Source organism: Arthrobacter ginsengisoli, assembly GCF_031456935.1.
GTDB lineage: Bacteria > Actinomycetota > Actinomycetes > Actinomycetales > Micrococcaceae > Arthrobacter > Arthrobacter ginsengisoli.
In genome coordinates this window covers 343,049-398,092 of sequence record NZ_JAVDVQ010000002.1, presented here as the reverse complement: position 1 = coordinate 398,092, position 55,044 = coordinate 343,049, and the positions used below count along the sequence as shown (strand labels likewise).

59 protein-coding genes (2 of these 59 only partly in view) are annotated in these 55,044 nt (G+C 68.2%); 14 read left to right on the top strand and 45 right to left on the bottom strand.

Annotated features, from left to right (window positions below; genetic code table 11):
• The 6 genes from dapF to J2X01_RS03935 all read right to left on the bottom strand — a co-directional run.
• Positions 1-46: the 5' end (the start) of a diaminopimelate epimerase gene (gene dapF / locus J2X01_RS03960; RefSeq protein ID WP_310050771.1), read on the bottom strand. Its footprint begins 911 nt before the window's first position; the window shows 46 of its 957 coding nt (coding positions 1-46); its start codon is at positions 44-46; its stop codon lies off the left edge, out of view.
• Between the two features lie 9 nt (positions 47-55).
• Complete coding sequence (miaA, locus tag J2X01_RS03955; protein ID WP_310050949.1) at positions 56-1,024, bottom strand: tRNA (adenosine(37)-N6)-dimethylallyltransferase MiaA; 969 nt, start codon at positions 1,022-1,024, stop codon at positions 56-58.
• A gap of 46 nt (positions 1,025-1,070) precedes the next feature.
• A complete protein-coding gene (gene miaB / locus J2X01_RS03950; protein ID WP_374724924.1) occupies positions 1,071-2,642 on the bottom strand; it encodes a tRNA (N6-isopentenyl adenosine(37)-C2)-methylthiotransferase MiaB in 1,572 nt (523 codons plus the stop codon).
• Between the two features lie 38 nt (positions 2,643-2,680).
• On the bottom strand, positions 2,681-3,160 hold the full coding sequence (locus J2X01_RS03945; RefSeq protein ID WP_310050945.1) for a regulatory protein RecX: 480 nt from the start codon (positions 3,158-3,160) through the stop codon (positions 2,681-2,683).
• 172 nt (positions 3,161-3,332) lie between these two features.
• Entirely contained in the window at positions 3,333-4,385 is a 1,053-nt protein-coding gene (gene recA / locus J2X01_RS03940; protein ID WP_310050769.1) for a recombinase RecA, read from the bottom strand.
• Positions 4,386-4,609: 224 nt separating this feature from the next.
• On the bottom strand, positions 4,610-4,828 hold the full coding sequence (locus J2X01_RS03935; protein ID WP_069951199.1) for a DUF3046 domain-containing protein: 219 nt from the start codon (positions 4,826-4,828) through the stop codon (positions 4,610-4,612).
• 44 nt (positions 4,829-4,872) lie between these two features.
• Here J2X01_RS03935 and J2X01_RS03930 point away from each other — a divergent pair, with 44 nt between their 5' ends.
• Positions 4,873-5,382 (top strand): MarR family winged helix-turn-helix transcriptional regulator, encoded by a 510-nt coding sequence (locus J2X01_RS03930; protein WP_310050764.1) that lies wholly within the window; start codon positions 4,873-4,875, stop codon positions 5,380-5,382.
• Between the two features lie 89 nt (positions 5,383-5,471).
• On the opposite strand, the gene J2X01_RS03925 is transcribed toward J2X01_RS03930, so the two are convergent.
• From J2X01_RS03925 to J2X01_RS03890, 8 genes are all read right to left on the bottom strand, one after another.
• Complete coding sequence (locus J2X01_RS03925) at positions 5,472-5,924, bottom strand: helix-turn-helix domain-containing protein (protein ID WP_066434909.1); 453 nt, start codon at positions 5,922-5,924, stop codon at positions 5,472-5,474.
• Between the two features lie 140 nt (positions 5,925-6,064).
• Positions 6,065-6,580 (bottom strand): CinA family protein, encoded by a 516-nt coding sequence (locus J2X01_RS03920; protein ID WP_310050761.1) that lies wholly within the window; start codon positions 6,578-6,580, stop codon positions 6,065-6,067.
• A complete protein-coding gene (gene pgsA / locus J2X01_RS03915; RefSeq protein ID WP_310050759.1) occupies positions 6,577-7,218 on the bottom strand; it encodes a CDP-diacylglycerol--glycerol-3-phosphate 3-phosphatidyltransferase in 642 nt (213 codons plus the stop codon). Before pgsA ends, J2X01_RS03920 begins: the two co-directional genes overlap by 4 nt.
• A 9-nt stretch (positions 7,219-7,227) precedes the next feature.
• Positions 7,228-10,173 carry an FtsK/SpoIIIE family DNA translocase gene (locus J2X01_RS03910; RefSeq protein ID WP_310050757.1) on the bottom strand — a complete coding sequence of 982 codons (2,946 nt, stop codon included), beginning with the start codon at positions 10,171-10,173 and terminating at the stop codon, positions 7,228-7,230.
• Between the two features lie 158 nt (positions 10,174-10,331).
• On the bottom strand, positions 10,332-12,023 hold the full coding sequence (locus tag J2X01_RS03905; protein ID WP_310050755.1) for a ribonuclease J: 1,692 nt from the start codon (positions 12,021-12,023) through the stop codon (positions 10,332-10,334).
• A 59-nt stretch (positions 12,024-12,082) separates the two neighbouring features.
• Positions 12,083-12,991 carry a 4-hydroxy-tetrahydrodipicolinate synthase gene (dapA, locus tag J2X01_RS03900; RefSeq protein WP_310050751.1) on the bottom strand — a complete coding sequence of 303 codons (909 nt, stop codon included), beginning with the start codon at positions 12,989-12,991 and terminating at the stop codon, positions 12,083-12,085.
• Positions 12,992-13,069: 78 nt separating this feature from the next.
• Complete coding sequence (locus tag J2X01_RS03895) at positions 13,070-13,924, bottom strand: carbon-nitrogen hydrolase family protein (RefSeq protein WP_310050750.1); 855 nt, start codon at positions 13,922-13,924, stop codon at positions 13,070-13,072.
• Between the two features lie 20 nt (positions 13,925-13,944).
• On the bottom strand, positions 13,945-14,349 hold the full coding sequence (locus tag J2X01_RS03890) for a hypothetical protein (RefSeq protein WP_310050748.1): 405 nt from the start codon (positions 14,347-14,349) through the stop codon (positions 13,945-13,947).
• A gap of 115 nt (positions 14,350-14,464) precedes the next feature.
• On the opposite strand from J2X01_RS03890, the gene J2X01_RS03885 reads away from it, so the two are divergent.
• On the top strand, positions 14,465-15,700 hold the full coding sequence (locus tag J2X01_RS03885) for a heparan-alpha-glucosaminide N-acetyltransferase domain-containing protein (protein WP_310050746.1): 1,236 nt from the start codon (positions 14,465-14,467) through the stop codon (positions 15,698-15,700).
• Between the two features lie 51 nt (positions 15,701-15,751).
• On the opposite strand, the gene J2X01_RS03880 is transcribed toward J2X01_RS03885, so the two are convergent.
• The 7 genes from J2X01_RS03880 to J2X01_RS03850 form a co-directional block, all read right to left on the bottom strand.
• Positions 15,752-16,234, bottom strand: coding sequence for a hypothetical protein (locus J2X01_RS03880; protein WP_310050743.1), 483 nt, complete (start codon positions 16,232-16,234; stop codon positions 15,752-15,754).
• Positions 16,235-16,239: 5 nt separating this feature from the next.
• Complete coding sequence (gene dapB / locus J2X01_RS03875; protein WP_310050740.1) at positions 16,240-16,998, bottom strand: 4-hydroxy-tetrahydrodipicolinate reductase; 759 nt, start codon at positions 16,996-16,998, stop codon at positions 16,240-16,242.
• 96 nt (positions 16,999-17,094) lie between these two features.
• Positions 17,095-17,589 (bottom strand): molybdenum cofactor biosynthesis protein MoaE, encoded by a 495-nt coding sequence (locus J2X01_RS03870; protein WP_310050738.1) that lies wholly within the window; start codon positions 17,587-17,589, stop codon positions 17,095-17,097.
• Positions 17,579-18,091 (bottom strand): MogA/MoaB family molybdenum cofactor biosynthesis protein, encoded by a 513-nt coding sequence (locus J2X01_RS03865; RefSeq protein ID WP_310050735.1) that lies wholly within the window; start codon positions 18,089-18,091, stop codon positions 17,579-17,581. The genes J2X01_RS03870 and J2X01_RS03865 overlap by 11 nt, the downstream gene beginning before the upstream one ends.
• Positions 18,088-18,591: a cyclic pyranopterin monophosphate synthase MoaC gene (gene moaC / locus J2X01_RS03860; RefSeq protein ID WP_310050732.1), complete on the bottom strand. Its 504-nt coding sequence runs from the start codon at positions 18,589-18,591 to the stop codon at positions 18,088-18,090. Before moaC ends, J2X01_RS03865 begins: the two co-directional genes overlap by 4 nt.
• Positions 18,579-19,802, bottom strand: coding sequence for a molybdopterin molybdotransferase MoeA (locus J2X01_RS03855; RefSeq protein WP_310050729.1), 1,224 nt, complete (start codon positions 19,800-19,802; stop codon positions 18,579-18,581). The genes moaC and J2X01_RS03855 overlap by 13 nt, the downstream gene beginning before the upstream one ends.
• Before the next feature lie 87 nt (positions 19,803-19,889).
• Positions 19,890-21,383: a molybdopterin-dependent oxidoreductase gene (locus J2X01_RS03850; protein WP_310050943.1), complete on the bottom strand. Its 1,494-nt coding sequence runs from the start codon at positions 21,381-21,383 to the stop codon at positions 19,890-19,892.
• Positions 21,384-21,675: 292 nt separating this feature from the next.
• On the opposite strand from J2X01_RS03850, the gene moaA reads away from it, so the two are divergent.
• Positions 21,676-22,812, top strand: coding sequence for a GTP 3',8-cyclase MoaA (moaA, locus tag J2X01_RS03845; protein WP_310050728.1), 1,137 nt, complete (start codon positions 21,676-21,678; stop codon positions 22,810-22,812).
• A 7-nt stretch (positions 22,813-22,819) separates the two neighbouring features.
• Positions 22,820-23,086 carry a MoaD/ThiS family protein gene (locus J2X01_RS03840; protein ID WP_310050725.1) on the top strand — a complete coding sequence of 89 codons (267 nt, stop codon included), beginning with the start codon at positions 22,820-22,822 and terminating at the stop codon, positions 23,084-23,086.
• 29 nt (positions 23,087-23,115) lie between these two features.
• Here J2X01_RS03840 and J2X01_RS03835 read toward each other — a convergent pair whose 3' ends face one another.
• Positions 23,116-24,252, bottom strand: coding sequence for a helix-turn-helix transcriptional regulator (locus J2X01_RS03835; RefSeq protein WP_310050723.1), 1,137 nt, complete (start codon positions 24,250-24,252; stop codon positions 23,116-23,118).
• A gap of 108 nt (positions 24,253-24,360) precedes the next feature.
• On the opposite strand from J2X01_RS03835, the gene J2X01_RS03830 reads away from it, so the two are divergent.
• A complete protein-coding gene (locus tag J2X01_RS03830; protein WP_310050721.1) occupies positions 24,361-24,642 on the top strand; it encodes a hypothetical protein in 282 nt (93 codons plus the stop codon).
• A 20-nt stretch (positions 24,643-24,662) separates the two neighbouring features.
• On the opposite strand, the gene J2X01_RS03825 is transcribed toward J2X01_RS03830, so the two are convergent.
• The 15 genes from J2X01_RS03825 to J2X01_RS03755 all read right to left on the bottom strand — a co-directional run bounded on the left by J2X01_RS03825 (position 24,663) and on the right by J2X01_RS03755 (position 41,897).
• Positions 24,663-25,568, bottom strand: coding sequence for an alpha/beta hydrolase (locus tag J2X01_RS03825; RefSeq protein WP_310050719.1), 906 nt, complete (start codon positions 25,566-25,568; stop codon positions 24,663-24,665).
• On the bottom strand, positions 25,565-26,254 hold the full coding sequence (locus J2X01_RS03820; protein WP_310050717.1) for a TetR/AcrR family transcriptional regulator: 690 nt from the start codon (positions 26,252-26,254) through the stop codon (positions 25,565-25,567). Before J2X01_RS03820 ends, J2X01_RS03825 begins: the two co-directional genes overlap by 4 nt.
• Positions 26,251-27,888 (bottom strand): class I adenylate-forming enzyme family protein, encoded by a 1,638-nt coding sequence (locus tag J2X01_RS03815; protein WP_310050715.1) that lies wholly within the window; start codon positions 27,886-27,888, stop codon positions 26,251-26,253. The genes J2X01_RS03820 and J2X01_RS03815 overlap by 4 nt, the downstream gene beginning before the upstream one ends.
• On the bottom strand, positions 27,885-29,114 hold the full coding sequence (locus tag J2X01_RS03810) for a branched-chain amino acid ABC transporter permease (protein ID WP_310050713.1): 1,230 nt from the start codon (positions 29,112-29,114) through the stop codon (positions 27,885-27,887). Before J2X01_RS03810 ends, J2X01_RS03815 begins: the two co-directional genes overlap by 4 nt.
• Positions 29,111-29,986 carry a branched-chain amino acid ABC transporter permease gene (locus J2X01_RS03805; RefSeq protein WP_310050711.1) on the bottom strand — a complete coding sequence of 292 codons (876 nt, stop codon included), beginning with the start codon at positions 29,984-29,986 and terminating at the stop codon, positions 29,111-29,113. The genes J2X01_RS03810 and J2X01_RS03805 overlap by 4 nt, the downstream gene beginning before the upstream one ends.
• Positions 29,983-30,762 carry an ABC transporter ATP-binding protein gene (locus J2X01_RS03800; protein ID WP_310050709.1) on the bottom strand — a complete coding sequence of 260 codons (780 nt, stop codon included), beginning with the start codon at positions 30,760-30,762 and terminating at the stop codon, positions 29,983-29,985. The genes J2X01_RS03805 and J2X01_RS03800 overlap by 4 nt, the downstream gene beginning before the upstream one ends.
• The gene (locus tag J2X01_RS03795) at positions 30,759-31,523 is read right to left on the bottom strand and encodes an ABC transporter ATP-binding protein (protein ID WP_310050706.1); all 765 of its coding nucleotides are present in this window, start codon (positions 31,521-31,523) and stop codon (positions 30,759-30,761) included. The genes J2X01_RS03800 and J2X01_RS03795 overlap by 4 nt, the downstream gene beginning before the upstream one ends.
• Positions 31,524-31,650: 127 nt before the next feature.
• On the bottom strand, positions 31,651-32,841 hold the full coding sequence (locus J2X01_RS03790) for a substrate-binding domain-containing protein (RefSeq protein WP_310050703.1): 1,191 nt from the start codon (positions 32,839-32,841) through the stop codon (positions 31,651-31,653).
• Positions 32,842-33,078: 237 nt separating this feature from the next.
• A complete protein-coding gene (locus J2X01_RS03785; protein WP_310050701.1) occupies positions 33,079-33,564 on the bottom strand; it encodes a DUF1579 family protein in 486 nt (161 codons plus the stop codon).
• Positions 33,565-34,301: 737 nt separating this feature from the next.
• Positions 34,302-35,645, bottom strand: coding sequence for a M16 family metallopeptidase (locus J2X01_RS03780; RefSeq protein WP_310050699.1), 1,344 nt, complete (start codon positions 35,643-35,645; stop codon positions 34,302-34,304).
• Between the two features lie 108 nt (positions 35,646-35,753).
• A complete protein-coding gene (locus J2X01_RS03775) occupies positions 35,754-38,003 on the bottom strand; it encodes a polyribonucleotide nucleotidyltransferase (RefSeq protein ID WP_310050696.1) in 2,250 nt (749 codons plus the stop codon).
• Between the two features lie 247 nt (positions 38,004-38,250).
• Positions 38,251-38,520 (bottom strand): 30S ribosomal protein S15, encoded by a 270-nt coding sequence (gene rpsO, locus J2X01_RS03770; RefSeq protein WP_226760651.1) that lies wholly within the window; start codon positions 38,518-38,520, stop codon positions 38,251-38,253.
• Positions 38,521-38,679: 159 nt separating this feature from the next.
• A complete protein-coding gene (kynU, locus tag J2X01_RS03765; protein WP_310050693.1) occupies positions 38,680-39,987 on the bottom strand; it encodes a kynureninase in 1,308 nt (435 codons plus the stop codon).
• The gene (kynA, locus tag J2X01_RS03760; protein WP_310050690.1) at positions 39,984-40,838 is read right to left on the bottom strand and encodes a tryptophan 2,3-dioxygenase; all 855 of its coding nucleotides are present in this window, start codon (positions 40,836-40,838) and stop codon (positions 39,984-39,986) included. Before kynA ends, kynU begins: the two co-directional genes overlap by 4 nt.
• 63 nt (positions 40,839-40,901) lie before the next feature.
• Positions 40,902-41,897 (bottom strand): bifunctional riboflavin kinase/FAD synthetase, encoded by a 996-nt coding sequence (locus J2X01_RS03755; protein ID WP_310050688.1) that lies wholly within the window; start codon positions 41,895-41,897, stop codon positions 40,902-40,904.
• A gap of 234 nt (positions 41,898-42,131) precedes the next feature.
• Between J2X01_RS03755 and J2X01_RS03750 the strand changes: the two genes are divergently transcribed.
• A complete protein-coding gene (locus tag J2X01_RS03750) occupies positions 42,132-42,929 on the top strand; it encodes a DUF937 domain-containing protein (RefSeq protein WP_310050686.1) in 798 nt (265 codons plus the stop codon).
• 86 nt (positions 42,930-43,015) lie between these two features.
• On the top strand, positions 43,016-43,339 hold the full coding sequence (locus J2X01_RS03745; protein WP_310050684.1) for a hypothetical protein: 324 nt from the start codon (positions 43,016-43,018) through the stop codon (positions 43,337-43,339).
• On the opposite strand, the gene J2X01_RS03740 is transcribed toward J2X01_RS03745, so the two are convergent.
• Positions 43,336-43,767, bottom strand: coding sequence for a hypothetical protein (locus J2X01_RS03740; RefSeq protein WP_310050681.1), 432 nt, complete (start codon positions 43,765-43,767; stop codon positions 43,336-43,338). The genes J2X01_RS03745 and J2X01_RS03740 overlap by 4 nt on opposite strands.
• 78 nt (positions 43,768-43,845) lie before the next feature.
• Complete coding sequence (locus tag J2X01_RS03735; RefSeq protein WP_310050679.1) at positions 43,846-44,430, bottom strand: helix-turn-helix domain-containing protein; 585 nt, start codon at positions 44,428-44,430, stop codon at positions 43,846-43,848.
• Positions 44,431-44,552: 122 nt separating this feature from the next.
• Between J2X01_RS03735 and J2X01_RS03730 the strand changes: the two genes are divergently transcribed.
• Together J2X01_RS03730 and J2X01_RS03725 are read left to right on the top strand one after the other, a co-directional pair.
• Positions 44,553-45,617 carry an NAD(P)/FAD-dependent oxidoreductase gene (locus J2X01_RS03730; protein ID WP_310050677.1) on the top strand — a complete coding sequence of 355 codons (1,065 nt, stop codon included), beginning with the start codon at positions 44,553-44,555 and terminating at the stop codon, positions 45,615-45,617.
• A gap of 5 nt (positions 45,618-45,622) precedes the next feature.
• A complete protein-coding gene (locus J2X01_RS03725) occupies positions 45,623-46,471 on the top strand; it encodes a class I SAM-dependent methyltransferase (protein WP_310050675.1) in 849 nt (282 codons plus the stop codon).
• On the opposite strand, the gene J2X01_RS03720 is transcribed toward J2X01_RS03725, so the two are convergent.
• Positions 46,453-47,949, bottom strand: coding sequence for an HNH endonuclease signature motif containing protein (locus tag J2X01_RS03720; RefSeq protein WP_310050673.1), 1,497 nt, complete (start codon positions 47,947-47,949; stop codon positions 46,453-46,455). The two genes, J2X01_RS03725 and J2X01_RS03720, sit on opposite strands and share 19 nt — an antisense overlap.
• Before the next feature lie 305 nt (positions 47,950-48,254).
• Between J2X01_RS03720 and J2X01_RS03715 the strand changes: the two genes are divergently transcribed.
• Positions 48,255-48,842 carry an NUDIX domain-containing protein gene (locus J2X01_RS03715; RefSeq protein WP_310050670.1) on the top strand — a complete coding sequence of 196 codons (588 nt, stop codon included), beginning with the start codon at positions 48,255-48,257 and terminating at the stop codon, positions 48,840-48,842.
• 76 nt (positions 48,843-48,918) lie between these two features.
• Positions 48,919-49,347: a VOC family protein gene (locus J2X01_RS03710; protein ID WP_310050668.1), complete on the top strand. Its 429-nt coding sequence runs from the start codon at positions 48,919-48,921 to the stop codon at positions 49,345-49,347.
• A 5-nt stretch (positions 49,348-49,352) separates the two neighbouring features.
• Here J2X01_RS03710 and J2X01_RS03705 read toward each other — a convergent pair whose 3' ends face one another.
• The 3 genes from J2X01_RS03705 to truB all read right to left on the bottom strand — a co-directional run bounded on the left by J2X01_RS03705 (position 49,353) and on the right by truB (position 51,176).
• The gene (locus J2X01_RS03705; protein WP_310050941.1) at positions 49,353-49,793 is read right to left on the bottom strand and encodes a hypothetical protein; all 441 of its coding nucleotides are present in this window, start codon (positions 49,791-49,793) and stop codon (positions 49,353-49,355) included.
• A gap of 76 nt (positions 49,794-49,869) precedes the next feature.
• On the bottom strand, positions 49,870-50,223 hold the full coding sequence (locus tag J2X01_RS03700) for a hypothetical protein (RefSeq protein WP_310050666.1): 354 nt from the start codon (positions 50,221-50,223) through the stop codon (positions 49,870-49,872).
• Positions 50,223-51,176, bottom strand: coding sequence for a tRNA pseudouridine(55) synthase TruB (gene truB / locus J2X01_RS03695; RefSeq protein ID WP_310050663.1), 954 nt, complete (start codon positions 51,174-51,176; stop codon positions 50,223-50,225). Before truB ends, J2X01_RS03700 begins: the two co-directional genes overlap by 1 nt.
• Positions 51,177-51,290: 114 nt before the next feature.
• Between truB and J2X01_RS03690 the strand changes: the two genes are divergently transcribed.
• Together J2X01_RS03690 and J2X01_RS03685 are read left to right on the top strand one after the other, a co-directional pair.
• Entirely contained in the window at positions 51,291-52,448 is a 1,158-nt protein-coding gene (locus J2X01_RS03690) for a pyridoxal phosphate-dependent aminotransferase (protein WP_310050661.1), read from the top strand.
• A gap of 155 nt (positions 52,449-52,603) precedes the next feature.
• On the top strand, positions 52,604-52,804 hold the full coding sequence (locus J2X01_RS03685; RefSeq protein WP_310050659.1) for a hypothetical protein: 201 nt from the start codon (positions 52,604-52,606) through the stop codon (positions 52,802-52,804).
• Positions 52,805-52,855: 51 nt separating this feature from the next.
• Here the strand turns inward: J2X01_RS03685 and trxA are convergent, their stop codons facing one another.
• Entirely contained in the window at positions 52,856-53,290 is a 435-nt protein-coding gene (trxA, locus tag J2X01_RS03680; RefSeq protein WP_310050657.1) for a thioredoxin, read from the bottom strand.
• A gap of 12 nt (positions 53,291-53,302) precedes the next feature.
• Entirely contained in the window at positions 53,303-53,788 is a 486-nt protein-coding gene (locus J2X01_RS03675) for a nucleoside deaminase (RefSeq protein ID WP_310050655.1), read from the bottom strand.
• 206 nt (positions 53,789-53,994) lie between these two features.
• Here J2X01_RS03675 and J2X01_RS03670 point away from each other — a divergent pair, with 206 nt between their 5' ends.
• On the top strand, positions 53,995-55,044 hold the 5' portion of the coding sequence (locus J2X01_RS03670) for a ScyD/ScyE family protein (protein WP_310050653.1). Its footprint extends 99 nt past the window's final position; the window shows 1,050 of its 1,149 coding nt (coding positions 1-1,050); its start codon is at positions 53,995-53,997; its stop codon lies beyond the right edge, outside the window.

Sequence of the window (55,044 nt, the reverse complement as noted above, 5' to 3'; positions counted from 1 at the left end):
CACCGGTGGAGTTGTGGTCAGCGGCCACGGTCAGGGTTTCGTCCATGCTCCAAGGTTACCGTTCCGGCGCCGCCGGCTGGGTCCCTGCCCGGTCGGGAACGCCTGGAACGCCGGGACCGCAGAGTGCGGCGGCCTTGGTCACGAGTTCCGGGTCCTGCCAGTCGAGCCAATGGATGCGGGGGTCGGCGCGGAACCAGGTGAGCTGCCGGCGGGCGAACTGCCGGGTCGCGACAATCGTTTCCTCCGTGGCCTGCGCCACGTCGGATTCGCCGTCGAGGACCCTGAGGAACTGGGCGTAGCCGAGGGCGCACGGGGCCGTGCGCCCCAGCCGGAGTCCGGCGGCGTCGAGCTTCCGGACCTCGTCGAGCAGGCCGCTTTCCACCATGGCGTGGACGCGGCGGGCCAGCCGTTCCCGGAGTTGTTCGCGGTCCACCTCCAGCCCGATCTGCACGGCGGGCCCGGCGTACTCGCGGGTGGGCATAAACGAACTGAAAGGCCGCCCGGTGAGTTCGAATACTTCGAGGGCGCGGACGATCCGGCGTGCGTCCCCGAGCCGGCCGGCGGAGACCGGGTCCACGCCTTCCAGCCGCGCCCGCAGCGGCGCCGCCCCGGCGGTTTCCAGTTCCGCCTCGAGCCTGCGCCGGATGGCGGGGTCCGTGCCCGGGAATTCCAGCACGTCCAGGGCGGCCCGGACATAGAGCCCGGAGCCGCCGGCCAGGATGGCGCGTTTGCCGCGGGAGTGAAGGTCGGCGATGAGCGCGCGGGCCTGCTGTTGGAAATCCGAGACGCTCGCTTCCTCGGTCACGTCCAGGATGTCCAGGAGGTGGTGTGGCACCCCCCGGCGTTCGTCCTCGGTGATCTTGGCGGTGCCGATGTCCATGCCGCGGTAGAACTGCATGGAGTCGGCATTGATGACTTCGCCGCCGAGTTCCAGTGCCAGCGAGACGGCGAGATCGGACTTGCCCGAGCCGGTGGGCCCGACGACGGCGATTATCGGCGGCACAGCCGGCCGCCCACCCTGCAGTGCCTCGCCGGCGGCCTGGGCGGTGCCCTGCGGGCCTGCCACGGCGCTAGCGGCCGCGGACGGGAAGGGTGGGCATGCCCAGGGACACGCCGGTGGTGCCGGCGGCGGGTCCCGGCGCGGGTGCGCCGCAGGAGTCCGCCTGGGACCTGTCCCAGGCGTCACCCGCCCGGGAGCGGCGGAGGCTGTAGTCGTCCGCCGACGCAGGGTCGGCCACCAGGTGGAACGCCGCTGCCCCGGTGATGGTCACGGTGACGAGGTCGCCGGGGCGGGGCGTCCCGGCGCCGGCCGGAACGGAGAAGTGGACCAGGCGCTGGTCCCGGGCCCGCCCGGTGAGCCGGTGGGTTTCCCCGGACTTGCGCCCGGGCTGGGCCGTGACCATGACTTCCACCCGCCGGCCGAGCTGGCGGGCGTTTTCCTCGGCGGCGATCCGGTCCTGCAGGGCGGTGAGACGTTCGAAGCGTTCCTGCACCACGGCCTTGGGAAGCTGGTCAGGGAGCTCGGCGGCGGGCGTGCCAGGCCGCTTGGAGTACTGGAAGGTGAAGGCGGTGGCGAAGCGGGACCTTTCCACGACGTCGAGTGTGGCCTGGAAGTCCTCCTCGGTCTCGCCGGGGAACCCGACGATGATGTCTGTGGAGATCGCGGCCTGCGGGATTTTCTCGCGGACCTTTTCCAGGATGCCCAGGAACTTCGTCGAGCGGTACGACCGTTTCATGTCCTTGAGGACCTTGTCCGAGCCGGACTGCAGCGGCATGTGCAGCTGCGGCATCACGTTGGGGGTCTCCGCCATGGCGTCGATGACGTCGTCGGTGAAGGCCGCGGGGTGCGGGCTCGTGAAGCGGACACGTTCCAGCCCGGGGATGTCTCCGCAGGCGCGCAGCAGCTTGGAGAAGGCCTGGCGGTCGCCGAACTCGACGCCGTAGGAGTTTACGTTCTGGCCCAGCAGGGTGACTTCGATGGCGCCGTCGTCGACGAGGGCCTGGATCTCGGCCAGGATGTCGCCGGGGCGGCGGTCCTTTTCCTTGCCGCGCAGGGCCGGAACGATGCAGAACGTGCACGTGTTGTTGCAGCCGACGGAGATCGACACCCAGCCGGCATAAACCGAATCCCGCTTGGTCGGCAGGGTGGAGGGGAAGACGTCGAGCGACTCGAGGATTTCGAGCTGTGCCTCGTTGTTGTGGCGTGCCCGTTCCAGCAGCGCCGGCAGGGCGCCGACGTTGTGCGTGCCGAACACGGCGTCCACCCAGGGGGCCTTCTTCAGGATGGTGTCGCGGTCCTTCTGCGCCAGGCAGCCTCCGACGGCGATCTGCATTCCCGGGTTCGCTTCCTTGACCGGGGCGAGCATGCCGAGGTTGCCATAGAGCTTGTTGTCGGCGTTTTCCCGCACCGCGCAGGTGTTGAAGACGACGACGTCGGCCAGCTCCCCCGCGGCCGGGACATAGCCGGCAGCTTCGAGCATCCCGGACATCCGCTCGGAGTCGTGCACGTTCATCTGGCAGCCGAAGGTCCGCACCTGGTAGGTGCGGGGCGGCGCCGTGGCGGGACGTGACCCGCCAGGCAGCGACGAGGCGTCAGTGGAAGGGATGGTGCCGGCTGCTGGGGAGGGAATGGTCAAACTCACCTGTTAAGGGTAACGGCTCGCACGCTGCCAGGGGTTCCTCAGGAAACAGGTTCGTCCCCGGTACCGGTCCCGGCGGCGTCGAGTACTTCGCCGACGATCCGGAAGGCCTGCGAGGGCTGGTATCCCTTGCGGGCGAGCATGGAGGCCAGCCGGCGCGTGGTTTTGTCCCGCTCGGCACGGTCTCTGAACCCGGCAGCGCCCCGGAGTTTCCGCTGGACCAGTTCGCGGGCCGCAGATTCCTCGTCCTCGTCGCTGAGCTGTGCCAGGGCGCCGGCCGCGGTTTCGGCGTCGATGCCCTTCTCCGCGAGTTCCCGCCGGAGCGCGCCCTTGGCGAGTTTGCGGCTCTGGGAACGGGACCGCACCCACATGTCCGCGAAGTCCACGTCGTCCACGAGCTTCACTTCTTCGAAGCGGTCCAGCACGGCTTCCGCGACGTCGTCCGGGACGTTGCGCTCGGCCAGTTTGCGGGCGAGCTGCAGACGGCTCTTGGGCGAGTTCGTCAGCTGCCGCAGGACAATGGCACGCGCGACCGCCGCCGGGTCAGCGTCCCGGTCGGGTTCGGTGGAAGGAGCCGGCCGCCGGGACTGGCCGCCGTACCGGTCCCCGGAACTGTCCCCGGCAGGGTCTGTTTCGTCAAGGCCGGGGGCAGGATTCCGTGACGGGAATCCTGCCCCGGTGCGCCGTCGGGCGTTAGAACCCGTCAACGGCCTTCAGCTTCGGTTCCGCGTCGGTCTCGGCCGGGGCCTTCACGCCGACGCCGAGCTTTTCCTTGATGAGTCGCTCCAGCTCGGCAGCCAGTTCCGGATTGTCGCGCAGGAATCGGCGGGAGTTCTCCATGCCCTGGCCCAGCTGGTCACCGTCATATGTGAACCAGGAGCCGGACTTCTTGATCAGGCCGTGCTCGACACCCATGTCGATGATGCCGCCTTCGCGCGAGATGCCCTGGCCGTAAATGATGTCGAACTCGGCAATCTTGAAGGGCGGGGCCATCTTGTTCTTGACGATTTTGGCCTTGGTGCGGTTGCCGACGGAGTCCGCGCCCTCCTTGAGGGTCTGGATCCGGCGGACGTCGATGCGGATCGAGGCGTAGAACTTCAGCGCCTTGCCGCCGGTGGTGGTTTCCGGGGAGCCGAAGAAAACACCGATCTTCTCGCGCAGCTGGTTGATGAAAATGGCGGTGGTCTTCGTCTGGCTGAGGCGGCCGGTGATCTTGCGGAGGGCCTGGCTCATCAGGCGCGCCTGCAGGCCGACGTGGCTGTCGCCCATGTCGCCTTCGATTTCAGCGCGGGGAACGAGGGCGGCAACGGAGTCGATGACAATGACATCAAGGGAGCCCGAGCCGATCAGCATGTCCATGATTTCCAGGGCCTGCTCGCCGGTGTCCGGCTGGGAGACCAGCAGTGCGTCGGTGTCCACGCCGAGCTTGGCGGCGTATTCGGGATCGAGGGCGTGCTCGGCGTCGATGAAGGCAGCGATGCCGCCCAGGCGCTGGGCATTGGCGACCGCGTGCAGCGCCACCGTGGTCTTACCGGAGGATTCCGGACCGTAGATTTCCACGACCCGGCCGCGGGGCAGGCCGCCAATTCCCAGGGCAACGTCCAGCGCGATGGAACCGGTCGGAATAACCTCGATGGGCGCACGGACTTCATCACCAAGGCGCATGACCGAGCCTTTGCCGAACTGCTTGTCAATCTGGGCGAGCGCTGCGTCGAGCGCTTTCTGGCGATCCGGGGCTGCGGCCATGGTTCACACCTCTAATACTTTCTCGCTGTGGAGGGGCCGTTCCGGCCCTGTGTTTAGTGTTCGTGATCAGGTTGGTGATCAGTTCATCTCTCAAGCTACTGGCACCCACCGACAGAGTTGGCTGCCGGCCCCGCGTATGTGGAAAACACTCTGGAAAAAGCATAGTCCCATCCGAACAGATATTCGAACAATCGCCGCGGCGTGTCAGTGATCTGCCGCGCCGGTCAGCGCGGTTTGACGTCGCGGCCCAGCCGTCGCTCGGGCGGGACGTCCTGGACCTCGCACAGCGCCAGCCACACCTGCCGGGGAGGTATTCCGGCGCTCAGCGCCTGGTCGGCGGTCCGTCCGCCGACTCCGGCGAGGACAAGCGAGCTGCTGAGGACCCGGGAGTATCCCGCCCCGAATTCGTCGTCCATAAGGCGCCAAAAGTCACTGATTCGCACTCCTAGAGTCTCTCACGATGCGGTGGGACTCTAGAATGGTTGCCATGAGCAACCCTGCCGTTGGCCCTGGCATCCCCGGCGGAACTGACGATTCCACAGATGCGGCGCTGGCCGCGGTCGAGCACCAGCTGAGCCTGCTCTGGCGCCGTGCGCGCTCCATCTCCCACCAGCTCTCCCGCCAGGTCCACCCGGACATGGAACCGGCGGCCTACGGTCTGCTGTCCGTGATCCGCAAGCAGGGTGCGATGCGGCTGACCGAACTGGCCTCGGCCGTCGGCGTCGGGAAGCCGTCGGTGAGCCGGCAGATCGCCTTCCTGGAACGCCTGGGGCTGGTGTCCAAGGAAGCTGACCCGCTGGACGGCCGCGCACAGATGATCCGCCTGACGCCCAGGGGCGAGGAGAAGATGCACGAGGTGCAGGACGCCCGGCGTGAAGTCTTCCGCGAACGGCTGGGCGAGTGGCCTCCGGAGGACCTGCAGACCCTGTCCCGCTACATCGCCAAACTCAACGCCACCTACGAGCGGGACGGTTTTCCCCGCGACGAACCCCAGTAGCGGCGGCGTTCCCCCGCTGCTGCGGTTCGTCCGGAACGCAAAAGACCCCGGCACACCGCCGGGGTCTTTTGTCGAGTAGTGGGTCGGGGCTAGCGCGCCCCGGAAAGAAGGCCCTTGGCCAACTCGTCGTTAAGGTCGGAGTTGAGCTCACGGTCCAGGTCACGGCCGTAGCGCTGCGCAAATTCCTGCGGGACGGTGTCCGGAACAGCAACACCCTCGGCAACGGCGACCCGGTCGCTGACCTCGCGGAGCATGCTGGAGAGCGGAACATCGAGGGCCGAGCAGATCGAAGAGAGCAGCTCCGAGGAGGCTTCCTTCTGGCCGCGTTCCACTTCACTCAGGTAGCCCAGGGAAACGCGGGCGCTGTGCGAGACTTCGCGGAGGGTACGGCCTTGGCGTTGGCGGACATCGCGCAGTACATCACCGATTTCGTGACGAAGTACAACCATCTTGCGCTCCTTCTGTTCGCTCTTAGCCTGATCGGCGAGGCCCACATCCTTCCAGCGGACAACGCCGTTAACGGATACGGGCTGCTTTACCATCTGTATCGCCTTGCTCCCTCTTTATGTCGAGCCCGCCGGCGACGGCGGACACTGATGATGCTTTCATCCTAGGCGCCTCCCTTATTCGGAAGCGACACAATGTAACAACTATTAGGAATCAAATTTTGTTCCCGGCAACTTTACGCCCGGTAGCCTTTGGACGCCAGAACTTCCAGCAGGCGTTCCAGCGCCGCGGCGCAGGCCTGGCCACGGATTTCCGGGCGGTTGCCCTCGAAGCTGTACGCGTACGACGTCGAACCCTCCGCAGAGGAGAGGCCGATGTAGACGGAACCCACGTCCTTGCCGCCATGCGGCTCGGGACCGGCGACGCCGGTCGTGGAGACGCCGATGTCGGCGCCGCAGATCCTGCGGGCGCCCTCGGCCATGGCTTCGGCGACCCGTCCGTCGACGGCTCCGACGCTGTCCAGCAGGTCCCGGGGCACTCCCAGCACATCGGCCTTGACCGCGTTCTGGTAGGACACCACGCCGCCCTGGAGCATCCCGGATGCCCCGGGTGTGTCTGCCAGCATGGCGGCGACCATTCCGGCGGTGAGGGATTCCGCCGTGGCGACGGTCAGGCCGCGGCCGATCGCCTCGGTGACGGCTTCCTCGGCCAGGTGATGCAGATTGATCGTGTGGTGGGGGCTGTTGGTCATGGCTTGCCGTCCTGGATCTTCTGTTGCTGGGCCCGGATGCCGCTGGCGCGCAGCTTGAGGGCCTCGATGACATATTCGCCGCCGGTCCAGACCGTGATCGCGAGGGCCAACAGCATGACCGCGAAGGCCACGAACCCGAACCACGGCGCGATCGAGGCAAGCGGGAGGAGGTACATGAAGATGGCCACCGTCTGGACGACAGTCTTGAGTTTCCCGCCACGCGAGGCGGGGATCACGCCGTAGCGGATGACGAAGAAGCGCAGGGCGGTGACGCCCCATTCCCGGACCAGGATCAGGATGGTGACCCACCACGGCAACTCCTGCAGCAGCGAGAGCATCACGAGGGCGGAGCCGATCAGCAGCTTGTCCGCGATCGGGTCCGCGATCTTGCCGAAGTCCGTGACCAGGCCTCGGCTGCGGGCGATGTCGCCGTCGAGCTTGTCCGTGTAGATGGCGACGGCGAAGGTCGCCGCGGCGATCCAGCGCCAGACCCCATTCTGGGCCACAAGCCCGGGTGCGTCGAGCAGCAGGAACCAGACGAAGAACGGCACCATCACAATCCGCAGCATCGTCAGGATGTTGGGCAGGTTCCAGATCTGGGAGCCGGATCCGGCCTTGTTTGCTTCGGCGCTAGTCACCTTCCTAGGCTACCGCCCGGTGAGCGACCAGGCGTCCTCTGAGCCGTCCTCATCCTCGGAGCCGCCATCGGCGCCGTCGTTGTAGTCGATCGCCTGGGTGCGGTTGTTCAGATCGGCGGCGACGAGGTCCTCGGCGTAGCCACCCTGGGCGATGTTCGCGTTGGCGTTGTCGCTGAGCGCCGCGGTCTGGGCATCCGCGGTGGCGGGCAACTCCATGCCCTTCATGGCGGCCAGCACCGTCGCCAGGTCATCGGGTTTGACCAGGACGTCGCGGGCCTTGGAGCCTTCGGAGGGGCCCACCACGCCGCGCGATTCGAGCAGGTCCATCAGCCGGCCGGCCTTGGCGAAGCCGACGCGCAGCTTGCGCTGCAGCATCGAGGTGGAGCCAAACTGGGTCGTGACGACGAGCTCGGTGGCCTGCAGCAGGACCTCGAGGTCGTCGCCGATGTCGTCGTCGATCTGCTTCTTCGGCGCCTCGGGGGCGACGTCGTCGCGGTAGACGGCCTTGAGCTGGCCCTTGACGTGCTCGACCACCCGGTGGATTTCCGATTCGGTGACCCACGCGCCCTGGACGCGCATGGCCTTGGAAGCGCCCATCGGCAGGAACAGCGCGTCGCCCTGGCCGATCAGCTTCTCGGCGCCGGGCTGGTCCAGGACGACGCGGGAGTCGGTGACCGAGGAGGTGGCGAACGCCATCCTGGACGGCACGTTGGCCTTGATCAGGCCGGTGACGACGTCGACGGAGGGCCGCTGGGTGGCGAGCACGAGGTGGATGCCGGCCGCACGGGCCAGCTGGGTGATGCGGACGATCGAGTCCTCGACATCGCGCGGGGCGACCATCATCAGGTCGGCGAGTTCATCGACGATCACCAGCAGGTACGGGTACGGCCGGATGACCCGCTTGGAACCCTCGGGCGGGATGACCTTGCCCGCGCGGACGGCCTTGTTGAAGTCGTCGATGTGCTTGAAGCCGTAGTTCGCGAGGTCGTCGTAACGGGCGTCCATCTCGCGGACCACCCATTGCAGGGCTTCGGCGGCCTTTTTCGGGTTAGTGATGATCGGGGTGATGAGGTGCGGGACACCCTCGTACGCGGTGAGTTCCACCCGTTTGGGGTCCACCATGACCATGCGGACCTCGTCGGGTGTGGCGCGCATCAGGATGGAGGTGATCATCGAGTTCACGAACGAGGACTTGCCGGCACCGGTGGCGCCCGCCACGAGCAGGTGCGGCATTTTGGCGAGGTTCGCGACGACGTAGCCGCCCTCGACGTCCTTGCCGACACCCATCACCATCGGGTGGTCCGTGCGCCGGGCGTTCTGGCTGCGGAGCACATCGCCCAGGGACACCGTCTCGCGGTCCGTGTTGGGGATCTCGATGCCGATGGCTGACTTGCCGGGGATGGGGCTCAGGATGCGCACGTCCGAACTGGCGACGGCGTAGGAGATGTTCTTGGACAGCGCGGTGACGCGTTCCACCTTGGTGCCCGGTGAGAGTTCGATCTCGTAGCGGGTGACGGTGGGCCCGCGGCTGAAGCCGGTTACCTGGGCGTCCACGTTGAACTGGTTCAGGGTTTCGGTCAGCGAGGCGACAATCGCGTCGTTGGCTTCGGTGCGTTCCTTGGGAACGGAGCCCGGGGTCAGCACGTCCGACGGCGGCAGCGTGTACGTCACGTCGCCGGCCAGCGACAGCTGTTCGGTGCGCTGCGGAATCGGGGTGGGCGGCGGCGCCGGGGTCACGGGGTTGGAGGGGACCCTGGCGGCGGCGGCCACGGCTGCGGCGCCCGGTGCCGGCGCGGCCGGGTTCAGCGAGCCTGCGGCGACCATTCCCGGAGTCACCAGCGGGATGGCCTCGGTGGCATTCTCCCCCGGTGACGCGCCGGCACCGCCGGCGGTGCTGCCCAGGCCCTGGGCGGCCTTGATCTTTTCGACGGCGATTTCGGCCTGGGTGGGACGGCGTACGCCGGGTGCGACGGTCCTGGAGCCGGTTTTGGCGCCACCGGCGGATCTAGCGGCTTCTGCTTCCTCGTCGGCAATGAGTGCCCGTTCGAAGGCCTCGTCGCCGACGTAGCCTTCGAGTCCGGCGTCGTCGTCGTGGTCCTTGCCGAAGAGGCGGCGGCGCTTCTTCTTCGCCGGAGCCGGGGTGTCGCTTTCGTAAAGGTAGCTGCGGTCGTGGCCGTCGCCGTCGTCGTCCTGCAGGTCGATGCCCATGAGGTGCTCGTAGGCGCCGCGGAGCCGGCCCGGGATGGCGCCGAAGGGCGTGGCGGTGACGATCAGCAGCGAGGTGAAGGCGAGCAGGCTGTAGACCGCGACCGGGACGGCGCTGTGGATGGCGGCCAGCGGGGCCGCGGCGAGGTAGCCCAGCATGCCGCCGGCGTGCCGCAGACCGTCAAATCCTTCCGCGACGGTCGGTTCCCCGCCAATGATGTGGGCCAGGCCGGAGCCGGCGAGGGTCATGATCAGGAAGCCAATCCCGATCCGGTTGTTGCCGCGGCCATCGACGGGCTGGCGGAATAGCCGGACGGCGCAGACAAAAAGCATGAGCGGCAGCAGCAGCGACATCCAGCCGAAGGTGCCGTTGACGATTCCGTAGACCATGTCGGGGAACCAGCCCTGGAAGCCCCACCAGGCGAAAGTTGCAATGAAAACGCCGAGCCCGAAGTTGAACAGGGCTGCGCCGTCGCGGCGGTCCTCGGGGGCGAGGTCGCTGACGTCGGAGCCGATCCGGCGGATGCCCGCCCCGACGACGTGGCCAACGCCCAGCCAGGCGCCCGCCACAACCCTCACCAGCCAGGGCTGTTTGGGTTCGACGGCGGCCAGCTGGCGGGTCCGCGCGGTGGCCGTTGTTCCGGAGGGCTTGCCGGTTTTTGACGCAGCCGGGCGTGAGCCGCGGGCCGAAGGGCTGCCTGATTTACCGCTGGGGTTTCCTCTAGGCGCGGAGGAAGTACGTGTCGCCATACCCGCAACGGTACCCGACGCAGGGCCGAAAACCGCGGATTTCCGGGGCTGCGCGGGGATCATGTTGCTGGCCGTGACACGCAAAACGGCCCTCCCGGTCCGCCGCAAGCCGGAGCCTGCAGCAGGCCGGGAAGGCCGTCGAGGTGAGGGAAAGGCGCTTAGGCCTCCAGGACCACCGGGATGATCAGGGGCTTGCGGCGGAGCTTGCGGTTGACCCACGTGCCGACCACACGGCGGACCACCTGCTGGAGCTGGTGCGTGGTGTGGTCCGAGCGGTTGAGCACGGCCTCTTCCAGGGCGGCGTTGATCTTGGGGATGATCTCGTCGAAGACCGAGTCATCCTCAGCCACGCCGCGGGCGTGGATCTCGGGACCGGAGACGACCTTGCCGGTGGCGCGGTGGATCACGGTGATGATGGAGATAAAGCCTTCATCGCCCAGCGTCTGCCGGTCCTTCAGGTCCGCTTCGGTGACTTCGCCAACGCTGGAGCCGTCGACGTAGACGAAGCCGACCTCGACCTGGCCGACGATGTCGGCCTGGTGGTCACGGAGGTCGATGACGGTGCCGTTGTCCGCGAGCAGGATGCTCTCCTCGGGGACCCCGGAGTCCAGGGCGATTTTGCCGTTGGCGATCAGGTGGCGGGTTTCACCGTGCACCGGCATCGCGTTGAGCGGTTCCAGGATGTTGTAGCAGTACAGCAGCTCGCCGGCGGCGGCGTGGCCGGAGACGTGTACCTTGGCGTTGCCCTTGTGGATGACGTCGGCGCCGAGCTTGAGCAGGCCGTTGATGATGCGGAACACGGCGTTCTCGTTGCCCGGGATCAGGCTGGAGGCGAGGATGACGGTGTCGCCCTGGCCGACGACGACGCGGTGGTCGCCGTTGGCCATGCGGGACAGGGCGGCCATCGGCTCGCCCTGGGAGCCGGTGGACATCAGCACGACGCGGTTGTCCGGCAGGTTGTCGATGTTCTTGATGTCGACCAGGATGCCCGGGGGCACGTCGAGGTAGCCGAGCTTCTCGGCAATCGCCATGTTGCGGACCATCGAGCGGCCGACGAAGGCAACCTTGCGGTTGTGGTTCGCGGCGGCGTCGAGAACCTGCTGGACGCGGTGCACATGCGAGGAGAAGGACGCGACGATCAGGCGCTTGGAGGCCTGGCCAAAGAGCCGGTCCAGGGTGGGGCCGATTTCCTTCTCGGCGGTGGTGAAGCCCGGCACGTCGGCGTTCGTGGAGTCCGACATGAACAGGTCCACGCCTTCCTCGCCCAGCTTGGCGAAGTGGCGGAGGTCGGTGATCCGGCCGTCCAGCGGCAGCTGGTCCATCTTGAAGTCACCGGTGTGCAGCACGGTACCGCCGGCAGTGCGGAGGAACACCGCGAGGGCGTCGGGAATCGAGTGGTTGACGGCCACGAATTCGCATTCGAAGGGGCCGAACTTCTGTACCTGTCCCTCGGTGACAATCTGGGTGACCGGCTTGATCCGGTGCTCCAGCAGCTTCGCCTCGATGAGGGCCAGCGTCAGCCGGGAGCCCACCAGGGGAATGTCGGCGCGCAGCCGCAGCAGGTACGGAACGGCGCCGATGTGGTCCTCGTGGCCGTGGGTCAGGACGACGGCGACGATGTCATCGAGACGGTTCTCGAGGTAGGAGAAATCGGGCAGGATCAGGTCGACGCCGGGCTGGGTCTCCTCCGGGAAGAGGACACCACAGTCGACGATGAGCAGCTTGCCGTCGATTTCGAAGACGGTCATGTTGCGGCCGATCTCCCCCAGGCCGCCGAGCGGAACGATCCGCAGGGTGTCCTTGAGCAGTTTCGGCGGCGTGACAAGGCCGGGAAGGGCGGTTTGGGTCATAATGCACTACTTTCCAGGCGGGCACCGGCCCGGCCTTTCCTGATCAGAGGAACTCCTGATCAGGAAAAGACCATGCCGGCTTCCGCCAAGTCCTCGCGGATGGTTTCGATCTCGACCTGGTCCGGCTCCACGAGGGGCAAACGGACAACCGAGTTGGGCAGGACTCCCTGCCACTTAAGAACTTGCTTCGCAGCAACAGCACCCTGGATGTGGGTCATCACTGCACGGACCACAGGGTCCAGTTCGAAATGTATGGTGCGGGCGGTGGCGAAGTCGCCCGCAAGTGCGGCATCAATCAGAGTGCGGAACTGCGGCGTCGCGACGTGGGCGGCGACGCTGACCAGCCCGACGGCGCCGGCCGACATCCACGGCAGGGTCAGCCCGTCGTCGCCCGAGTAGACGTCGAGGTCAGTATTGGCGAGCACTCTGGTGACAGCGGCGAAGTCGGCCTTGGCGTCCTTGAGCGCAACAATGTTCGGGTGGTCCGCGAGCCGGATCATGGTTTCGGGCAGGATCGGCACGCAGGACCGGCCCGGAATGTCGTAGACCATGACGGGCAGATCGGCGGCGTCGGCGACGGCTTCAATGTGGGCCTGGATGCCCGCCTGGCTGGGCTTGTTGTAGTACGGGGTGACGATCAGCTGGCCGTGCGCTCCGGCTTTGGCGGCGCGCTTGGCCATTTCGATCGAGTGCGAGGTGTGGTTGGTCCCGGTTCCGGCGATGACCTTGGCGCGGTCCCCCACGGCCTCCACGATGACGCGGAAAAGCTTTTCCTTCTCATCGTCTTCCAGGGTGGAGGTCTCCCCCGTTGTACCGGAAATAACGAGGGCATCGTTGCCCTCGTCGACGAGCTTGTTGGCCAGTTCGGCGTTCCGCTGGTAGTCGACCTCACCGTCGGACGTGAAAGGCGTGACCATGGCGGTCACGAGGGTTCCGAACGTGTATGAGCGAGTAACAGAGTCAGCCATATGAAAAACGTTACCCTGTCCCCGGCGTGATCGGACAATGACGGCGACGTGATGAAGATCAAACCCGGCCCGGGCGCCTCACCCGGGGCCGGCTGGCAGGACGCTGGGGCCGGCTGATTCCGGCGCCGCGCGCTCCGTCGCCCGGTGCTCCGGCGGACCGTACTGCAGCGTCGCGGTCAGCACTTCGGTTCCCGATCCGGCGGCCTGCCGGATCACCTGTCCGTCCGGTCCCCAGAAACCGCTGCCACCCGCCGAGGGCCCGAGTTCCGTGCTGCCGCCGAGGTTGGCCAGCAGGCTGAATGTCCGGTTGTCCCTGGCCGGTGCGCCGGGCCGCACTACCGGGTCCATGGCCGGGTGCACGGACGGGAGCACGGCCGGCCGACGGTCCCCGCCCGTGGTGCAAACGGCCTGGATGGCATAGATGTCAGCGTCGGCCGCCGCCGCCCCACGGGCCAGCGCCGGGCGATCAGTGGCCGGGAAGCCGGTGTCCACGCAGCAGGCCAGGGCAATCCTCCAGCCGTCGAGGTCCAGCATGACCGGCTGGTCATCGGCGCTGACGAACTGCTGGTCCGGACCGTGATGCCAGGCCTGAAAGCCGGTATCCAGCCCGCCGTTGGGGTGCAGAACCAGCGAGGCGAGGCGGGGCGTGCCGTCGGCTTCCCTGAACGGGGCGCCGACGACCGCGGTGATCCCGGTCCGCCGGCAAATTTCCCTGAGGCCGTCCAGCCGGGAATCCCCGGCGGTCACCCAATGCTCTGGATCCGCCAGTCCTCCCGGCCCGTAACCGGTGAGGGACAGCACCGGGAAGACGACCAGCCGGGCGCCGTGGTTGTCGGCGTCCTCGATCAGCCGGATGTGTTCCGGGACATTGGCGGCGAGGCCGCCGTCAAGTGCCGTGTACTGGATGGCGGAGAGGGTCAGCGCGGTGATCACCCTGCCATCCTAGGCACCGCCTACCCGGCGGGGGCAGCCCTGCCGGAGGGTGTGGTGCAGTAGCGGCTGACGGCGTCCTCCCGAATCCCCTCGGCCCACGCCGCGAGCCGCTGGGCCGCCCGCACATAGTGGAACAGTTCGCCGGGGGTGAGTGCTTCCAGGTCGGTCTCGGCGAGCCGGCGGGCAAGCTCGGCGCCGGGCGGCTGCGCGGACAGTGCAGCGCCTTCCTGCTGCCATTGGACGTCCTCCGCGGGCTCGCCGGCAACAAGCTGCCGGAACAGGAAGTCCACAACACCGGGACTCATGGCCTTGAGCACGCCGGGTGCCGGGTCCGGCCGGACGGTATCCCGCCAAATGTTGTCCCGCCAGCCGTTGTCCCGAAAGCCGGTGTCCCGAAAGCCGGTGGGTTCTGCTGGATTCTTCATAGCCACATGGTATTCGAACATATATTCGAATACAAGAGCTGTGCGGCTCCTGTGAACATCCCCGAATCCGTCGCCGGCCCGGGATCACCGGTACCGGTCGTGAGACGATCGGAAGATGACGCCGCGCGGAACCGCATCCACGTCCCGGCCCGCCGTTCGCAAAGCGGCCGGGGCACGACTGTCGGGCATCGATGCCGCCCGCGGCTTGGCACTGCTGGGCATGATGGCGACCCATATCTTCCCCACCTTCGAGTCCAACGCCCAGCTCACACCCACTTGGGTCGGGCTGGTGTTTTCCGGCCGCGCCGCGGCCCTGTTCGCCGTGCTCGCCGGAATCGGGCTGGCGCTCTCAACCGGCAAACAGCAGCCGCTCCAGGGGCCGCAGCTGTGGGCGGCCCGCCGGGGAATCGCCCTCCGGGCCCTCGTGGTGGGCGCTGTCGGGCTCTCCATCGGTGGCCTGGAAGTCAATATCGCCATCATCCTGGTCCACTACGCGGTGCTGTTCCTGTGCGTGCTGCCGTTCCTCGGCCTGGACGTCAAACGCCTGCTGGTCCTGGCCCTCGGCTGGGTGCTGGTGACCCCGGCGCTCGCGTTCCTGCTACGGCCCTGGCTCCTCACCGCCGAACCGCCCCTGCAGCTGGGCCACAACCCGAAGTGGGAGGACCTGTCGACCCCCGCGGTGCTGCTCGGGGATCTGTTCCTGACCGGTTACTACCCGGTTCTTCAGTGGATTGCCTATCTGCTGATCGGTCTTGCGATCGGCCGGCTGGCCCTCACCACGGCGGCCGTCCCGGTGCTGCTGCTGGCCGTAGGTACGGGGGTGGCGGTCCTGGCCAAGTGGCTCAGCGTGGTGCTGATGGAGGACTGGGGCGGCCGTGCGGCGCTGCAGGCATCCCTGCTCGACCCCTCGTACCCGTTGGAGAGCCTGCTGCAGGTCAACCTGGCCGGCATCGACCAGACCGGTTCCGCCTGGTGGCTCGCCTCCAGCGCCCCGCATTCGGGCACCACGCTGGACCTGCTGCACACCTCGGGGGTGGCAGCCGCCGTCGTCGGTGTCTGCCTGCTGCTGGGCCGGCTGGTCCAGCGGACCGGCCGGGACCTGCTGCTCCCGCTGCGGGGTGCCGGTGCCATGACGCTGAGCTTCTACACGGCCCATCTGTGCGTGATGGCTTCGCTGTACGGCCAGCCGTTGCCGTCCGGGTGGACGGTGGACGGCATTTATTGGGTGCAGGCTTTGACGATCCTGGCCCTGGGCGGCATGGTCGCGGCGCTGGCGTGGCGGGGGCCGCTGGAGTGGCTCGGGCATGCCGCAAACCAGCTCGGCCGCTACCGGCCTGCCCGCGTCAGCTGAGCCAGAGTCAGCTGAGCGAGAGTCACGCGAACCTTGTCAGCTGACCGCGTCTCAGGCCTGGCGGGATCCCGTCCGGTAGAGCCGGACGGCGTCGCGCATTGAGGCGCGGGCCCGCTTCCGGTCGCCCGCGGCGTCGTAGGCGCAGCTGAGGCGGAACCAGGAGCGCCAGTCCTCGGGAGCCGCTTCCGTCTCGGCACGGTACTTCTCAAATTCACGGTCCGCGGCCTCACGGATGATGCGCCCGGCCGGCGTGCGCGGCAGATTGTCCTCGGGCAGGCCGCCTTCGGCTTCGAGGATTTTCGCCAGCCGCTCGGTCCGGGCCCCGAACAGCAGCTCGCGGACGAGCGCCCAGGCGCCGATCACGGGCAGCAGCAGATACGCCACGCCGATGGCTTTGGCCACCGGATTGGCGTCCGTCATCAGCAGCACCGAGCGCTGGAAGGACACCACGAGGTAGAAGACCAGCAGCAGCGTGACGGCGCCGACCCAGATCTTGGTGCGGTTGGCCTTGAAGGCGGTCAGGACGTTGGCCACGGCGCTCAGAGCCCTAAATCCAGGTAGCCATCCAGGCCCACGGTGAGGCCCGGGTGGGACGCGATGTTGCGCACCCCCAGCAGCACGCCGGGCATAAACGAAACCCGGTCGAAGGAATCATGCCGGATGGTCAGCTGCTCCCCCGGTCCGCCCAGCAATACCTCCTGGTGCGCCACCAGGCCGCGGAGCCTGACGCTGTGGACCCGGACGCCGTCGACGTCGCAGCCACGCGCCCCGGGGCGCTCACTTGTGGTGGCGTCGGGGCTGGCAGGCCGGCCGGCGGCGTCGCGCTCGGCGGAAATCAGCTGCGCGGTGCGCACGGCGGTGCCGGACGGCGCATCGACCTTGTCCGGGTGGTGCAGTTCGATGATTTCGACCGATTCGAAGTAGCGCGAGGCCCTGGCCGCGAAGGCCGAGGCGAGGACTGACCCGAGTGCGAAGTTCGGCGCGATCAGAACTCCGACGCCGGACCGGCCGGTCAGGAGCTCCTGCAGCCGGCCCAGCCGCTCCGCATCCCAGCCCGTGGTACCCACAACGGCGTGCATACCGTGTTCGACGGCGAAGCGGACGTTCGCTTCGGTGCTCTCGGGGACCGTCAGATCCACCACGACGCGGGCTCCGGCGTCGACGAGGGTGTCCAGGGAATCGTTCCGGCCCAGCGCGGCGACAAGTTTCAGGTCAGCGGCGGCCTCGACGGCCTTCACCGCCTCGGCGCCCATGCGCCCGTTCGCGCCCAGCACGGCGACTGCGAGTTGTTCGGTCATGCCATCAACCCTACCGTCGGGGCAGCCGCCCGACTGAACCGGCGGCGCTGCGTGACAGGGCCGCCGGACCGCTCCCACCGGCGGTTCCCGGCGGCGCTACTCCCCCGCGCCGACCCACTCGACCGTGCCGTCGGTGAAGAACTGTTCCTTCCAGATCGGAACCTGGGCCTTGATCCGGTCCACGAGTTCCGAGCAGACCGCGAAGGCCTGGCCCCGATGCGCGGCGGAGACGGCGCAGACCAGCGCGGGGTCGCCGATCTCCAGCATGCCGATCCGGTGCGCCACCCAGATCCGCACCGGTTGGCCTGGCGCGCTGCCGGTCCCGCCGGCTGTCGTGCCGGCGTCTCCAGCGGCAGCCTGTTCGGCGACGAGCCGCGCGACGACGTCGGCCATTACCTGGTGCGCCGACGGGTGCGCGCTGTAGCTGAGCCGCTGGACCGGTTTGCCGCCGTCGTGGTTCCGGACCACGCCGCTGAAGCTGACCACCGCGCCCGCAGTGTCGGATTCGACCGCGGCGATGGCCTGGTCCACGGAGATCGGCTCGGCGCTCAGCACCGCGGTCACAACGTCAAAGGCTGAATCAGTGGCCATGGCTGCCTTCCAGCTGGTCGCAGAGGTGTCCAAGGATGGGGTCCAGCACGCTGAGACCGTCCATGACACCCTTCGGGGATCCGGGGAGATTGACGATGAACGTCTGGCCGGCGGCGCCGGCATGGCCCCGGCTCAGCATCGCCGTGGGGGTCTTGGCGGTGCCGGCGCCGCGGATGCCCTCCATGATGCCGGGGATCTCGCGGTCCAGCAGGGGCAGGGTCTGCTCCGGAGTGACGTCGGTGGGGCTGAGGCCGGTGCCGCCGCTCGTGATGATGACGGACGGCGCCTGGGTCAGGAGCGCGCGCAGGGCTGCGCCCACGGCGTCGCCGTCCGGGACCACGAGGGCCGGGTAGGGCTCGAAGCCGTGCTCGGTCAGCCAGTCGATGATGACGGGGCCGGTCAGGTCCTCATAGATGCCGGATGCGGCCCGGGTGGAGGCAATCACGACGCCGGCCTTCCGCCCGGTGGCGTCGCCGTGCCGGTGTGGTTCGGGCATGCTCATAGTGTCCAGTCCCCGCTCTTGCCGCCGCTTTTGGCCAGCACTTTGATATCGGTCAGCACCGCGTGTTTGTCCACGGCCTTGATCATGTCGTACACACTGAGGGCGGCCACGGAAGCTGCGGTCAGCGCTTCCATTTCGACGCCGGTGATGCCGCGGGTCTTGACGGTGGCGAAGACCGTGATCGTGTTCGTGTCGAGTTCGAAGTCGACGGTGACCTTGGCGATCGGCAGCGGGTGGCACAGCGGGATCAGGTCCGCGGTCTTCTTGGCGGCCATGATGCCGGCGATCCGGGCGACGGCGAGGGCATCGCCCTTCGGCAGGTCTCCCGCGCCGAGGAGTGCCAGGACCTCGGCCGTGCTGCGGACCGTGGCGGTGGCGGTGGCTTCGCGGGTGCTCTCCGCCTTGTTGGACACGTCCACCATCTGGGCCGTGCCGTCCTGCCGGAGGTGGGTCAGTCCTGGGGTTCCCATTGGAGGGTCTTCTTCGTTCACAGCATCCATACTTCCACTTCCGCGCCCCCGGCGAGCGCGGCAATTCCTTCGGGTACCTGGATCAGGGCGTTGGAGTGCGCCAGGGCACTGACCAGGTGCGAGCCGGCGCCACCTTCCAGCCGGACGGTGCCGTCCGGGAGGACCGTGCCGCGCCGTACCTGGTGCTTGCCCGACGGGGACGTCAGCGCCCCGGCCAGCCGTGCCCTGAGCACCGGACGCGGCGCGGGCGAGCCGAAGAGGTCGCCCAGCGCGGGCCGGAGGAACATTTCGAAGGAGACAAGGCAGCTCACCGGGTTCCCCGGGAAGCCGAGGACCGGGACGCCGTCGAAGGTTCCGATGCCCTGCGGGCCGCCGGGCTGCATTGCGACGCCGAAGAAGTCGACGGCGTGGCCCGCCATCGCCTGCCTGACCACTTCGTACGCGCCCTGGCTGACGCCCCCGGTGGTGACGATCAGGTCCACCTCCGCGGTGTGCCGGCGCAGCAGGCCGGTGAGTTCCTCCACCCGGTCCGTGGCGATCCCGGTCCGGGTGACGTCGAGTCCGGCCTGGCGCATGGAGGACTCCAGCAGGGTGGCGTTGGAGTCGTAGATCTTGCCGGCGGCCAGCGGGCTGCCGGGCTCCACGACTTCATCCCCGGTGGTGACCAGCAGGACCCGCAGCGCACGGTAGACGGACACCTCGGTGAATCCCAGGGCCGCCAGGAGCCCCAGCTGGCCGGGTCCGAGGCAGGTTCCGGCCGTGAGGGCCAGCTCGCCGGCGCGGATGTCGCTGCCCGCGTCGCGGACGAAGTTCCTGGGCGGCGCGGCCGGGAGCCGGACCGTGGCCGGCACGCCGGGCACGGGGAAGGCAGCGGGTACAGCCTGCTCGATCGGTACGACGGCATCCGCCCCGGGCGGCATCATGGCGCCGGTCATGATCGGGGCGGCTGTCCCGGGGGCCAGTTCAGGGGGCGCGGCACCGGCCGGAACGGGAGCGGCAACCCGCAGTTCGGTCCCGCCGTCGGGCACGTCGGCGCTGCGGATGGCGAAGCCGTCCATCTGCGAGTTCGCGAAGGGCGGCAGATCCAGCGGAGCCACCACGTCCGCCGCGAGTCCGCGGCCCAGCGCGGCAAGGAGTGGCAGACGTTCAATCCGGTCCGCGGTGCGGAGCGGGGCCAGCAGCTGGCGGACCGATTCGCGGTGCGCTTCCACGCTGACGTGCCGTGCCTGGGTGCGGTGCATACGTTCGTGACCCCTCGTCGTGAACCAGTGTCCGGGTTTGCCGGTCCGGCTCCCCGGCCCGGCTTCCTGGCCTGGCGGGCTGGCCGGTTAGGACTTCACGTCCACTCTAACCGTGTGAAAGCCGGTCGCCCCGCTGGGCACCACCGGCGCGCGGTCCTCCACCTGCGCGACGCCATTGAGGTCCGTGGCGCGGACCTGGACCTCGTACCGGCCGGGGGTCAGCGGCAGGGCCAGCTTCCACTGGTACCAGGTGTCTTTCGAGATCCCTGGGGCCAGCTGGGCCTCGAGCCACCCGCCGCGGTTGACCCTGAGCTCCACCCGGCCGATCCCCGTGTGCTGGGCCCAGGCGACGCCGCCGAAGGCCACCGTCCCGGCGCTGACGGAGCGGCCGTCCCGGGGCACGTCGATGCGGGAGGAGGTCTTGATCGGTCCCTGCTCGCTCCAGCCGCGGGGCGTCCAGTATCCGACGTCGTCCGCGAAGCGCGTCACCTTGAGCCCGGTGACCCACTTGGTCGCCGAAACATAGCCGTAGAGACCGGGGACGATGAGCCGGACCGGGAAGCCGTGTTCCAGCGGCAATGGTTCGCCATTCATCCCGACGGCCAGCAGCGCGTCCCGGCTGTCCGTCAGCACCTCCAGCGGGGTGCCGGCAGTCCAGCCGTCCGTACTGCGGGACAGGACCATGTCCGCGCCGTCCTTCGGGCCGGCGAGGGCCAGGAGTTCCCGGACCGGCCAGCCGAGCCAGCGTGCATTGCCAATCAGGTCCCCGCCCACCTCGTTGGAGACGCAGGCAATCGTGACGTGCCGTTCGATCAGGGGTTTAGTCAGCAGCGCGGCGAAGTCCAGGGAGATCTCGCGCTCCACGAGGCCGGTGACCGTCAGGGTCCACTGGTCCGGGTCCACCACCGGGACGCGCAGCGCGGTGTCGATCCGGTAGAAGTCCCTGTTGGGGGTCACCAGCGGTCCCACGCCGTCCAGACGGACCTCGGCGCCGGCCGGGATCGGCGGAGCCGGTGAAGCCGGCACCGGGAGCGCCAGCTTGCTGCGCAGTTCACTCACGACGGCGGCCGCTCCCCGGAACGTCGCGGCGAGCACGCCGGCCACCACGGCGACGGCGGCCGTTCCGCCGAGCGCCAGGAAGAAGCGGCGGCGGGACGGAGGCGCAGGCGGTGCAGCACTTTCCGCAGCGCCGGCATCCGGGCCGGGACCCGCGGGCGGCTGTCCGGCTTCGGTTTGCCAGTCCTCCAGCCGCCCGACCAGCCAGCGCAGCAGGATCATGCCCACGACAGCGGCGAGCAGCGGGGCCGGGATCGCGTTCGCGGTCAGTTCGGCTCGTCCCAGCACCGCCACCAGCCCCGCCACGCCGAAGAGGGCAATGACCGCGACCCCGGCGAAACGGCGCCGCAACTCCACGATTCCGGACAGGGCGGCCAGCGCGGCGATAGCGAGCCCCATACCACCCAGCAGGGCGACCTTGTCCGCGGTGCCGAAGAGCGAAATGGCCCAATCCTTGACGCCGGGCGGGACCACGTCGATCACCGCGCCGCCCACAGCGGTCACCGGGGAGAGCGAGGGGCTCATGAGTCCTGCCGCGAGCTCCCCCAGGGCCAGGCCCGATCCGACGGCCACGACTCCCGCCGCCGCCGCCCAGCCGGTCGCGTGGCGCTCCGGACGCCGCGGGACGGGTGTTCCCGGGGCGGGATCGGGCAGTGTGCCTGGCCGCCCGGGCTGGGAGGTGTTCACTCCTCCAGCATAGGTTCGCGCCGGACCGGCGGCACGACAAAGCGGCCCGAGATCCCGGCGTGATCCCGGCGGCGGAACTCCGGCCCGCACCGGCTGTGATCCCGGCGCTGAGGTGGCGTAGCCTGACTCTATGAGTGTTCAGCTTGGCATGCCCCAGCCCCGCGCGGATGACGGCCGCGGCGCGGGCACTTCCGGCACGCCGCTGCCCGGCCGTCCGGCCGGAATGCCCGCCGGGCTCGTGGACCGCTATGGCCGCCGCGCCACGGACATGCGGCTGTCGCTGACGGACAAATGCAATCTGCGCTGCACCTACTGCATGCCCGCCGAGGGGCTGGAATGGCTGTCCAAGCAGGCTGTCATGTCCGCGGCGGAAATTGTCCGGATCGTGCGGATCGGCGTCGACATGCTCGGCGTGCGCGAACTGCGGCTTACCGGCGGGGAACCGCTGGTCCGGGCCGACCTGCTGGACATCATTTCGGCGCTCCGCCAGGCCCACCCCGGCCTGCCGATCTCCATGACCACAAACGCCGTCGGGCTGGACAAAAAAGCCGCCGGGCTCAAGGCCGCCGGGCTGTCCCGGATCAACGTCTCGCTGGACTCCCTCCATGAGGAAACGTTCACCCAGCTGACCCGCCGCCCCTTCCTGAACAAAGTCCTGGCCGGCGTCGACGCCGCTTGGGCCGCCGGACTGGGCCCGGTGAAACTCAACGCCGTGCTGATGCGCGGCATCAACGACGTCGAGTCCCCGGCGCTGCTGGCCTGGGCGCTGGACCGCGGCTACGAACTGCGCTTCATCGAGCAAATGCCGCTCGACGCCGACCATGGCTGGACCCGCCGGAACATGATCACCGCCGCTGAGATCCGTGAGCTGCTCTCCGTCGATTACGTGCTCGGCGCTGATCCACGGGACCGCGACGGCGCCCCGGCGGAACGCTTCGAGGTCCGGGCCCGGGTGCCCGGCACCGGTGAGGCCACCGGAGACGTGCTGGGAACCGTGGGGATCATCGCCTCCGTGACTGAGCCGTTCTGCTCCGATTGCCGCCGCACCCGCATCACGGCCGAGGGCAAGATCATGAGCTGCCTGTTCTCCCGCGAGGAAGTCGACCTGCTCGGACTGCTCCGCGAGGGGGCCAGCGACGAACAACTTGCCGAACGCTGGCAGGACGCGATGTGGATCAAACCCAAGGCCCACGGCATGGACCACGTCGGACTGGACGCCCCGGACTTCGTCCAGCCGGACCGCAGCATGAGCGCCATCGGAGGCTGAACACCCTGTGAACGTACGTTATTTCGCTGCCGCGCGCGCTGCCGCCGGCGTCGATGAGGAACGCTTTGACCTCCCCGCGGAGGCCACCGTCGCCACGCTGCTGGCGGCGATCCTCGCCGTCGAACGCCCGGAACCCCCCGCCGGGACCCCGCCGCTGGCGCGCCTGCTGTCGCGGAGCAGCTTCCTGCTCAACGAGGTGGCGGTGCGGAACCGGGCAGCGCAACTGTTACCGGACGACGTCGTCGACGTGCTGCCGCCGTTCGCCGGCGGCTAGGCAAAGCGGCGTCCGGGCACCTCGCCGACTCAATCCCCTGCCGTTGCCGGGCCCGCATCGGCCGGCACGGCCGCGGTGCCAAGAGCCAGGCCCAGGAGCGCACTCCGGCTCCGGACACCGCAGGCAGCGAAAACAGCCTTGAACTGATCCTGCACGGTGTACGGGCTGATCCGCAGGGCCGTGGCAAGCTCTGCCGTGTTGAGTCCGCCGGCCGTGAAACCCAGCAGCCGGTGCTGCTGCGGAGTCAGGGCGAAGCAGCGGGCGAACACCTCAAGCCGGTCCACCGCCGGACATTCCTGGATGGTCACGGCGAGCGGAGGCGTTGCCCCCAGCAGGCCCGCGTCCATCCGCGTGGAGCGCAGCAGCGCCCAGGCGCCTAGGCCGACGGGCACCCGCGACATTGCCGGATGGGGGTCCACCCCGGCTTCCCTGGCCAACAGCTGGGCAGCGACGTTCAGGACTTCCGCCGGAACCCCTTCATACGGCCGGGGCCCGCGCTGCAGCAGCCCCAGCCAGTCACCGGCCGACGCCGTCTGTCCCACCACGGCCAACCGCTCGTCCAAGGTCAGCACCGCCTGGGGCGGCAGGGGCTTCCGGACGGCCGGCCACGGGGCACCGATCCCCTCCGCGTCCCGCCGGCACTGCGCCGCCCTGCTCCGACGGAGGCCGGCAGCCACCAAGGGCGCGGCCGTGGCGAGGTAATCGGTCTCCGGCTCGGAAAACGTGCCTTCATCCCCGGCACGCCACAGGTCCAGCCAGCCCCAGCAGCCATGTTTGTCGGCGAAGACGGTCGACAGCACGTCGGTCACCCGATAGCGGTTCAGCACCCCGTTCCACAGCGGACTGCGCGCCGGCCGGCCGCCGGTCTCCATCAGCAGGGTCGTGGCCGGCCGGACCTGCCCCATGAGGGCGGTCCAGCGGCACTCCGGCGTCAGGTACTTGAGCCGGATCAGCTCCGGCAGCTCTTCCGGACAGGGGATCCTGGCCATCGGCGCGATGCCGGTGGCCGACTCGGGATCCGACAGCGGACAGGCAAAGGCGCTGAACGGCACCATCCGGCCCAGTTCCGCAAGCAATCCGCCGCGCAGTTCCTTGTCCTCGACCACGTCCCGGCAGAGTTGCCCGATGCGTTCCAGGCTCCGGCTCAGCGCCCAGGTGGTGGCCATAAATTCAGTATGCGCCCACCAGATTTCTGGGATACCGCGCGCCGACCGGCTGCGCCTAGTGTGAAGCATCCCTGCAGCCAGTGATCGAAACCGGAAGGAATGAGTGCGATGTTTACCTTGCAGATAGAACACGGGATCAAGGACTTTGGCCTGTGGAAGGCTGCCTTCGACCGTGATCCCGTGAACCGCGCGGCGTCGGGGGTGACCGCGCACCGGATCAGCCGCCCGGTGGAGGATCCGCACTATGTCGTGGTCGAACTCGATTTCGAGCGGCGCGCCGAGGCCGAAGCACTGCTGGCCAAGCTTCAGGCGAACGTCTGGAATTCCCCGGCCGCGGCCCCGGCCCTCCTGGGCGCACCGAAAACCCGGATCCTGGAGTCCGCCGTCTGACGGCGGCAGCGGCGCGGCAGTCAGGTCACCGCCAGCGCCTCCCGCACTGAATCCGCCACGGCGGCGGCTCCCGTCCCGCCCATGACGATCGTGTAGTGGTTGACGTCCGGGATCTCCCGCACGGTCAGGGCGGGCAGCTTCTCCGCCCAGGTGTTCAGGTAGCCGGGCGCGTAGAGGCCACCGGGTTCGTTGAGCAGCCCGCGGGGCGCGCGCAGCACCAGGGTCTCCACCGCGAGCTCCTCAAGGGCCTTCAGGAGTGAGGCGCCGCGGTGCAGTTCAGCAGTGTCGTCCGCCATCGCCTGATAGCGGGTGGCCGGCCGGAGCACCGGCTCCTCGCCCGTGAGGTCATAATCCACGTACTCCTCCACGAGCGGGCTCCAGTCCGCGCTGAAGGCCGGATGCTGCTTCCAGAAGCTACGGTAGACCTCCCGGCTGGGGAAGGTGGCGTTCAGGCGCTCGGCCGCGGGGCCGAGTACGGCGGCGACGATCTGCTCGTCGCTAAATCCCGCCGGCACCTGCAGCGGCAGTCCGCCGTCGACCAGCACGAGGGACCGCACCCGCTCCGGGAACAGGTTCGCCAGCACCACGGCGGCGAAGGCGCCCATGGAATGGCCGACGACGACGACCGGCCCGGTGCTGAGCGCGGCCAGCACGGCCGCGAGGTCTTCGGCATGGGAGGGCATGCCGTAGGGCGCGGGGAGCGCGTTGCTGCGGCCCCGGCCGCGCAGGTCGGGGGCGATGATCCTGATGTCCGGCAGGGCCGCCGCCAGCTCCGGCCAGGCCTTGTGGGACGCGGTGACGCCGTGCACCGCGAGGATCGTCGGGGCGGCCGGGTCCTCGGGCCCCCAGAGGGCGGTGTGCAGGGTGCCGCCGCGGACCTCGACTTCGGTGGTCCGGTAACCGGGGTTGCTGGCTGCCTGGTTCATGGGGCTGTCCCTTCCTGGGTCTGATTGGTTCCGGAGGCGGGGCCGGGAGCGGGGTTGGCGGTGCCGCCCGGCGTGGGGGCGAGCGCACGTTCGATGAACTGCATCATTTCCTCGAACACTTCCTCCGGGACGTCCGGGCGGGGCCCCTGCGCGGGTTCGGCGCCTTCCTCGTCCCACAGCACCCAGCGCATGCCGATTAGTTCGCCGATGCCCATCAGGGCCCAGGCCGCCACGGTGGGGTCCATCTCCCGGACTTCCCCGCTGAGCTGCGCGGCCTTGAGCCCCTCGATATAGCCGTTGACGATCCGGGTGTAGTGCAGCCGCAGCGCCCCGGGCGAGACGAACTCGGCCTGCCGGATGATCCGGTACAGGGCCGGGTGTTCCGCGGTGAACTTGAAGAAGGCCCGGAACCCGGCGCGTTCGGCCGCGAGCCGGTTGCCGGCCGAGCGGGCGGCGTCGGTCATGGCGTGCCGGACCCGCCGGTTCAGGTCCTCGACCACCTCGTCGAAGATCGTCTGCTTGCCCTCGAAGTACAGGTAGAACGTCCCGAGTCCGACGCCGGCCTCCTCCGTGATTTTCACGATCGAGGCCTCGTGGTAGCCCACCGAGGCGAAGACCGTCTCGGCGGCCTGCAGCAGTTTGGCCCGGGTGCGGGTGCCCCTCGCGGTGCGCGGCACGGCGCTCACCGCCGGCCCCCGTCCGCGGGCAGGGCAGCCGGGGGCAGGTCGGCCGTGGAGTGCTCCTGCCGTCGTGCCGGCGTGCGCCCGTCCAGTTCCTGCCGGAGCCGGGTGCGGAGCACCTTGTTCAGCGCCGTGCGGGGCAGCGCTCCGACCGTCTCGATCCGGGCGGGAACCTTGAAATGCGCCAGCTGGGCGGCGCAGTGCTCGAGGAGTTCCTGTTCATCCGTGGCCATGCCTGGGCGGATCACCACAAAGCCGACGCCGGTTTCGCCCCAGCGATCGTCTTCCACGCCGACGACGGCGGCCTGCGCCACCGCCGGATGGGCCAGCAGCGCCGCCTCAACCTCGGCGGGGGCGACGTTCTCGCCGCCGGAAATGAAGATGTCCTTGAGCCGGTCCACCACCCTGATGTAACCCTCGGCGTCCCGCTCCACCAGGTCGCCGGTTCGCAGCCAGTCCCCGGCCAGGACGGCGGCAGTGGCCGCGGGGTCGCGGAAGTAGCCGGCGAAGACCCCCGGACCGCCCACCAGCAGTTCCCCGGAGGTGGCACCGTCCAGGATTTCGCCGGTCACCGGATCGGCCACCGCGACGGCCACATGCGGGTACGGCTTGCCCGAGTACCCCACCATGCGCGCGGCGTCCTCGTTGGCGAGGCAGAGCACGTTGGGCGATGCCTCGGTCAGCCCGTAGCCCTGGCTCAGGGCCACTCCCCTGCGGTGCCAGATCCGCAGCAGGGGCGCCGGCATCGGCGCCCCGCCCACCACGGCGTGCCGGAGGCTGCCGAGCTGCGCGGCGGCGAAGTCGGGGTGTTCGGCAAGCATCAGGTACTGGGTCGGGACGCCCATCAGCATGGTCACGCCCCGCTCCGCGATCAGCTGCAGGACCCGGCCGGGCTCGAAGCCGCGTTCGAGCACCACGGTGGCACCGGTCCACCAAGCCAGCAGGGGCTGGATGTTCCAGCCGCCGACGTGGAACTGCGGCAGCACTGCCAGCACCACGTCGGTGCTGCCCAGATCGAGTGTCCGGGACAGCGAGAGGTTAGTCCAAAAGCAGTTGGCGTGGGTTAGGACGGCGGCTTTGCTGGTCCCCTCGGTGCCGGAGGTGAAGATCATCAGGAGGGGATCGTCGTCGCGGACTTCCCTGGCGGCGTCCGGCCCGCGCAGCGCCGGCAACATCCGCGATGGCGGGGGCACGTACTTTTCGATGCCGCCGGGGCCCAGCGCGGCGGTCCGGGGCCGGTGGGCGAGCAGTGTGCAGGCCCCCGCGGCGAGCGAATCCAGTTCGTTCTCGACGAGCAGCAGCTGCGGGTCTGCGAGCTCGAGCTGCGCGGCGAGTTCCCGGCGCGAGAGCCGCCAGGACAGCGGCACCAGGACCAGCCCGGCCTTGGCACAGGCGAAAAACAGCACCACATGGTCCGAGCTGTTGCCGGTCAGGGTCGCGATCCGGTCCCCCGTGACGTAGCCGGCGGCCCTGAGGCCGGCGGCGAGACCGGCCGCCCGGCGTTCCAGATCCCCGTAGCTCAGCGTGCAGCCGCGGTCGTCGACGGCGATCCGGTGCGGGGTGGCGAGGCTGCGGTCGGTGGTCCAGCGGCCCAGGGTGTGCAGTCCGTCCGCCCGGCCCGGTCCGGTGGTGCTGCTCATGCCGATTCCTCCAAAATCTCACGGGACATCTCGGTGCGCTGACCGCCTGTGCCCTGACCGCCATCAGACTGACCGCCGCGCCGCTTGCGGCGCTGCGCCAGCCGCTGCGCGGTGCCCGTCAGGCCGCCGGGCAGGAAGAGCACCACGAGGATGAACAGGGTGCCCAGGATAAACAGGGGTTCGGACAACGGCACGCGCAGGATGTCCGGCAGCGCGTCGATCGCGTCGGAGTTCGCCAGGGTGGTGAGGCGCTGGTCCAGGATGGTGTAGAAAACGCCGCCGATCACGGCGCCCCAGCGGGAGCCGACACCGCCCAGGACCACCATCACGAGCAGGGTGATGGTCAGGTCGGCGGAGGTGGCGCGCGGCACGGCGCCGCTCTGCAGCAGCAGGAACACCATGCCGATGATGCTGACCAGGATGGCGGAGACCACGAAGATCAGCAGCTTCACGAGGTACGGCTGCAGACCGAGGACGCGGACGCGGAGTTCGTTTTCGCGGACCGCCGCCGCGACGTGGCCGGCGCGCGAGGACTGCACCCAGGTGACGACGATGAACACGGCCACGAGCACCGCGAGGGCCAGCCAGTACAGGTTGCGGGTGTTGACCACTCCCACGAGGAAGTCGGGCAGGTTGTCCGTGCGCAGCGTCAGGCCCTCGTCTCCGCCGGTGCTGCCCTCGGGGTTGCGGCCCACAATCACCGAGCCCGCCTGCGCGAACGCGAGCGTGACCATGGCGAACGGGATGCCGCTGACCCGCAGGCTGATGCTTCCCACCACATGGGCCAGCACGATCACGACCAGCAGGGTCAGGCCCATCGCGGGCAGCAGCGGGATGTCCAGGTTCTGCAGGATGATCGCCAGCCCGTAGACTCCCGCGCCGAAGTACAGTGCATGGCCGAAGGAGAGTAGCCCGGCGACGCCGAGCAGCAGGTGGTAGGTCAGCGCTGCGGCGGCCATCAGCATGCACATCGCGAGCAGCTGCAGGGATCCGGGCGTGTAGGTGGGGCCGGGCAGCACGCCGGGCAGGGACAGGTTGAGCAGCGGCAGCAGGACCAGGAACACGATTCCGGCGAGCCCGGCGGCGGCGCCGGCAACCGTCCGCCGGGTCAGGCGCGGCCGGGCGGAACTGCCGGGCCGGCCGGCGTCGGCGGTTCTGCGTGTCCCTGCGGGGCCATCCGCCGTAAGGTCCGTTTCCGGATTGGTGGCGTCGGTATCGGTGGTCATGAGGTTCTCCCGAGCAGGCCGGAGGGACGGAACAGCAGCACGAGCGCCAGGGCCAGCACGACGACGAAGTCGCCGGTGCCGCCCAGGTAGAAATTGGCGAACTGCTGCAGGACGGCGACGGCGACGGCGGCAATGGCCGCGCCGGTCAGCGAGCCCAGTCCGCCGATCACAGTGACGATGAACGCGAAGATCAGCAGCGAGCCGCCCAGCATCGGCGAGACGTAGCCGAAGTAGTGTGAGGCCAGGACCCCGCCCAGGCCGGCCGCGGCGCCGCCGATCGTGAAGACGAGGGTGAAGGCCTTCCGGACGTCGATGCCGAGGGCGGTCACCATGGAGCGGTTTTCGACGCCGGCCCGGATGATCATGCCGTAGCGGGTGTTCTTCAGGAAGAAGACCATGGCGAGCAGCACCAGGACGGCCGCGATGATGCAGACAAACCGGTCGTTGGGAACGCGGGCCCCCAGGATTTCGGTGGTCTCCTTGAACCAGGCCGGTCCCTGGATGAACACCGGGTCGGTGCCCCAGATGCCGTCGAAGAGGGCCACCGCGGCGAGCGAGAGGCCCACAGTGATGAGGACCTGCTCGATATGACGCTGGTACAACCGGCGGATCAGCACGAACTCGGTGAAGGCGGCAAAGGCGGCTCCGGCCGCGGCCCCGACCAGCAGCGAGAGCAGGAACGTGGCCCAGTTGTCCGAGCCGGTCCGGCGGGCGATTTCCCAGCCGGTGAAGGCGCCGAGGGTCAGGAAGGCGCCGTGGGCGAAGTTGAGCACGCCCATCAGACCGTAGATCAGGGACAGGCCGGCGGCAACGAGGAAGTACAGGGCACCAAGGCCGAGGCCGGTGAAGAGCAGCAGGACGACGGTACTCACAGGGTGGCTCCTTTCCCGGCCGGCTTCGCCGCTGTTTTCTCAGTATGTGTCCCTGCGGGTGTCTCGGCGGAGACACCCAGCAGGCGCTGGGTCAGCTCTGCGTCGTCGAGGAATTCCAGGGCGTTGCCGGTGTGGACCACCCGGCCCCCGGAGAGGACGACGGCGCCCGCGGCGAGCTGGCGGACGACGAGCAGGTTCTGCTCGACCAGGAGGATGGGGACGGTTTTGGCTGCTTCGGCGAGGGTCTCGGCGACCTCGGCGACGATTTTCGGGGCCAGGCCTTTGGTGGGTTCGTCGACGAGCAGGATCTTGTTGGTGTTCAGCAGCGCGCGGGCCAGCGAGACCATCTGCTGCTGGCCGCCGGAGAGGGTCCCGGCCATCTGGGCGGACCGGGCCAGCAGGTCCGGGAAGAGCTCCTCGACGAGCTGGCGCCGGGGCGCGGCGTCGCGTTCGGCGAGCCGGAGGTTTTCCGCCACGGTGAGCTTGGAAAACACTTCGCGGTCCTCGGGCACGTAGCCCACCCCGCTGCGGATAATCTTGAACGTCGGTTCCTTCTCGATCCGCACGCCGTCGAGCGCCACGGCTCCGGTGCGGTCGATCAGGCCGATGATGGCTTTGATGGTGCTGGTCTTTCCGACGCCGTTGCGGCCCAGCAACGCGGTGATGCCGGTGGCCGGGACGGTGAAGGAGACGTTCTCCACGACCTGCTGTCCGGCGATGTGGGCGTTGAGGCCCTGCACTGTCAGGATGGGTCGGGCTTCCGCTGCGGCGGTCATACGGGTTCTCCGAGGTAGGCACTCTGTACGGTCGGGTCAGACATCACGGCCTCCGGACTGTCCAGGGCCAGCAGGCTGCCATGGTGCATCACCGCGACCCGGTCCACGAGGCCCAGGACCACGTCCATGTGGTGCTCCACCATCATCACGGTGCAGCCGCGGTCCCGGTGCAGCCGTGCGATGATCGCGGTGAGGGACGGGACGTCCCCCGACGCCACCCCGGCCATCGGCTCGTCCAGGAGCACGACGGCGGGATCGGTCGCCAGCAGCACGGCGATCTCCACCTTGCGCTTCTCGCCGTGCGAGAGGTCACCCGCCGCCGTCGAGAGCTGGCCGGTGAGGCCGACTTCCCCGATGGTGCCGCGGGCTATCCGGGTGGCTTCGTCGGAGGAAGAGGGGAAGCGCAGGAGGCTGTTGCTGCCGCCGAGTTTCGCCTGGGCGGCGAGCCGGACGTTTTCCAGCACGCTGAGCCGGGGAAAAAGGTTGGAGGTCTGGAAGGTCCGTCCCAGCCCTGCCCTGGCCCGGCGGTGGACGGGCGCGGTGGTGATCTCCCTGCCGTTCAGCGTGATGCTGCCCGTGGTGGGCCGCATCACGCCGGAAATCAGGTTGAACAAGGTGGTCTTGCCGGCACCGTTGGGGCCGATGACGCCGATCATTTCGCCGCTGCCGACCGCGAAGCCCACATCCTGGAGGATGCGGGCGCCACCGATCTGCAGGCCGAGGCCGTCCACCGCAAGGGCGGGCAGTGCTGGGGGTTTCATTCGGGTCCTTCGTGGTTCGTTGGGTCGTGCCCGTCCCGTGGGCGTGCGCGGCAGTGCCCTGCACCGCGGTGCAGCGCGGGGTTGTGCAGCGCGGGGCTGCGCCGTACGGCACAGCCCCGCGCGCGGCCTACTTCTTTTCCGGCGGGGCGACGGTGTCGCCCGAAACCACCTTGATGAGCTCGGGAGCCCAGCTGCCACCCGTCTGGACGAGCTTGACCTGGTACATGTCCTGGACCAGGGCGTGGTCCGACGCGCGGACGGTTTCCTTGCCCTTGGGGCCCTCAAAGCTGAAGCCCTCGAGTGCCTTGACCATGGCGTCGGCATCGTTGCCGCCTTCCTTGATGGCCTGGACGATCATCTGGCCGGCGACAAAGCCGTCGGGGGTGAAGAGGTCGGCCTTCTGGCCGGCTTTCTCGACCGCGGCGATCATCTCCTTTTCCACCTCGGTGCCCGAGGCGCCCGGGAAGTAGTGGTTCAGGAAGCTGATCTTGGAGGTGGCCTCGCCGTAGGCGCCGAAGGTGGCGGCGTCGCCGAGCCCGGTGACGACCGGGGCGGCGTCGAAGGCGCCCTGCTGGCTCAGGGTCTGCCACATGGTGCCGGACGTTGCCCCGGCCCAGGCCACGAAGACCATGTCCGGCTTGGCGTCGATGAGCTGGCGGGCGAACGGCGTGAGCTCCTGCCCGTCCGGAACCAGGACGGACTCCACGGTGGCGCCCTTGGCTCCCAGGACGGCCTTGACGGCGGCGACGTTGCCCTGGCCGAAGGCGTTGTCCTGGGCGAAGACGACGACCTTCTTGCCGTTGGTGTCGATGAAGGAACCGGCCGTGGCCACGTCCTGCAGGCTTTGGCGGCCCGAGCGGAAGGTGTACTTGTTGATGCCCTGGATGGCGTCCGTCGCGGCAGGCCCGGAGATGTAGAGGACCTTGTTCTGGGCGGCCTGCTCCGCCAGCTTGAGGGCGATGCCGGAGACGACCGTGCCGCCGATGATCTTGTAGCCCTTGCCGATCAGGTCCTTCGCAGCCGTGACGGCCTTGTCCGGGTCGCCGCCGTCGTCGGCGTAGGTGAGGTTGATCTTGGCGCCGTTGACGGCGCCGGTCCCGCCGGTGGCGTGGTCGATGCCCGCCTGCAGGCCCTCGTAGTAGGTGGCGCCGTAGGCTGCCAGCGGTCCGGTCTTGGAGTAGATGATGCCGACGTTGACCGGCTCGGCGGCCTTGCCTGACTCGGCTGGCGCTGCGGTGCCGGCAGTCGGCGCACAGGCGCTGAGGGCGAGCCCGGTGGCCATAACGGCGGCCATCAGGAACTTCTTTGTATCCTTCACGGGATGCCTTTCGTTGAGAATCCGCGGAATCTGAGCAGTAGATGACTGAATCGTGCCTGAACCTGAAAGGTGATTCAGATTACGGCAAATCTATGGTCAGCGCCACGGAGTGTCAACGGTTTTCAAGGGATGCCTTGCAACGTTATGGCAACGGTTTGGGCGCGCCGGCGGTGCGCGGTGACGCACGACGGCGGCGCGGCACGGCGTCGGCGTCGGCAGCGCCAGGTCGGCAGAGCTTCAGGCGGAGGCGGCGGCATCCTCGGCCACGCGCCGGCAGACCGTGGTCATGAAGGGCGTGAATTCGCTCGCGGCACCGAGCCGGAGCCCGGCACTGTGCGTCAGGACGCCGTCGTCCACCCGGAAGGTATGCCGGGAGGTGCCGCGCTCGCTGCGCCGTTCCATGGTCAGGGTGCCCTCCTGCCAGCTGGCGCGTGCCGGTGCCTCCGGGGGCAGCCCCATGCTGTTGACGTGGTACCAAAGCGTATCCGGATGGTCCGGGTCCGTGGTGAAGACACCGTGGCCTTCGAAGCGGCTGCCATCGGCCTCTGTATGCCGGTAGCTGTGCGTGACGGCCAGGCCGGCGGCGGCGCGGGCGAAAGTCAGTTCGACGGCGGCGGCCCGCGCCGGCCCCCAGGGCGTGGCCTTCCACTGCGTGGTGCCGGTCCAGTGCCCCAGGAACGCCTCAAGCGCTTCGTGTGCACTGCCTGGCAGCGGCCGGTCCATGAATTCCTCCCAAGTGGAGTTCCTCCCGCGTGAGCCCGTCCCCATCATCACGCCGCGCCGCCTGCCGTGTCTAGGTGCGGGCCGACCCCGCCGGGGCGGTTCAGGCCCAGCTCAGCGGCAGGCGGGACCCTGGCTGCGGCCCCGTCTGACGCGAATGGCCGCTATCAAGGCCACCCTCCCAGCCGTCTGACGCGAATGGCCGCCAAGAGACCCGGAATAGCGGCCACCTCTGACGAATCCGCGGAGTCCGGCCCATACTGTCCGCACCGGTGCACCCGTCTGACGCGAATGGCCGCTATCAAGGCCACCCAGCCACCCGTCTGACGCGAATGGCCGCCAAGAGACCCGGAATAGCGGCCACCTGTGACGAATCGGCGCAGTCCGGCCCATACTGTCCGCACCGGTGCACCCGTCTGACGCGAACGGCCGCTATCAAGGCCACCCTCGCACCCGTCTGACGCGAATGGCCGCCGGGAGGGCCGGAATAGCGGCCACCTGTGACGAATCCGCGGAGTCCGGCCAATTCTGTCCGCACCGGTGCACCCGTCTGACGCGAACGGCCGCTATCAAGGCCACCCAGCCACCCGTCTGACGCGAATGGCCGCCAGGAGGGCCGGAATAGCGGCCACCTGTGACGAATCGGCGCTGAACGAAGGGTCATAGCGGCCGTTCGTGGCAAATTGAAGACCCCGCCTGGCCGGTGCAGTCCCAGGCTCAGCGGCCTGCCGGACCGGATCTCAGAGGCCGAAGGTCTCGGATTCCTCGAAGGGGCCCACCACGGTCACGGTCCGCGGCGCGGCTGCGAGTTCGCGGGCGAGCTCCTGGACTTCGGCGGCGGTGACGGCCTTGATCTGGCGCAGGGTCTCATCGATGTCCTGGTACTCGCCGGAGACAAGTTCGGCACGGCCCAGCCGGGACATCCGGGAGCCGGTGTCCTCCAGGGCCAGCACGATTCCTCCGCAGAGCTGCCCGACGGCCTTGCGGAGTTCCTCGTCGGAGATGCCGCCCCCGGCCAGCTTGTCGAGTTCGGCGCCGAGCAGTTCAAGGACCTGCCGGACCTTCGACGGCGTGCAGCCGGCGTACATGCCGAAGTAGCCGGCGTCGGCGTAGGAGGAGGCGAAGGAGTAGGTCGAGTACACCAGTCCGCGCTTCTCGCGGACCTCCTGGAACAGCCGGGAGGACATGCCGCCGCCGAGCACGGCGTTGAGCACGCTCATAACAAACCGGCGGTCGTCGGTCGCGACGATGGTGGGGCAGCCCATGATGATGTTGGCCTGCTCCACCGGGCGTTTGACCACGTGCAGTCCGGCGGTGCCGGTGATGGCGGCGCGGTCGGTGGAGCGGCGCTGCACGGGGGCCGCGTCGGGCTCAAGGCTCCAGCCGGCGGAGTGCAGGGCATCGACGACGAGCCCGCAGACGACGTCGTGGTCCAGTCCCCCGGCGGCGGTGATGACGAGCTCGTCCGGGCGGTAGTAGCGGCGGTAGTGGTCCCAGACCGAGTCGCGGGCGACGGCGCGGATGGCGTCCGGGGTGCCTCCGATCGGGCGGCCCAGCGGGTGCGTGCCCAGGACGGCGGCGACGAAGTGTTCGTGGGCGACGTCGGTGGGGTCGTCGCTGTCCATCGCGATCTCCTCGAGGATGACGTCGCGTTCCTGCTCCATCTCCTGCGGGTCCAGCACGGCGCCGGTGATCATGTCCGCGATGACGTCGATCGCCATCGGCAGGTCGGTGTCCAGGACGCGGGCGAAGTAGCAGGTGCTTTCCTTCGCCGTGGCAGCGTTGGATTCCCCGCCCACCTCGTCGAAGGCGGAGGCGATCTCAAGGGCGGTGCGCCGCCGGGTGCCCTTGAACAGGAGATGTTCCAGGAAGTGCGTGGAGCCGTGCTGGCCGGGCGCCTCGTCGCGGGAGCCGACGGCGACCCAGAACCCGATGGTGGCCGAACGCTGGCCGGGCATCGCCTCGGTAAGCACGCGGACGCCGCCCGGCAGGACCGATCGGCGCACCTCGGAACCGCCGTCGGCTCCGTGGATCAGGGTGTCAGCGTGCTGGTTCTGCTCAAGCGGCAGGGGGACGACAGTCATTAAGGCCTTTCAGTAAACACATGCCAAATCTGCCTGCCATCCTACCTGCCTTTAACGGCGGCGGGGCCGGTGGATGATCCACCGGCCCCGCCACTTGTTCAGGAAAGACTACTCTGCGGACTCCAGGGAGACCTCAGCGTTGTCAGCGTCCTCGGAGCCTGCCTCCTCCGCCACAACGGGCGAGAGGGAGAGCTTGCCGCGGTCATCGATCTTGGTGATTTCCACCTGGATCTTCTGGCCGACGGAGACGACGTCATCGACGTTGTCCACGCGCTTGCCGCCGGCGATCTTGCGCAGCTCGGAGATGTGCAGCAGACCGTCCTTGCCCGGAGTCAGGGAAACGAAAGCGCCGAAGGTCGTGGTCTTGACGACCGTGCCCAGGTAGCGCTCGCCGATTTCCGGGATCTGCGGGTTGGCGATGGCGTTGATCGCGGACCGTGCTGCGTCGGCAGACGGGCCGTTCGTGGCGCCAATGTAGACAGTTCCGTCGTCCTCGATCGAGATGTCGGCTCCGGTGTCTTCCTGGATCTGGTTGATCATCTTGCCCTTCGGGCCGATGACCTCGCCGATCTTGTCCACCGGGATCTTGACCGCGATGACACGCGGCGCGAACTCGGAGAGCTCGTCCGGGGTGTCGATCGCGGAGTTCAGAACGTCCAGGATGTGCAGGCGGGCTTCGCGGGCCTGCTTCAGGGCTGCGGCCAGGACCGAGGCCGGGATGCCGTCGAGCTTCGTGTCCAGCTGGATGGCCGTGACGAACTCAGCGGTGCCGGCGACCTTGAAGTCCATGTCACCGAAGGCATCTTCGGCGCCGAGGATATCGGTCAGGGCGGCGTAGCGGGTCTGGCCGTCAACCTGGTCGGAGACCAGGCCCATGGCGATACCGGCAACAGCGGCCTTCAGCGGCACACCTGCATTGAGCAGGGACAGCGTGGAGGCGCAGACGGAACCCATCGACGTCGAACCGTTGGAGCTGAGAGCCTCAGACACCTGGCGGATGGCGTAGGGGAATTCCTCGCGGGACGGCAGCACCGGCATGATGGCGCGCTCTGCGAGGGCACCGTGGCCGATTTCGCGGCGCTTCGGGGAGCCGACGCGGCCGGTCTCGCCGGTGGAGTACGGCGGGAAGTTGTAGTTGTGCATGTAGCGCTTGCGGGTCACGGGAGACAGCGAGTCGATCTGCTGTTCCATCTTCAGCATGTTCAGCGTGGTGACACCCATGATCTGGGTCTCGCCGCGTTCGAAGATGGCCGAGCCGTGGACGCGGGGCAGGACCTCAACCTCGGCGGTGAGCTGGCGGATGTCCGTCAGTCCACGGCCGTCGATGCGGATCTGGTCCTTGAGGATGCGCTGGCGCACAACCTGCTTGGTGACGGAGCGGAAGGCTGCGGACAGCTCCTTCTCGCGGCCTTCGAACTGGCCGGCGAGGGAAGAGGTCACCTCATCCTTAAGCTCGTCGGAGGCGGTGTCGCGTTCCTGCTTGTCGGCGATCTGGAAGACAGCGGCCAGCTTGTCGGCGGCGGCGGACTCCACGGCGGCGTAGACGTCGTCCTGGTAGTCCAGGAAGACCGGGAACTCGACGGTCGGCTTGGCGGCGCGGGCTGCCAGGTCGGACTGTGCTTCGCAGAGGGCCTTGATGAACGGCTTGGCAGCCTCGAGGCCTTCGGAGACAACCTCTTCGGTCGGGGCGGTGGCGCCCTGTTCCTTGATGAGGTTCCAGGAGTTGTCGGTGGCTTCGGCTTCAACCATCATGATGGCGACGTCATCGCCTGCGATGCGGCCGGCAACGACCATGTTGAAGACGGCGTTCTCGAGCTGGGAGTGCTTCGGGAACGCAACCCACTGCGAGCCGTGCTCGTCGGCGACGAGGGCAACGCGGACGCCGCCGATCGGACCGGAGAAGGGCAGGCCGGAGAGCTGGGTGGACATCGAGGAAGCGTTGATCGCGACCACGTCGTAGAGCTCGTCCGGGTTGATGGACAGCACGGTGACGACGATCTGGACCTCGTTGCGCAGGCCCTTGACGAAGGCGGGGCGCAGCGGGCGGTCCATCAGGCGGCAGGCCAGGATGGCTTCCGTGGAGGGGCGTCCTTCGCGGCGGAAGAACGAGCCCGGGATGCGGCCGGCGGCGTACATACGCTCTTCGACGTCGACGGTCAGCGGGAAGAAGTCGAAACCTTCACGCGGGTGCTTGCCGGCGGTGGTTGCGGACAGCAGCGCGGTCTCTTCGTCGATGTAGACCATCGCTGCGCCGGCTGCCTGCTTGGCAAGGCGGCCGGTTTCAAAGCGGATTACACGCTTGCCGAAGCGGCCATTGTCAATGACTGCTTCTGAGAACTGGATTTCGGGACCCTCCATAGAGAGTCACCTCCGTTTCATGGTTCACGGAGCCCAGCCGCATCAACCCAGCCCAGCATCTGTCTGCTGGCCTGCACTGCACCCGGTCATCGATCGAGACCCACGGGCTAAGGCTTCACTCTTTGAAGCCGTTCCCGGAAGTCACTACCGAAGACCGCGAATGCGTGATGCGGTTGATCCTCCTGTTGAGTTTTGTTTGAAGAAGGCGGCCCTTTCCGCTCCGGAAGGGGCCGCCCCTTAAAGCTGACTAGCGGCGCAGGCCGAGACGCTCGATGAGCGCACGGTAGCGGGTGATGTCAGTGTTCTTGAGGTAGGTCAGCATGCGCTTGCGACGACCAACCATGGCCAGCAGACCGCGCTGGGTGTGGTAATCGTGCTTGTGCACCTTCATGTGCTCAGTGAGATCCTTGATCCGCTGAGTCAGGACTGCAACCTGGACCTCCGGCGAACCGGTGTCGCCCTCGGACGTTGCGAAATCCTTGATGATGGACTGCTTTACAGCGGCTTCAAGTGCCACGATAACTCCTAGAGATGTGCCGTGAGGCCCGAATCAGTAACTCACTGCCGGGGGTGCCGCGCCGGTGCTTGTCCTCCGAAGAGAGACTTTCCCGTACACAACAAGAGCCAGCCGCCACGGACTGCAGCCGGAACCAACGTTTAGTTTACCGGCACGCCGCTAATCTTGTCGAAACGGCCGGTCCTGATCCTGCCCGGAACGGCCCTCCTCGAGCCGTTCGCGGATGGCGGCGACACCGCGGTACAGCTCGGTGAAGGACGTGCCCAGCGGGGACAGCCCGATCCGGATGCCCTGCGGCGCCCGGAAGTCCGGGATGACATCCTGCTCCCAGAGCGCCGCGGTCATTTCGCGGAAGGCCGGGTGATCCACCGTGATGTGGCTGCCGCGCAGTTCCGGATTCCGCGGCGTCGAGAGTTCAACGCCTGCCGGGGCGAGCCAGGCGTCGTGGAGTTCGACGGCGAACGCGGTCAGCAGGCAGGACTTCTCCCGGACCGCGGCCATGCCCACCTCCTCGATCAGGTCCAGTGTGCCGCGCATCGCGAGCATCCCGAAGATCGCCGGGGTGCCGCTGAGGAAGCCGCGGATTCCCGCGGCGGCCTCGTAGCCCGGTCCCATTTCGAAGGCGTCCTTGCGGCCCATCCAGCCCCAGATCGGCTGCTGCAGGCCGGCCAGGTGCCGGGCGTTGACGTAGGCGAACGCGGGCGAGCCCGGTCCCCCGTTAAGGTATTTGTAGGTGCAGCCGGCGGCGAAGTCGACGTCGGCAGTGTCCAGGGCGATCTCCACCGACCCGGCGGAATGGCACAGGTCCCACACCACCAGCCCGCCGGCGTCGTGCACGGCCGCGGTGATCCCCGGCAGGTCCGCGAGGAACCCGGAGCGGTAGGCAACCTGGCTCAGGACCACGACGGCGGTGGCCGGGCCGGTGGCGGCCCGCACCTGTTCGACGGTCACACCAGAGGAGGGGTCGGCGTCGATCCAGCGCAGCGTGAGTCCCTCTTCGCGGGCGATGCCCTCGACGAGGTAGCGGTCGGTGGGGAAATTGTCCGTGTCCAGCACGATTTCGGTGCGCACCGGGTCCGTGACGGCTGCCAGCGCGGCCCGGATCAGCTTGTACAGCACCACCGTAGTGGAGTCGGCGATGACGGTCTGCCCGGGGGCCGCGCCGAGGACGGCACGGCCGAGCTGGTCGCCGATGGCCTGCGGGAGCTCCAGCCACTCCTCGTCCCAGCCGCGGATCAGCCGGCCGCCCCAGCTGTCCTGGATGAAGCCGCTGATGTCCGTGACGGTGCGCTTGAGCGGACGGCCCAGGGAGTTGCCGTCCAGGTAGGACAGTTCCGTGTCGGTGCCGATGAAGTGCCCGCGGTAGGAAGCCAGCGGGTCGGCGGCGTCCAGTTCCCGGGCGCGCCGCAGCAGGGCGTCCGTGGTTCCTGCAGGGGTCCCTGCGGTCTCCGGGCGAGGGGCGCTCACTGGCCGATCTCCGTCCGGACGGCGAAGAGCTCCGGGAAGAAGGTCAGTTCCAGGGCCTTCTGCAGGAAGGCGGCGCCGCTGGAGCCGCCGGTGCCCGACTTCATGCCGATGGTGCGCTGCACCGTCCGCAGATGCCGAAAACGCCAGAGCTGGAAGTTGTCCTCGAGGTCCACCAGTTCCTCACAGGCCTCGTAGGCGCCCCAGTTGTCGGCGGCGTTCTCGTAGATGTACTTGAACACCGGGACCAGCTCGGGGCAGAACTCGTGCGCCCGGGTGACGTCGCGCTCCAGCAGCGAGGCGGGAACGTCGAAGCCCTGGCGCTTGAGGTAGGCGAGGAAGTCGTCATAGATGCTCGGGGATTCGAGGAGCTCCTGCAGCATCGCGTGGGCCTCGGGATCGGATTCGAACACGGGCAGCATCTTGCTGTTCTTGTTGCCGAGCAGGAACTCGACCGCGCGGTACTGGCTGGACTGGAATCCCGAGGAGTTGCCCAGGAAGCCGCGGAACTGCGAGTACTCGGTGGGTGTGAGGGTGGCCAGCACGGACCACTGCTCGGTCAGGGTTTTCTGGATGTGCTTGACCCGGGCGATCGCTTTCAGGGCCGAGCCGAGATCGTCGGACCGGAGCCAGGCGGCGGCGCTGCGGAGCTCGTGCAGGACCAGCTTGAGCCACAGTTCCGTGGTCTGGTGCTGGATGATGAACAGCATTTCATCGTGGTGCTCCGGAGCACTGACCGGCTGCTGGGCGCTCAGGAGCGTCGGCAGCTGCAGGTAGGACGCGTAGCTCATCTTTGAGCTGAAGTCCCGGACAATATCCTTGTCCAGCTCCCTGGTGTTTTTCTCAATCGTCACGTTTTTTGCCTTCCTACCGGCTGTTTGGCGTAGCCGCTCCTTGCAGCGGCCCCGCTCAACGGATCAGCGCCCGGACAGAATCTTGTGCGCCTGGACAACGTCCAGGCGCATCTGGTCCACCAACGCTTCAGGGCCACGGTACGCCACCATTCCCCGCAGCCGGGCGACGAATTCCACTACTACTGTCTGGTCGTACAGATTGAAGTCCTCGACGGCCTCGTCCGGCCGATCGATCACGTGCGCCTCCACCTGCCGGCTGACGCCGTAGAAGGTGGGGTTGGAGCCGACAGAGATGGCGGCCGGCCAGCGCGTGCCGGCCTGGTCCACGAGCCAGCCGGCGTAGATGCCGTCCGCCGGGATGTAGCCACTCGCGTCGGAGGCGAGGTTGGCGGTCGGAAAGCCCAGGTCGCGGCCGCGCGCGGCTCCGTGAACCACCTGGCCGCGCATCCGGTGCGACCTTCCCAGGACGGCGGCCGCGGTAGCGACATCGCCCTCGCGCAGTGCCTCCCGCACCCACGTGGAGGAACACCGGCGGTCCGCGCCGCCGTCGTCGTGCACTTCCCCGTGCAACGGAAAGCCTTCCGACCCGAACTCACTGATGACCAGCACCTCGAAGCCGAGCTTCCTGCCCAGTTCCTGCATGGTCGCCAGGTCACCGGAGTTTCCCCGGCCGAACCGGGCATCGTGGCCGATCACCACGTGGCTGGCCTTAAGGCTGCCGACCAGGACGGTGGCAACGAATTCTTCGGGCGTGAGGCTGGCCAGTTCGAGGGAGTACTTCATCACCAGTACAGCGTCGAGGCCCAGCTCGCCAAGCGCCACCAGCTTGTCTTCCAGGCCCATAATCAACTCAGGGGCGGATTCCGGGCGGTGGACCTGCGCCGGATGCGGGTCGAAAGTGATGGCGACGGCCCGTGCGTGGTTCAGGCGGGCGACGCGGATAAGCTGCGAGAGCACCTGCTGGTGGCCGCGGTGCACACCGTCGAAGTTGCCGAAGGTAACGACGGAAGGACCAAAGTCCGCCGGGACTTCGGACGGATCGTTCCAGATGTGGACCATCAACCTCGCCTTTTGCTTCCTGCCATATGACCTCCGGAGAAGCCTTCCAGCTCCGGAACCCTCCTAGATTACCTGCAAACGCAGCGCGCCTCCGACGGCGCTGGCCGGCCCCGGGCAGCGTCCTTCCGCGTGCAGGGCGCCCGGACTACGATGCAAAGGCACCAGTCCGACGGCGCCTGCGCGGCTGCCGCTTCCAGCGAGGCCCGTAGTGAGATGCGGCTGAAGGAGTACACCATGACTGAGCTCGATGACATCCTGGGGCAGATCCCGGTAGACCAGGTTGCCGGCCTGCTCGGCACCGACCAGCAGACCGCGCAGGCCGCGGTGGAGGCTGCGGTGCCCACGCTGCTGGCGGGTATGCACAACAACGCACAGGCCTCCGACGGCGCCGCCTCCCTGGAGTCAGCTCTCGGCCAGCACCAGGACGGGCTGCTGGAGGGCGGAGTCGATGTCTCGCAGGTGGACACCTCGGACGGCGAAAAAATCGTGAACCATGTCTTCGGCGGGCAGCAGGACCAGGTGGCCAGCCAGCTGGCCGGAGCACCCCAGCTCGGCGGCGTCGGTGGGGACCTGATCAAGAAGCTGTTGCCGATCCTGGCCCCGATCGTGATGTCCTACCTTGCCAACAAGGTGCTGGGGGGCCGCGGTCAATCGTCCGGGGCGGCCGGTACAGGCGCCGGCGGCGCAGGTGCGTCCGGCCATGCCGGCGGCATCGACCTCGGCGGAATTCTGGGCAGGATGCTTGGCGGCGCCGGCGCCGCTGCTGGCGGCGCTGGCGGGATGGGTGGGCTCGGCGATCTGCTGGGCGGCCTGTTCGGCGGAGGCCAGCAGTCGTCGCAGGCGGCCGTTCCGGAGACCGGTCAGGACTCGTCGCTGGAACCGCAGGCCTACCCGCAGAGCCAGCACACCGGCGGCGCCCCGCGCCCCGGTGAGGTGATCGACATCGACCTCCCGGAGAGCCAGCCGGAAGAGCGGAAAAATGACGAGGGCGGGTTCGGCGGGATCCTGGGCGGACTGTTCGGGAAGAAGTAGGCCACGCAGCCGCCCGGGGTGACGCGAGGCTGCGGGCAGTTGCGAGTGGCGCGGCCGACGCCGCCGGGAACGCCGGGACAGCACCAATGTCCAGGCCGACGTCGGCAGAACGGTCAGCGGAACCGGCGGTGGGCGGCTACGAAGGCTGGTGGAACCCCACACCGGGCAGCGGCAGCAGCGCGGGGCTCCCCCAGGAAACAGTTGCCATCAATACCAGGACCAACATGGTGGTTGATGCCTTCAGCCGGAAAATCAGCGACGCCGGCCGGCCCACCTTGATCACCGATGTTCCTTACACCGTGGTTCCCGACCCGTCCTGGCCGGCAGACTCCGTGATCATCATCGAGACAGCGACCAACAAGATGATCGAAAGCTTCCGCGTCGACCTCAACGGCAACCCGCTGCGCTAGCTGCCTATAGCTCCCGGCGACGTGCCGGCACCGGATGGCACAGTGACGCCGCTAGCGGCGCGGTAGTTCCGCCAGTGCAGCACCACAGCGGCCAGGATCAGTGGAACGTGGATGCCCGGGAGGTTCCTGGCGAACCATTTTGGCAGATAGATGTCGGTGACAGAGCCCGTCTCGTCGCCCAGGCCCCTGGCCACGGCGGTGAGGGGACAATGAAAGCCGTTGGCGGCAAAGACCAGCGTCTCGGCGGTGACGACGGCGGCGGCCAGGCCCACCTTCCGGTCTGTCCGGCCCCGGGCACCGGCATACAGCACATAGACCATGCAGGCCTCGATCAAGAACCAGGCAAAGGTGTGGAATGCCTTCACGGCCCTGAGCAGGGAAGCACGTTCCGCCTCCCGCAGCTCCCGTGGTGCCTTGAATCCAGCCATGCGACCAGCGTAGCCGCCGTCTGCCGTCCGTTCAGAGGCTTTCGGCCTTCCCGGCCAGAACCCATCGGACCTCTTCGGCTATGTGGGCTTGGGCCGCGCGCGGACGTGCATCCGCTCGCCCTGCTGTCCAAAGAGGCTGAGGAACTCGACGGGTCTGCCGTCCGCGCTGGCGAACCAGTGCGGTGTGTGGGTGTCGAATTCCGCGGCTTCGCCGGGGCGAAGTTCAAAGTCCTTGTCGCCCAGCACCAGGCGCAGTCGTCCATTGAGGATGTAAAGCCATTCGTAGCCCTCGTGAACGCGGAGGTCAGGCTCTGCCCCGCGGTCATCACCGGCGAGCACCATCTTGAAGGCCTGTAATCCGCCTGGGCGGCGGGTGAGGGGAACAGCGGTCATGCCGCCATGGGTGATGGGCTGCAGATGAATTCTCGGATCCCCGGTAGGCGGGGCGCCGACCAGATCATCGAGGGGAACCCCGTACAACCTCGCGAGGGGCAGCAGGATTTCGAGGTTTGGCCTGCGTTGGCCGGATTCGAGGCGGGACAGCGTGCTAACCGACACTCCGGATGCGGAGGACACATCTTGGAGGGTGAGGTTCCGTTCCATACGGAGTGCCCGAAGCCGGGGGCCGACCTCTCCGAGAACATCGTCAATCTCATTTGCCATGCCCAACAGTTTGCCATAACGGCAATCATCTTTGCCAAAACGCGTTCACGCGATGGAGGCTGGGGTAACCGCCCAAGGACGCTGGCGGCGAACTTTCAGGACGCGACGAAGGACAAAGCAATATGGACGCGACACGGTATGACGTTGTAATTGTTGGTGGCGGCGCGGCGGGGCTCAGCGCGGCCACGACGCTGGGCCGGGCGTTGCGCTCGGTGCTGGTCATCGATTCCGGAACTCCACGCAACGCACCCGCGGCGGGTGTCCACGGTTATCTTTCCAGGGACGGTATGAACCCTGGGGAACTCCTGGCCATCGGACGCAGCGAAGTGCTCTCCTACGGAGGGACGGTCCTTGACGGCGAAGCCGTTTCGGCACGGCGAACCCCCGAGGGATTCGAGGTGGTTCTCGCAGATGCCCGCCGGTTCTCCGGCCGGCGCCTCCTCATCACCACCGGCCTGACCGACGAGCTGCCTCCCATTGACGGGCTGCGGGAGCAATGGGGAAAGGGCGTTGTGCACTGCCCCTACTGCCATGGCTGGGAAATCCGCGGGCAACGGATTGGAGTGCTGGGCACAGGCCCGCTGTCCGTCCATCAGGCACTGTTGTTCCGGCAGTGGTCCCGGGATATCACCCTGTTCCTCAGCGACACCGTGGAACCCACCGACGAGGAGTGGGACAAGCTCGCTGCCCGGTCCGTGACGGTCGTTGACGGCGCCGTGGTTTCTGTCGACGCCGTCGATGGTGTCCTCACGGGGCTCACACTCCGCCAGGGTACCTCGTTCGACGTACAGGCCCTGGCTGTCGGAACACGGATGGAGGCCAGATCCGCGCTTCTGGAATCACTCGGGCTAAATTCCCAGGTGCACCCGTCGGGGGCCGGACGGTTCATCGAGGCCAGCGATTTGGGTGGTGCAACTGCCGTCCGGGGCGTGTATGCGGCGGGCAATGTCTCCAACCTGATGGCCCAGGTGGTCACCGCGGCGGCCGAGGGCGTCATGACCGGCGCCAGGATCAACGCCGACCTCATCGAAGAGGAAACCCGGTGGGCCGTGGACGGGCACTTCGGCCCCTTCTCGATCGCCTCGGAAGCAGCCGTCGCTCAGATCGTGCTCGGTCGCCGACGCCATGGCCTTGAAGATGGACCGAAAGTCACTGACATGGGCCGTGCGGCCACAGTAGAAAGGTAATCAGCATGGATCACCAACCCCACCGGACACGGGACAACGACCACCACCCGCACCAGCGGTCCGGCAGTCATGACCAGCACCGCGTCCTCGACCTCGACGCCGAGGTGTTCAGCGACAAGGTCGCAGCCGTCCTGGACGTAGCAGGGCCGACGGCGGCGCGCAGCGTCGTTGACCTCGGCGCCGGCACCGGCGCAGGAAGCCGGCTGCTGCGCGAGCGGTACCCCGACGCCGCGGTGACGTGCGTCGATAATGACCCGCAGATGCTCGAGCTGCTGCGCGGGCAGGGCTTCGATGTGGTCGAGGCCGACCTCGACCACGGCTTCCCTGCGCTGGCCGGCTCCCTGCCCACGGCGGATGCAGCTGCCGAGACACCGGTTGACGTCGTGTGGGCATCGTCCTCGCTCCACCACGTCGCCGACCCCGCACGGCTCCTCTCGGGGGTCCGCCGGGCATTGTCGCCGGGTGGGGTCCTCGTCGTCGTCGAGCTCGCCGCCCTGCCCCGCTTCCTCAGCCATCCGCGCGAAGCGCTTTTGGAGCAACGCTGCCACGCCGCGGCGGCCGCCGAGGGGTGGAACCACCACCCGAACTGGACCCCGGTGATCGAGGCCGCCGGGTTCAGCGTCACCCAGTCCGAAGTAACAACCGTTGCACCCGTGACCCCGGCTGCACGGGAATACGCCCGGCAGTGGTTCGCGCGCTTCCTGCACCTGCCGGCCCTGACCGCGGACGACCGCGACGCCGTGGAAGACCTGCTGGAGCGGTTCTCCAACGACATCGCGCTGGAACCCCACACCACCCGGACCGTCTGGGTGGCCACCCCGGACCAGAACAAGATTCACTCAAGCCGGAAGTAGCGGTTCCGCCGTGGCACCTGGCGCGGATCAACGTGCGGAGGCGGGATGAACCACGGAACGCCGCTTCGCAGTTGAATGATCCACTGCTCCTTGTGGATCACGTGATGGTGATGCGAGCAAAGCAGCGCTCCGTTGCCTGCCCCGGTGCTTCCGCCGCGGGACCAGTAGTTGATGTGGTGGGCCTCGCACCAGGGCGCCGGAATGGTGCACTGGGGAAAGGCACAGCCCTGGTCCCGCGCCGTGATGGCCTTGCGGATATGCGGCGGGAAAACCCGCGAGGCGCGGCCGATGTCGAGGATCCGTCCTTGTCCGCCCAGCACAATCGGGATGATGTCGGCGTCGCAGGCGATCTTGCGTACTGTCGAGGCCGTGACCGGGCCGGTGAACATCAGTGTCCCGGCGTGGGAGCCAGGGGCTCGGGTCTCCGCGTCGGTGCCGCCGAGTTGTTCCAGCAGGTCACGGTAGTCAACGGTGACCATCACCTGCGGGCGCAGCCCTCCCGCAGCGGGCAGGCCTCCGGCGGCGAGAGCGACTTTGCAGCCACCGACGAGGCCGTCGAGGAGCCGCTGCGGCCGCGTGCGCTGATCCAGCCGCTCTGCTGCGGCCGCGTCGCCGTCGACTGCGACATCAGGATCAGGTCCGGCAGTACCCGCAGCCTCTGTTCCGGCGTCGGGACCGGATGCGACTCCGGTCCGCGGGTTGGTGGCGGTATTCATGACGGTGAGCAAGTGTTCGAACTGGTCGGGCGTGGCGAAGATTTCCAGATGATGCAGTCCGCGGTATGCCCGCCGTATGAAGGCGCCCTCGCGCTGGCGCAATTCCTGCTCGCTGGGTTCCTCGCCGTCCTGGTCCAAGGCGTCCGTCCACCGTTTGGCGATCCTGGTCAGGAAGTCCTGGTCGTTCTCGACCGCCGTCCGGGTGAGGGCATGCTCCATTCGGGCGGCATCCTCGGGCTGGGACACGTGCCGGACCCGGCCCAGGGAAAGGCCGATAATGGTCGCCGCCCGTGAGGCGACGTCCCCGGCGGCGACGACAGCAGCGAGTTCTTCTTTCGCGGCCGGCAGCGGCTGGCCCGACAGGCCCGCGCGCGGCAGAACGTCCGCGACGAGGGCAAGCCGGCGCCGGGCTTCCGCGGCACTGATCCGCAGCCGCGCCCGCAGGAACTCCACAGTGTTCCGGTACCCGTCGTCCACCCACCCCGTGCAAGGATCAGCGCCTTCCGGCGCGTTCCGAGTGGGGTCCGACGGAGCAGTCTTCGGCGCATTCGCCTCCGCATTCCAGCCAGTCAACCAGCCGGCAGGCGTGGCGGTACCAGACTTCGCAGCGGCGGTCCCCGCGTCAGCTGCTGCCTGGCTTCGGGTCCGGTCGACCGCCGCCGCGGCCACAAGCTGCAGGTAGTCGACCCGGCGGGACAATTCCTCCACGCGGCCGGCAAAGTCCGAGGCTTCGGTCACGCCGAACAGCAATGCATCAGGCACAGCCGTCCCGCTGCAGGAGCGCAGCAGAGCAAGCGCCGCATCCAGAGCACAGTCGACCGCAACCGCCGCGGCTGGAACGGGCGACAGCGGGGGGATTCCAAGGAGTATTCCGGCGCCAGGCTCGGTGCCCTGTACCGGGATGAAATCGCCAATGGCTTCCATGACTCAACACTACTTTCGGGGTGTGACAGTACCGGGCTCGAGCAGTTCGACCCTGATACGGGCAGGATCCACCTTGTGGTCCCGGCCAGTCCCTCGGAGTCACACTCCGGCCGGTACGGGCAGTGCCGTGGGAAACTGGGGGCATGGACAGCCCTGTTGCCCCGACCTCGAGCCCGGCACTACCCCACAGCGCAAGGCCCAGCGAATCACAGACGCAGGCCGCCCAAACCGAGCTTCCGATCGAACTCCGCCGTCCGCTCGGACCCCGCGATCCCGGGGACGCGTGGGTCGAAGGCGACCGCGGCCGGTTCTGGGGGCGCTTCGGCTCGGCCGGTTTGCTGGTCCACGACCCCGCGAAGGGCGTCCTGCTCCAGCACCGCGCCTTGTGGAGTGATCAGGGCGGAACCTGGGGACTCCCGGGCGGAGCCCTCCACCAGGGCGAACAAGCAGTCCACGGTGCCCTGCGCGAGGCCAAGGAAGAGGCGGCTGTGCCGCCGGAGAACGTCCGGGTCCTGTTCAGCTGGGTTTTCGACGTCGGCTATTGGACGTACACCACGGTCGCCGTCGAAGTTGTGGAGGCGTTCGACCCGGTGATCAGCGACCCGGAAAGCCTGGAGCTGCAGTGGGTGCCGGTCGAGCTCGTCGGTGACAAGGCATTGCATCCGGGCTTCGGAGCGGCCTGGCCTGGCCTGCGCCGCAGGCTGTTAGGGCTCGACGCCGGAACGGAGTGAGTCCACGACGCCGGCCCGGGCGGCGGTAACGATCAGCGGTATTCCGCTCTGGAACCGTCCGTCCTAAGGTTCGGTTATGACGACCGAAGATCAACCTCCGCCTCCTGTCCGGCAACTGCGCCTCGTCGTCGAGACGGATGATTACGACGCCGCCCTAACCTTCTACCGGGACGTCCTCGGACTGGTGGAACGTGAAGTGGTTACCGGCGAGGGGGATGCACGCATCACCATCCTGGAAGCCGGCCGGGCGACCTTGGAGCTCTCCAACCCGGCGCAGGTCAGGTACATCGATCGGGTGGAAGCCGACGGCCAGCCGAGCGCGAAGATCCGGGTTGCGTTCGAGGTTGACGACGCGGAAGCAGCCACACGGGGACTCGTGGAGGCGGGCGGCACCCTCATCGCGGAACCACGGGAAACGCCGTGGCGCTCGCTGAACTCACGGCTCAACGGCCCGGCCGGGCTCCAAATCACACTGTTCCAGGAACTGGACCAGCCCGCGGACTAGGGCGCTCAGGCCCGCTTCGGCGCGGGACGGCGGCGGTACAGCCAGATGAGCCCAAGAATCGGCAGCAACAGCGGGATGAAAGCATAACCGCGGCCAAACAGGGACCAAACAGTCTCATGCGGGAAGTTAACCGAGTCGAACACGCTGAGCGCGCCGACCACCAGCACACCCACCAGTTCCACGAGCACCGCCGCGACGGAGACCTTGAACCAGGTGCGGCCGGCCTTCGCCAGCGACACAGTCGCCACCAGGTACACGACGGCGGCGAACGCCGACAGCAGATAGGCAAGGGGAGCTTCGGAAAACTTCGTGAGGATCTGGAATCCCGCCCGGGCCGTGGCGGAAATCGCGAACACTGCATAAACGGCGATCAGCAGCCGGCCGGGGCCGGTGTTGCGGGTGTCTTTTGTCGGTGCCGCAGCCGGGGTCGCGTCCGGTGCCGCCAGCGCGTCCGGCGCGGCCGGCGTCGTTTCGATGTCCTCGTGCGAAGGTTTCGCCGTCACGTTCTCTGCCTCTTCCACGTCAGTACCAAATCTGATTCATTCGGGCCGCCATCACCAGGGCGGTGACACCGACGGCGGCCAGCACGAAGTTGCTCCACCGGGTGCGTTCCAGGATGGCCCAGTACACCGCACCGACCGGCAGCAGGAGGGCCGTCAGCAGGTAGCCCCAGAACTCCCACGGCTCCCCCGCCATCTGTTCCCCGCCGGCGACCCGGACGATCGACCCGACCAGATACACCAGCAGGGACAGTTCGACGGCGGCCACGGAAAGGATGGTTGTGTCGTTCGGGGCCTTCTTGAGGATGCCCGCGGCCAGGCAGACGAGGCTCGAGACCAGCCCGACCACCAGGATGATGTAGAAATATGCGTCCACTACTGTCCGGCCTGCTGTTCCGCCGTCGGCTGCGTACGTGCACGCTTCTCATTGTCCGGTGCGAAGACGAGCACCGGCTTGGCGTAACTTCCCTTGTCGGCGAGCAGTGCCACCAGGGTCCCGTCCGGGGCGAAGCCGGCGGCCGGGTGCTCCGGCGTCGCAGCGTCCGGTGTCCCGGCGGCCACGCCCGCGGCGATCCTGCGGCCGAAGGAAATCTCGGTGGTTTCCTCGTCGCTGAGTTCACGGTTGGGCATGAGTGCCCGGGCGGCCTCGGACATTTCCAGCACGTCCAGCTCTTCGGCGAGCTGTTCGAGGGTGTGCGCCTGGTCCAGCGTGTAGGGACCCACCTGGGTCCGCCGGAGGGCGGTCAGGTGACCGCCGACGCCGAGCGCGTTGCCGAGGTCGCGGGCGAGTGCCCGGATGTACGTGCCGGAGGAGCATTCCACTGTGACGTCGACGTCGAGCGCCTCACCGCCGCGCACGGGACGGAGCCAGTGGACTTCGAAGCGGTGGATGGTGACGGGGCGTGCGGCCAGTTTGACCTCCTCGCCGGACCGGACCCGCGCATAGGCGCGTTCGCCGTTGACCTTGATGGCGCTGACGCTGCTGGGGACCTGTTCAATCTCCCCGGTCAGTGCTTCGACTCCGGACCGGACCGCTTCCTCGGTGACCGAAGCGGCGCTGCGCGTGGCGGTGACCTCGCCTTCGGCGTCGTCGGTGACCGTCGATTCGCCCAGGCGGATGGTCGCCGTGTAGGTCTTGGAGGTGCCCACGATGTAAGTCAGCAGCCGGGTGGCTTTGTTGATGCCGACCACCAGAACGCCCGTCGCCATCGGGTCCAGCGTCCCGGCATGGCCGACCTTTCGGGTACCGGCGAGCCGCCGCATCCGTCCAACCACATCGTGGCTGGTCCAGCCTTGCGGCTTGTCCACTATTACCAGTCCAGAAAGCACGCTCCCCAGTATATCTGTGCGGACCCTCCCGCCAGCGCCGGGTGCCGCCCGCCGGACCCCACCAGCGGAGCCGCCCCCCGGCCGCCGGGAGCTGCTCCGGTTAGGATGGCTGACATGCCCGAGCTTGCCGCCCACGTCCGCGACGTCCCCGTCAACCAGATCCGCGAAATCACCGAAGCCGCCTGGCGAACGCCCGGCGCCATCGTGCTGAGCATCGGCGAACCGGGTTTCGCCGTCCCCCGTCATATCCTTGAGGCCGGGATGGCCTGCCTGGACCGGGACGAAACGAATTACACCCCCAATGCCGGCATCCCGGCCCTGCGCCAGGCGTTCGCGGCCAGGTTCGGGGAACACAACGCGACGCCGGTCGGAGCGGAACGCGTGTACGTCGTCGACGGCGCCCAGCAGGGCCTGCACTTTGCCATGAGCCTGCTGCTCTCCCCCGGCGACGAAATCCTGATTCCCAATCCGGGCTACCCGACCTTCGCCATGACCAGTAGCCTGCTGCATGCCGTACCGGTCCGGTACCCGCTGTACCCCGAGCACGACTTCCAGCCCCGAATCGCGGACATCGAGGGCCTCATCACCCCGCGGACCAAGGTGCTGATCCTCAACTCGCCGTCCAATCCGCTGGGCGCGGTCCTGGGCGAGGAACTCACCCGCAGCCTCGTAGCCCTGGCCGTCCGGCACGATCTGTGGATCATCTCGGACGAATGCTACGAGGCGTTCACGTACGATGTGCCGCATGTGAGCCCCGCCCGCTTCGACAGCGATGTCCCGGGTGAGGCCCGGGTATTCACCTCGCTCACACTCTCCAAGACCTACGGTCTGACCGGGCTGCGGATCGGCGCTCTGATCTGCCCGCCCGGCCTGGAGCAGAGGATGAACAACGTGATGGAGGCGATCGTGTCCTGTGTCGCTTCGCCCTCGCAATACGCGGCGCTGGCGGCCCTGACCGGCCCGCAGGACTACGTCAGCCACGCCCACGCGCACTACCGGGCAAACCGGGACGCAGCCTCGGCGGTGTTGGAGTCCCGGGGGATCCCGTTCCTCACGGCACAGGGAGCGTTCTACCTCTGGGCGGATGTGTCCCACGTCAGTGGCGGCGACGTCCGCTCCTGGGTACGGCGTTTCCTGGCCGATTCCGGCGTGTCCTTCGCCCCGGGCACGGCCTTCGGCTCGATCGGCGAGGGCTGGATCCGGATAGCCCTGTGCGGCAGCCAGGCTGATCTCGTGGAAGGCCTCGGCAGGCTCCCGGTCAGGCTCAGCTGACGGGGCTGCCCGGTGAGCTGCGTTCAGCCTCCCGGCCCCAGTCCCCTACCGCCGCGGCACCGCAGCGCCTAACCTGAGCGCAGCGCGTGGTTTTCGCGTGCGGCCCCAGGCGCGCCGCTGCGGGACTGGGGTGCAGGTTCGGTCGGGAGGTTCACATGTGGTGGCAGGACTTGTTGTGGGGCATCTGGAACGGGCTCACGGCGTGGATAGTGTTGATCGCCCATGTCTTCGGGCAGTGGAGCGAATTCCCTTTCTACAACTCGGCCCGCGCTGGAAACTGGTACGACTTCGGCTACCTGCTGGGGATGGGCTCGCCCGTGCTGGGTGGCCTGGGCGTCCGGAGCAAGCGCCGCTGAAGTACCGCCCGCGCATCCCCGGAGCAGTCCTGCGCGATGGTGGCCCCTTGCTCAGGGGCCAGCCGCCAGCGCGTCGTCGAGCCATTGGCGCAGCGCCGCCGCCGGTGGAGCTCCCGCCTGCCGGGCCACGACTTTGCCGTCCCTGATCAGCAGGATGGTTGGAATGGCCTGGATGTCGAAGCGCCGTGAGAGCGACGGTGACTTGTCGACATCGACCTTTACGAGTTTGACCCGGCCGGCGCGTTCCTGGGCCAGCTTGTCCAGCACGGGGCTGACCATCCGGCAGGGACCACACCAGGCGGCCCAGAAGTCGACCAGGGCAGGCGTCGAGGACTGCTCGGCGATCACGGCAAAATCCGCATCCCCTGCCTCGACTATCCAGGGAAGGTCCTTGCGGCAGTTCCCGCAACGCGGATGGCCGGCAGCCGCCGCCGGTATCCGGTTGGTTTTCCGGCACTGGGGACACGTGATCAAGCTCGGGGCCACGGTCCGCCGCCTTCAGTACTCAACGCGGTCGGGGTTGTCGCGCCAGGCCACGAAGGGAACGCCCGACGCCGGGACGGCCGTGTGGCGCACCGGCATCAGGTCAGGCTGGGTTCCTTCGAAGTACTCGTAGAAAAGCGCGTCGTCGAAGCCGGCGGCAGCCGCCGCGTGACGGTCCGCGGCGAAATAGACCCGGTCCACGCGGGCCCACAGGGCCGCGGCGAGGCACAGCGGGCACGGCTCACAGCTGGCGTAAAGCACGGAGCCGCTGAGATCAAAATTCGCCGACGCAGCCGCGGCTGCACGGATGGCCACGACTTCGGCGTGGGCGGTGGGATCATTGTCCCGCGTGACATGGTTGACGCCCTCGTGGATCCGCCCGTCGGACGTCACCACGAGCGCCCCGAACGGTCCGCCGCCCGCGTCCACATTTGCGGCGGCGAGCCGGACGGCCTGATCCAGGAAGCGGTTGATTTCGAGAGCTGAGGGTGCCGTGGCCATGGTCTGATCATAGCCAGCAACGCCGCCTGCTGCGGGAGATTCGCTGTTTGCCGCGAAGCATCGACTTTGCCTCGCGGAGGGCTTACCATCCGCATAAAGGGGCAGCCGTGAATATTCCGGCCGCCACGGAACCGGTCTCAATGGTCTCAACGATGTGGATCCTTCATCACTCGCCCCGGGAGCCAACCATGAGAAGGTGTTTGTCATTGCTAGCCGCGGCCGCCACCGCGGCCGCGTTCCTCTCGACCGGGACTGCTGCCGGCGCAGACCCCGGAAAGACGCCGGACGGGATCGCTGCAGAGCCCGCACCGGTGGTGCTCACCGGCAGACTGGTGGGACCGCTGCATCTCAGCGCCGGCCCCCACGGCTCAGTGACGGTGAGCGAGTCCTTCGCCGGCCGGCTGACCCGGATCGACTCCCGGGGGAACCAGTTGGTCCTCTACGAGACCCCGGACTGGACTGTTGCGGGCAACGCCCAGCGGGATGGTGTGACCTATTTCCTCGAGAGCCAGGGCGCCGGACCCGACCCCGCCGAGCTGGGCGGCCACGTCCGCATCATCGAGGAAACCGGGCACCAGCGTACCCTTGGCGACTTCGCCGGCCTGGAAACCGGGGACAACGCCGACGGCAAAACGCGGTACGGCTACCGCGACCTGCCGGAGGGCTGCGCGGCCAAACTGCCACCCAACATGCCCGCCAACTACGAGGGCGAAGTTGATTCCCATCCGTACGGCATCGCCGTCACGGAAGACACCATCTACGTCGCCGATGCCGGCGCCAACAGTGTGGTGGCAGTTGACGCCCGGAGCGGCAAGACCGAGACCGTCGCGGTGCTGCCGCCCCGGCCCTACAAGATCACCGCTGACGTTGCCGCCTCCAACGGCCTGCCGGCCTGTGTTGTGGGAACCACGTACGACTTCGAGGCGGTTCCGACCGATGTTGTCGTCGGGCCGGACGGCTGGCTGTACGTCACCTTGCTCCCGGGCGGGCCGGAAGATCCTGCGCTCGGCCCGCGGGGGGCGATCTTCAAGGTGGATCCGGACGGTGGCGAGGTGAAGCTCGTGACGGAGGACATCATGTCGCCCACGGGGCTCACCCTGGACGACCACGGGAACCTGTATGTAGCCTCACTGTTCGGCGAAGGCGTCCTCAGGGTTGACCCGGACTCGGGCGAACAGACGGTGGTGCTCGCCGCCGGCCTCGCCGCCGACGTGGACATCCGCGGACACACCCTCTACGCCACGGTCAATGCCCTG

Bases quoted from the DNA above. Each gene is read 5' to 3' on its own strand.
- J2X01_RS03905 (WP_310050755.1), bottom strand. From the start codon at position 12,023: ATGACCCAAACCGCCCTTCCCGGCCTTGTCACGCCGCCGAAACTGCTC.
- J2X01_RS03775 (WP_310050696.1), bottom strand. From the start codon at position 38,003: ATGGAGGGTCCCGAAATCCAGTTCTCAGAAGCAGTCATTGACAATGGC.
- J2X01_RS03870 (WP_310050738.1), bottom strand. From the start codon at position 17,589: ATGGCCACTGATTCAGCCTTTGACGTTGTGACCGCGGTGCTGAGCGCC.
- J2X01_RS03910 (WP_310050757.1), bottom strand. From the start codon at position 10,173: ATGGCGACACGTACTTCCTCCGCGCCTAGAGGAAACCCCAGCGGTAAA.
- J2X01_RS03830 (WP_310050721.1), top strand. From the start codon at position 24,361: ATGTTTACCTTGCAGATAGAACACGGGATCAAGGACTTTGGCCTGTGG.
- J2X01_RS03715 (WP_310050670.1), top strand. From the start codon at position 48,255: ATGGACAGCCCTGTTGCCCCGACCTCGAGCCCGGCACTACCCCACAGC.
- J2X01_RS03815 (WP_310050715.1), bottom strand. From the start codon at position 27,888: ATGAGCAGCACCACCGGACCGGGCCGGGCGGACGGACTGCACACCCTG.
- J2X01_RS03755 (WP_310050688.1), bottom strand. From the start codon at position 41,897: ATGGTCCACATCTGGAACGATCCGTCCGAAGTCCCGGCGGACTTTGGT.
- J2X01_RS03745 (WP_310050684.1), top strand. From the start codon at position 43,016: ATGTCCAGGCCGACGTCGGCAGAACGGTCAGCGGAACCGGCGGTGGGC.
- dapB (WP_310050740.1), bottom strand. From the start codon at position 16,998: ATGACCGAACAACTCGCAGTCGCCGTGCTGGGCGCGAACGGGCGCATG.
- J2X01_RS03780 (WP_310050699.1), bottom strand. From the start codon at position 35,645: ATGACTGTCGTCCCCCTGCCGCTTGAGCAGAACCAGCACGCTGACACC.
- moaC (WP_310050732.1), bottom strand. From the start codon at position 18,591: ATGGATGCTGTGAACGAAGAAGACCCTCCAATGGGAACCCCAGGACTG.
- J2X01_RS03865 (WP_310050735.1), bottom strand. From the start codon at position 18,091: ATGAGCATGCCCGAACCACACCGGCACGGCGACGCCACCGGGCGGAAG.
- moaA (WP_310050728.1), top strand. From the start codon at position 21,676: ATGAGTGTTCAGCTTGGCATGCCCCAGCCCCGCGCGGATGACGGCCGC.
- J2X01_RS03730 (WP_310050677.1), top strand. From the start codon at position 44,553: ATGGACGCGACACGGTATGACGTTGTAATTGTTGGTGGCGGCGCGGCG.
- J2X01_RS03795 (WP_310050706.1), bottom strand. From the start codon at position 31,523: ATGAAACCCCCAGCACTGCCCGCCCTTGCGGTGGACGGCCTCGGCCTG.
- recA (WP_310050769.1), bottom strand. From the start codon at position 4,385: ATGGCCGCAGCCCCGGATCGCCAGAAAGCGCTCGACGCAGCGCTCGCC.
- J2X01_RS03885 (WP_310050746.1), top strand. From the start codon at position 14,465: ATGACGCCGCGCGGAACCGCATCCACGTCCCGGCCCGCCGTTCGCAAA.
- J2X01_RS03835 (WP_310050723.1), bottom strand. From the start codon at position 24,252: ATGGCCACCACCTGGGCGCTGAGCCGGAGCCTGGAACGCATCGGGCAA.
- J2X01_RS03850 (WP_310050943.1), bottom strand. From the start codon at position 21,383: ATGAGCCCCTCGCTCTCCCCGGTGACCGCTGTGGGCGGCGCGGTGATC.
- J2X01_RS03710 (WP_310050668.1), top strand. From the start codon at position 48,919: ATGACGACCGAAGATCAACCTCCGCCTCCTGTCCGGCAACTGCGCCTC.
- J2X01_RS03930 (WP_310050764.1), top strand. From the start codon at position 4,873: ATGAGCAACCCTGCCGTTGGCCCTGGCATCCCCGGCGGAACTGACGAT.
- J2X01_RS03810 (WP_310050713.1), bottom strand. From the start codon at position 29,114: ATGACCACCGATACCGACGCCACCAATCCGGAAACGGACCTTACGGCG.
- J2X01_RS03685 (WP_310050659.1), top strand. From the start codon at position 52,604: ATGTGGTGGCAGGACTTGTTGTGGGGCATCTGGAACGGGCTCACGGCG.
- J2X01_RS03825 (WP_310050719.1), bottom strand. From the start codon at position 25,568: ATGAACCAGGCAGCCAGCAACCCCGGTTACCGGACCACCGAAGTCGAG.
- dapA (WP_310050751.1), bottom strand. From the start codon at position 12,991: ATGGCTGACTCTGTTACTCGCTCATACACGTTCGGAACCCTCGTGACC.
- J2X01_RS03690 (WP_310050661.1), top strand. From the start codon at position 51,291: ATGCCCGAGCTTGCCGCCCACGTCCGCGACGTCCCCGTCAACCAGATC.
- J2X01_RS03750 (WP_310050686.1), top strand. From the start codon at position 42,132: ATGACTGAGCTCGATGACATCCTGGGGCAGATCCCGGTAGACCAGGTT.
- J2X01_RS03855 (WP_310050729.1), bottom strand. From the start codon at position 19,802: ATGCACCGCACCCAGGCACGGCACGTCAGCGTGGAAGCGCACCGCGAA.
- J2X01_RS03675 (WP_310050655.1), bottom strand. From the start codon at position 53,788: ATGGCCACGGCACCCTCAGCTCTCGAAATCAACCGCTTCCTGGATCAG.
- J2X01_RS03785 (WP_310050701.1), bottom strand. From the start codon at position 33,564: ATGGACCGGCCGCTGCCAGGCAGTGCACACGAAGCGCTTGAGGCGTTC.
- J2X01_RS03800 (WP_310050709.1), bottom strand. From the start codon at position 30,762: ATGACCGCCGCAGCGGAAGCCCGACCCATCCTGACAGTGCAGGGCCTC.
- J2X01_RS03925 (WP_066434909.1), bottom strand. From the start codon at position 5,924: ATGGTAAAGCAGCCCGTATCCGTTAACGGCGTTGTCCGCTGGAAGGAT.
- J2X01_RS03920 (WP_310050761.1), bottom strand. From the start codon at position 6,580: ATGACCAACAGCCCCCACCACACGATCAATCTGCATCACCTGGCCGAG.
- J2X01_RS03740 (WP_310050681.1), bottom strand. From the start codon at position 43,767: ATGGCTGGATTCAAGGCACCACGGGAGCTGCGGGAGGCGGAACGTGCT.
- J2X01_RS03735 (WP_310050679.1), bottom strand. From the start codon at position 44,430: ATGGCAAATGAGATTGACGATGTTCTCGGAGAGGTCGGCCCCCGGCTT.
- J2X01_RS03890 (WP_310050748.1), bottom strand. From the start codon at position 14,349: ATGAAGAATCCAGCAGAACCCACCGGCTTTCGGGACACCGGCTTTCGG.
- J2X01_RS03725 (WP_310050675.1), top strand. From the start codon at position 45,623: ATGGATCACCAACCCCACCGGACACGGGACAACGACCACCACCCGCAC.